Raw genomic sequence first — 56,227 nt, forward strand, 5'->3', positions numbered from 1 at the left:
CGCCGGGTGCCGCCCCTCCGCGTTGCGTGCCGATGGCACGGAAGCCAGACGCCGTCGCCGTCAGGGCGTTACCGTCAGACCATGAGCATCAGGGCCGTGGTCTGGGACATCGACGACACGATCTTCGACTACACCACGGCCGACCGGGCCGGAATGCGCGGGCATCTGGCGGCCGAGGGCCTGCTCGACGGGTACGCGTCCGTGGAGCAGGCCCTCGGGCACTGGCGGGAGGTCACCGATCAGCAGTGGGCCAGGTTCGCGGCGGGCGAGGCCTCCTTCGAGGGGCAGCGGCGGGACCGGGTGCGGGTCTTCCTGGGCGAGGAGCTGACCGACGCCGAGGCCGACGCCTGGTTCCTGCGGTACTTGGGCCACTACGAGGCCGCCTGGGGGCTCTTCCCGGACGTGCTGCCCGCCCTGGACACCCTCGCCGCCAGCCACCGACACGCCGTGCTGTCCAACTCCAGCCTCCATGTCCAGGACCGCAAGCTCCGCGTCCTCGGCGTACACGACCGCTTCGAGGCGGTGCTGTGCGCGGCCGAGCTGGGCGTCTCCAAACCGGAGGCCCGGGCCTTCCACGCCGCCTGCGAGGCCCTGGCGCTGCCCCCGCACCAGGTCGCGTACGTCGGCGATCACCCGGAGATCGACGGACAGGGCGCGGCCGACGCCGGGCTCTTCTCAGTCTGGATCGACCGCACGGGCGTGAGTGCGGTCACCGGCGACGCGCCCGACACGCGCGAGGGCGCCGCTCCGGATCAGCCCGCCGGCCTGCGCCGAATCACGTCTCTGGCCGAACTCCCCGCACTCCTCGCGGCCGATACCCGTTTTGGAGCGCCGTCCACCTTCGGGTAATGTTCTTCCTGCGCCACCGCGAGCGGGCCGACAGGCCGGGACCGGGAAGCGCAAGCTAAGACAAGATCCCCGTCGGGGGTTGCGTTTCAGTGGCCTATGGTGTAATTGGCAGCACGACTGATTCTGGTTCAGTTAGTCTAGGTTCGAGTCCTGGTAGGCCAGCTCGCAGAGCTCATCTGCAAAAGCCCCCGTTGTGTAGCGGCCTAGCACGCTGCCCTCTCAAGGCAGTAGCGCCGGTTCGAATCCGGTCGGGGGTACAGATCCTTCTCAGGGACGCAGTCCGGGTCGCACCCACTGGTTCTCACGGAGACAACATCCGGCTACCGCCGGGTGGGGATCGCTAGGGCCCCCGTTGTGTAGCGGCCTAGCACGCCGCCCTCTCAAGGCGGTAGCGCCGGTTCGAATCCGGTCGGGGGTACGAACTGGTCTAAACCGCATTGGTCTATGGTGTAATTGGCAGCACGACTGATTCTGGTTCAGTTAGTCTAGGTTCGAGTCCTGGTAGACCAGCTCGGATCTGCGGAAACGCAAGATCCTCGCCCCCGTTGTGTAGCGGCCTAGCACGCCGCCCTCTCAAGGCGGTAGCGCCGGTTCGAATCCGGTCGGGGGTACATGATGGAGAAGCCCTCCCCAGCAGGGGAGGGCTTCTTCGCGTTGAGCTGAACGGCAGGACAACCTCAACTCCAGCCGGTCGCTGCGGCGTTGAAGCGACCGGTCGGATCGACTCGGCGTCAGCCGGTGCGGCGCAGCGCCTCCGAGAGGCGCGAGGCCGCGTCGATGACCGCCTGGGCGTGCATCCGGCCCGGGTGGCGGCTGAGGCGCTCGATCGGCCCGGAGACCGAGACGGCGGCCACCACCCGGTTCGAGGGCCCGCGCACCGGCGCGGAGACGGACGCGACGCCCGGCTCACGCTCACCGATCGACTGGGCCCAGCCCCGGCGCCGTACGCCCGACAGGGCCGTCGCCGTGAAGCGGGCACCCTGCAGGCCACGGTGCAGGCGCTCCGGCTCCTCCCAGGCCATCAGGATCTGAGCCGAGGAGCCCGCCTTCATGGTGAGCGTCGAGCCGACCGGGACCGTGTCCCTGAGGCCCGACAGGCGCTCCGCCGCGGCGACGCAGATACGCATGTCGCCCTGGCGGCGGTAGAGCTGCGCGCTCTCGCCCGTGACGTCACGGAGGTGGGTGAGGACCGGGCCTGCGGTGGCGAGGAGGCGGTCCTCGCCCGCCGCCGCGGCCAGCTCGGCCAGGCGCGGGCCGAGAATGAAACGGCCCTGCATGTCCCGCGCCACCATGCGGTGGTGCTCAAGTGCCACGGCGAGGCGATGTGCCGTGGGTCGTGCCAGTCCGGTCGCCGCGACCAGGCCCGCGAGGGTGGCCGGACCGGACTCCAGGGCGCTCAGGACAAGGGCTGCCTTGTCCAGAACTCCTACGCCGCTACTGTTGTCCATGCAACGATACTCGCGTCTCACTCTGTGAAACGCAAGTTCAATTTTCCGTGGAACGCGCCACCCTGTACGTACAACGGCCCGTAGACCATCGGGCCCGGCGGCAGACGTCCGGTGCGGGGGTGACGGGCGCGGCCATCCCGAAGTCTCTAGTTGGGCCGGCGCCATACAGGCCGGCCGGAGGGAAAGCGATGGGTAGGACACTCGCGGAGAAGGTCTGGGACGACCATGTCGTCCGGCGCGCGGAGGGCGAGCCCGACCTTCTCTTCATCGATCTGCACCTGCTGCACGAGGTGACCAGCCCGCAGGCCTTCGACGGCCTCCGCCAGGCGGGGCGCCCCGTGCGCCGCCTCGACCTCACCATCGCGACCGAGGATCACAACACCCCGACCCTCGACATCGACAAGCCCATCGCCGACCCGGTCTCGCGCGCCCAGCTGGAGACGCTGCGCAAGAACTGCGCCGAGTTCGGCGTACGCCTGCACCCGCTCGGCGATGTCGAGCAGGGCGTCGTCCACGTCGTGGGACCGCAGCTGGGCCTCACCCAGCCCGGCATGACCGTGGTCTGCGGCGACTCGCACACCTCCACGCACGGCGCCTTCGGCGCGCTGGCGTTCGGCATCGGCACCTCCCAGGTCGAGCATGTGCTGGCCACCCAGACGCTGCCGCTGGCCCGCCCGAAGACCATGGCCATCACGGTCGACGGTGAACTGCCCGAGGACGTCACGGCCAAGGACCTGATCCTGGCGATCATCGCCAAGATCGGTACGGGCGGCGGCCAGGGCTACATCCTGGAGTACCGCGGCTCCGCCATCGAGAAGCTCTCGATGGAGGCCCGGATGACCATCTGCAACATGTCGATCGAGGCCGGTGCCCGCGCGGGCATGATCGCCCCCGACGAGACGACCTTCGAGTACATCAAGGGCCGCGCGCACGCCCCCGAGGGCGAGGACTGGGACGCCGCCGTCACGTACTGGAAGACCCTGAAGTCGGACGAGGACGCGGAATTCGACGCCGAGGTCGTCATCGACGCCGCCTCCCTCGCGCCGTTCGTCACCTGGGGCACCAACCCCGGTCAGGGCTCGCCGCTTTCGGCGTCCGTCCCCGACCCTGCTTCGTACGAGGACGCTTCGGAGCGCCACGCCGCCGAAAAGGCCCTGGAATACATGGGGTTGACCGCCGGACAGCCGTTGCGCGACATCAAGGTCGACACCGTCTTCGTAGGTTCCTGCACCAACGGCCGTATCGAAGACCTGCGCGCGGCCGCCGCGATCGTCGAGGGCCGCAAAGTCGCCGACGGCGTACGGATGCTGGTCGTTCCCGGCTCCGCGCGCGTCGGTCTGCAGGCCGTCTCCGAGGGACTGGACCTCGTCTTCAAGGAGGCCGGCGCCGAATGGCGGCACGCGGGCTGCTCGATGTGTCTCGGCATGAACCCCGACCAGCTGGCCCCCGGTGAGCGCTCCGCGTCCACCTCCAACCGCAACTTCGAAGGCAGGCAGGGCAAGGGCGGCCGTACGCACCTGGTCTCGCCGCAGGTCGCCGCGGCCACCGCCGTGCTCGGCCACCTGGCGTCCCCCGCCGACCTGAACGACCAGTCTGCCGTCCGTACGCCCGCTGGAGTCTGAGAACCATGGCCATGGAAGCATTCACCACGCACACCGGACGGGCCGTCCCGCTGCGCCGCAGCAACGTCGACACCGACCAGATCATCCCCGCCCACTGGCTCAAGAAGGTCACCAGGGACGGCTTCGAGGACGGACTGTTCGAGGCCTGGCGCAAGGACTCGTCGTTCATCCTCAATCAACCCGAGCGGCAGGGTGCCACGGTCCTCGTCGCGGGTCCCGACTTCGGTACGGGCTCCTCGCGCGAGCACGCCGTGTGGGCGCTGCAGAACTACGGCTTCAAAGCCGTCATCTCGTCGCGTTTCGCGGACATCTTCCGCGGCAACTCGCTCAAGAACGGTCTGCTCACAGTCGTTCTGGAGCAGAAGATCGTGGACGCGCTGTGGGAACTCACGGAGAACGACCCACAGGCTGAGGTCACTGTTGACCTTGAGGCACGTGAGGTTCGCGCGGAGGGCATCACCGCCTCCTTCGAACTCGACGAGAACGCCCGCTGGCGGCTGCTGAACGGGCTCGACGACATCTCGATCACGCTGCAGAACGAGCCGGACATCGCCGCGTACGAGTCCAAGCGGCCCGCCTACAAGCCGCGGACGCTCCGAGTTTGATGAGACGAACCGGCCCAAGCACGCAAGGCTGATTCCAGCCACCTCAACAGGCCCCAGTACCCCCAACCGTCCACGGTTGGGGGTACTGCCTTGTGTACCTGAGGACGAGGTCAGCGGCCTGTTCTGATTGGCTTCAACTCCCCTTGTTTCAAAGGGGCTTGTTGGGGTAACCGAGCCTTGGCACAGCCTTGTGCGGAGGTGTGCGGGAAGCGCCTGGGAGGCGGCAGTTGACCCTGCGCAGGCGACAACTCGCCCCAGATGGCACAATCTGTGCATGGAACACGACGGCCAACTCGAGCTCTATACGGCGGTCGCGTCCCAACTCAAGGAAGCGCACGCAAGGGTGCGCGCACTGCAAGTCCCGGAGGGCGTACGGATGGCGCTGACCCGGAAGCTGCTGGTCATTACGGCCGTGGCCAAGCACGATCTCGCCGGTGCGACAAGGCGTCTGGAGCGGTTCACCTCAGACCTCGATGAGGGTCGATTCCCCGAAGAAGGTCTCTGAGGAACTTCGCGACAGTCCTGGTTCGTTGCGGCACTAGGGTGATTAGCCCGTTTCGTGTTTGATTTGCGGTATATATCTGCCTAACGTGCGAAAAAGCTTGAACACTTTCGTTCTGGCAATGTCTCCGAAGGGGAAGACGTGAACAAGGCGCAGCTCGTAGAAGCGATTGCGGACAAGGTCGGCGGGCGTCAGCAGGCCGCCGACGCGGTCGACGCCGTACTGGACGCCGTGGTCCGTGCGGTTGTCGCAGGGGAACGGGTCTCAGTCACCGGTTTCGGTTCCTTCGAGAAGGTCGATCGTCCGGCCCGCTACGCACGTAACCCCCAGACCGGGGAGCGTGTTCGGGTCAAGAAGACCTCCGTGCCGCGGTTCCGCGCGGGCCAGGGTTTCAAGGACCTGGTGAGCGGTTCGAAGAAACTCCCGAAGCACGATGTGGCGGTCAAGAAGGCGCCCAAGGGCAGCCTGTCCGGAGGCGCTGCCGCCACGGTCAAGAAGGCGACGGCCAAGAGGGCCGCCGCCAAGAAGGCGGCGACGCCCGCCAAGAAGGCCGCGGCCAAGAAGACGGCCGCCAAGAAGGCGGCGCCCGCCAAGGCCGCGGCCAAGAAGACCACGGCCAAGAAGGCGGCGACCGGCAAGACCGCGGCCAAGACGACCACCGCCAAGAAGGGGGCCGCCAAGAAGGCGCCCGCGAAGAAGTCGACGGCGCGCAAGACCACCGCCAAGAAGACCACCGCCCGCCGGTAGACAGGGCGCTGGGACACTCACGCGCCGGGCCGGGCTCCTCACGGAAGAGAGCCCGGCCCGCGGCGTATTCAGAGATCTTGGGCGATCTTGGGTACGGCCCTGAGGGTCTTCAGGGCGTCTTCAAGGGGGCTTCAGAGGGTCTGCAGCGTCACCAGAGTGATCCGCCGCGCGTCCCCCTCGCCCTCCGTCTCGATCCGCACCCGCTGCCCCGGCCGCAACAGCCTGAGCCCGCCCGCCTCGAACGCCGGGCCGTCGAAGGGCACCGGGGTGCCGTCATCGAGCAGCACCTGACCACTACGGGTCTCGGGGTCGTACGTGTACGCGGTCGCCTGCATGAAGCCCAGCCTAGGCGACGTTCAACGCCGCGACCGCCGCCGCCGTGCGCGGTCCCACGCCCAGGGCCAGTGCCGCTCGTAGGTCGTCGCCGGTGTCCACGTCCTGGCGTACGGAATCCACTGCGTCCAGGGGGAGTTCCACGGCGCCCGAGGTTCGGTGGCGGGTGCGGGAATCCGGGCCGAACATAGGGAGCAATTCACGGTCCGCGAACGCGGTCAGCAGAGTCGTGCCGGTTCCGGCGGCGTCCGGGAGAAAAGCGCGGGGGAATTCGGTGGCCGCGTCGAGGACGCGGGCCAATTCCAGGGGGCGCAGTGCGGGGAGGTCGGCGTTCAGGGCCGCCAAAGGGCTTTCGGGGCTTTGGGAGCGTACGAGCGACGCCCCGTGTGTGAGGGCGGCGTTCAGACCGCCCGCGGGCTCGTCCGGGACGATCCGGGCGCCCAGCGCGGCCAGTTCGCGGCCGGCCAGCACGTCGTCCGTGACGACCGCCACATCGCGTACCGCGGCGCAGGCGAGGGCCGCCGCCACGGTGTCCTGCGCGAAGGCGAGGGCGAGCCCGGGGCGCAGTCCGTCGGCGGCGGTGTCCGAGAGCCTGCTCTTCGCCCGCGACAGGGCTTTCAGGGGTATGACCAAGGTCCACTGCACCAGCGTTCCGTCCCTCTCTTGTCGCGCCCATTGTGACCTGGACAGTGAGTGAGACACCGTGGCGGGGGCAGTGGGCGGGCGTACGGTGTTCTCGACAGACCGTCGGCCTGGAGCGACACTTGTGCGGCCCACCCAGGCCCTGGAGGAAGGTGTCCGCGTGCCCCGCCGCAGAATCGGCTTCTGGTACCGCTTCGCAGCGGTCCTGTGCAAACCACCGTTGGTGGTTCTGGTCAAGCGGGATTGGCGTGGAATGGAGAACATTCCGGCCGAGGGTGGATTTATCACCGCGGTGAACCACAATTCTCATCTGGATCCGTTCGGGTACGGGCATTATCAGTACAACACCGGACGCGTTCCACATTTTCTGGCGAAGGCCGCTCTTTTCAAAAAGGGATTCATCGGGGCCGCGATGCGCGGCACCGGACAGATTCCCGTGTACCGCGAGAGCACCGACGCGCTGAGCGCCTTCCGGGCCGCTATCGACGCCGTGGAACGCGGGGAGTGCGTCGCCTTCTATCCGGAGGGCACCATTACGCGCGATCCCGGCCAGTGGCCGATGACCGGCAAGACCGGTGCCGCACGCGTCGCGTTGCAGACCAAGTGCCCGGTGATCCCGGTCGCCCAGTGGGGAGCCAACCTGCTGCTGCCGCCGTACGCGAAGAAACTCAACATCCTTCCCCGCAAGACCCATCACGTGCTCGCGGGCCCCCCGGTGGATCTGTCGCGCTTCTACGACAAGGAGATGACCCCGGAGGTCCTGAAGGAGGCCACCGAGGTCATCATGGTGGCGATAACCGCGCAGCTGGAGGTGATCCGCGGCGAGAAGGCACCTCAGACGCCGTACGACCCGAAGCAGGTACGCATCGAGCAGCGGCGCAGGGCGCGGGCACACGAACAGCGGCCACACGAAAAGGCAGAACAGGAAGAGGGGCACGGCAAGTGACGACATCCGGCAAGCCCGTCAGGGCGGCCGTCTTCGGGACCGGATCGTGGGGCACGGCCTTCGGCATGGTGCTCGCCGACGCCGGATGCGAGGTGACCCTGTGGGGACGGCGGGCCGAACTCGCCGAAGCGGTCAACTCCACGCGTACGAACCCCGACTATCTGCCGGGCATCGAACTCCCCGAGAACCTGCGCGCCACCACGGACGCGGCCGAGGCGGCCCGCGACGCAGACTTCACCGTGCTCGCCATCCCCTCGCAGACGCTGCGCGGAAACCTCGCCGAATGGGCTCCGCTGCTCGCTCCCGGCACCGTCCTCGTCTCCCTCATGAAGGGCGTCGAACTCGGTTCCGCGATGCGGATGAGCGAGGTCATCGAGGACGTCGCCAAGGTCGGCGCGGACCGCATCGCGGTGGTCACCGGCCCCAACCTGGCCCGGGAGATCGCCGCCCGGATGCCGGCCGCCGCGGTGGTCGCGTGCAGCGACGAGGCAGTGGCCCAGCGACTCCAGTCCGCCTGTCACACGCCGTACTTCCGCCCGTACACCAATACCGATGTGGTCGGCTGCGAACTCGGCGGCGCCGTCAAGAACGTGATCGGTCTCGCCGTCGGCATCGTGGACGGCATGGGGCTCGGCGACAACGCCAAGGGGTCGCTCATCACTCGCGGGTTGGCGGAGACGACCCGCCTCGGTCTCGCCATGGGTGCCGACCCGCTGACGTTCTCCGGACTCGCGGGCCTGGGCGACCTCGTGGCCACCTGTTCCTCGCCGCTCTCGCGCAACCACACCTTCGGCACCAACCTCGGCAAGGGCATGACCCTTCAGGAGACCATCGCGGTCACCAAGCAGACCGCCGAAGGCGTCAAGTCCTGTGAGTCCGTGCTGGACCTGGCCCGTCGCCATGGCGTCGACATGCCCATCACGGAGACGGTCGTCGGCATCGTCCATGAGGGCAAGCCGCCGGTGGTCGCCCTCAAGGAGCTGATGGCGCGCAGCGCCAAGCCGGAGCGGCACTGACACTCGGGAGCCCGGCGGGCGCTGACTCACCGCACTACCAACGGGTACTCTCAACGCGATATGAGCACCGAGAACCTCCCCCAGAGCCCTGGGCAGACGCCTCGTAAACCGCGTGTGGCCGTCGTGTTCGGCGGCCGCAGCTCCGAACACGGGATCTCCGTCGTCACCGCCGGCGCCGTCCTGCGTGCCATCGACCGGACGAAGTACGACGTCCTGCCGATCGGCATCACCCGGGACGGCCGCTGGGCGCTCACGGCGGACGAGCCGGAGCGGATGGCCATCGTCGACCGGCGCCAGCCGAGCGTGGAGCAGCTCGCCGAGTCCGGCGAGGGCGGGGTGATCCTCCCCGTCGACCCGTCCAACCGCGAAGTCGTCTACAGCGAGCCCGGTTCGGTCCCCAAGGCGCTCGGTGAGGTGGACGTCGTCTTCCCGGTGCTGCACGGCCCGTACGGCGAGGACGGCACCCTCCAGGGCCTCCTGGAGCTGTCCGGTGTCCCGTACGTCGGCGCGGGTGTGCTCGCCTCGGCCGTCGGCCAGGACAAGGAGTACATGAAGCGGGTGTTCACCTCCTTCGGGCTGCCCGTCGGCCCGTACACGGTGATCCGTCCGCGCGAGTGGGAGCTCGACGAAGCGGCGGCCCGCAGGAAGCTCGTCGACTTCGCGGGCGAGCACGGCTGGCCGCTCTTCGTGAAGCCCGCGCGCGCGGGGTCGTCGATCGGCATCACCAAGGTCGACGATCTGGGTGGCCTCGACGAGGCGATCGCCGCGGCCCAGCAGCACGACCCGAAGATCATCGTGGAGGCGCTGCTGCGCGGTCGTGAGATCGAGTGCGGGGTCCTGGAGTTCGAGGACGGGCCCCGGGCTTCCGTGCCGGCCGAGATTCCGCCGGTGCAGTCGCACGCGTACTACGACTTCGAGGCGAAGTACATCGACTCGACGCCCGGCATCGTGCCCGCTCCGCTGACCCCCGAGCAGACAGCCGAGGTTCAGCGGCTCGCCGTCGAGGCCTTCGAGGCCGCGTCCTGCGAGGGCTTGGTGCGCGCGGACTTCTTCCTCACCGAGGACGGGGAGTTCGTGATCAACGAGATCAACACGATGCCCGGCTTCACGCCCATCTCGATGTACCCACAGATGTGGGAGGCGACCGGCGTGCCCTACCAGGAGCTGGTGGACCGCTTGATTCAGGCGGCGCTGCGCCGGCCTACAGGGCTGCGCTGAAACGCGCCCGCAGTTTTCCTAGTTGGCGATCCCCTCGGGGATCGCCTTCTTGATGGCCGCGGCCAGATCGATGAGAACGGTGGACGTGTCCTGCCCTTCACGTACGGTCACCTCGACGTACGCGACGCGCGATGCGCTGGTGAAGCGGTACGACCCGTCGTCCCCCTCCTCCATCAGCCAGTCGACGCCGTTCACACCGCCGGCGACCGCGTCGGGGTCACGGCCCGCAGCGACCTCCGGGTCGGTCATCTTCGGCGGCCGTTCGACACCACAGCGCAGTATGATCGCCGGACTTCCCCAGCCCGCGGTCAGCGTGGACCGGGGCTCGGGATCCTCCCGGTCGAGACCGTCCACCTTCGGCGGCAGCCGTTCGTCCAGGTTCTGGCACAGCTTGGTGACCTTCGCGTCCGGGCTGGGAACCACGGCCGAAGCGCTGTCGTCTGCTGAGGAACAGCCTGTGGCGGAGATCAGCAGGACGAGGGCGGGAAGACCGAACTGCCGAGAACGGAACAAGTTCACCGGCACAGGGTAGACGGGGGCTACAGGTGCACCACCGGGCAGGTCAGGGTACGGGTGATGCCGTCCACTTGCTGGACTTTCGCGACCACCATGCGGCCGAGATCGTCCACGGTGTCGGCTTGGGCCCGCACGATCACGTCGTACGGTCCGGTCACGTCCTCGGCCTGTATCACCCCCGAAATCTTGCTGATCGTGTCAGCGACGGTCGACGCCTTGCCGACCTCCGTCTGGATCAGGATGTACGCCTGTACCACGGAACCTCCAGGGCGGCCACGAGGATCATGTGGGGAAAAGGAACGCCACGGTATCGCGTCGCCGCTCACCGCGGGGAGACCTGCGGAGACCGGGCTTGCGCGCCGGGGCACACATACGGCACAAGTTGGCGGTCGGCTCGACCGTACCCAGGTCAGTGACGGCTCGCGACCGGGCAGCGGCAGTGACAGGCCGGGCAGCGGCAGTAACAGAAGGAGACGTACGACAATGAAGGGAACCGTGGGCGAGTTGGGGGAGTTCGGGCTCATCAGGGAGCTCACCTCACGGCTCACCACCACCCCGGCGGTACGCGTCGGGCCGGGCGACGACGCCGCCGTGGTGGCCGCCCCCGACCGCAGGGTCGTGGCGAGCACCGACATCCTCCTGGAGGGGCGGCACTTCCGCCGCGACTGGTCCACGGCGTACGACGTCGGGCGCAAGGCGGCGGCGCAGAACCTCGCGGACATCGCCGCCATGGGCGCCGTACCCACCGCGCTGCTGCTCGGCCTGGTCGTCCCGGCCGAACTCCCGGCCACCTGGCCCTCCGAGCTCATGGACGGCCTGCGCGACGAGTGCCAGGTCGCGGGTGCGGCCGTGGTCGGCGGCGATGTCGTACGCGGCGACACCATCACCGTCTCGATCACCGCGCTCGGCGATCTGCGCAACCACGAGCCGGTCACCCGCGGGGGCGCCCAGCCCGGCGATGTCGTCGCCGTCACGGGCTGGCTGGGCTGGTCCGCGGCCGGCCACGCGGTGCTCTCGCGCGGCTTCCGCTCGCCGCGCGCCTTCGTCGAGGCCCACCGGCGGCCCGAACCGCCGTACCACGCGGGCCCCGCGGCCGCCGGGCTCGGCGCGACCTCGATGACGGACGTCAGCGACGGGCTGATCGCCGACCTCGGGCACATCGCGGAAGCCAGCAAGGTACGCATCGACATCCGCTCCGGCGCCGTCGACATCCCCTCGCAGATGAACGACATCGGGCAGGCCGTCGGTGTCGACCCGCTCCAGTGGGTGCTCACCGGCGGCGAGGACCACGCGATCGTCGCCACCTTCCCCTTGGACGTGAAGCTGCCCGCCCGCTGGAAGGTGATCGGCGAGGTCCTCAACCCGTCGGCGCTGCCGCAGGTCACGGTGGACGGAGCGGCGTGGACCAGCAAGGGCGGCTGGGATCACTTCGGGGACATTGAGTCATGAGTGCCGTGGGTGGCGTGAGTGTCAGGGGTACGGGTGTCCGGGGTGCTCCGCCGCGTGTGCTGACGGTCGCGGGTTCCGACTCCGGTGGAGGGGCCGGAATCCAGGCCGACTTGAAGACGATGCTCGCGCTCGGCGTGCACGGCATGAGCGTGCTCACGGCGGTCACAGCCCAGAACTCCCTTGGTGTGCAAGGCGCTTGGGAGCTTCCGGTGGATGCGGTGCGGGCCCAGTACCGCAGCGTGGTCGACGACATCGGGGTGCAGGCGGTCAAGACCGGCATGCTCGCCTCGGCCGAACTCGTCGAGGCCGTCGCCGAGTTGATCGCGGGCACGGACGCACCCGCCGTCGTCGACCCGGTCGGGGTGTCGAAGCACGGGGACTCACTGCTGGCCGCGTCCGCCCTGGATTCCGTACGCACGAAGCTGCTGCCCGTCGCCACGGTGGCGACCCCGAACCTCGACGAGGTCGCCCAACTCACGGGCGTACGGGTCGAGTCGGAGGACGAGATGCGGCGGGCTGCGGCGGCCCTGCTCTCGTACGGGCCGCAGTGGGCGCTCATCAAGGGCGGCCATCTCGTCGGTGACGCCGTGGACTTCCTCACCGATGGCTCCGAGGAGCACTGGCTGAGCGTTCCCCGGCTCGACAACCGGCACACTCACGGCACCGGGTGCACCCTCGCGTCCGCGATCGCCTCGGGGCTGGCGAAAGGGCAGTCCGTGCCGGAGGCGGTGGCGGTGGCCAAGGAGTATGTGACCGGGGCGATCGCGGCGGGGTTCGCGCTGGGGGGCGGGATCGGGCCGGTGGATCATGGGTGGCGTTGGGAGACGGAGCGCGCGTAAGCGTTCGCGTAAACGCTTGCGCAAGCGTTTACGCGAACGCTTACGCTGCGGCGATGCAGGCGCTTGCGCAAGCGTTTACGCATCTGCCCGGGCGCAGCAAAAAGCCGGCCCACCCTCCGGTGGACCGGCCATGCAGCGAACCAGCAGTGGCCGCGCGCTAGCAGAGCGTCAGCGCGAGACCTTGCCGGCCTTGATGCACGAGGTGCAAGCGTTCACGCGCTTCGGCGTCCCGCCCACCACGGTACGGACGCGCTGGATGTTCGGGTTCCAGCGACGGGACGTACGGCGGTGCGAGTGCGAGATGTTGTTGCCGAAGCCCGGCCCCTTGCCGCAGACGTCGCAGTTGGCAGCCACGGGTCACTCCAAAGACTTCAGATGCTCTTACGGTTGATCCCGGCATGCCGGGATCAAGATCAAGGAATCCAGGATCTGAGTGGCGGTGCCAGGGAGAAGGCCCGATCGGATCGGGCAACCGGAGCAGCATACAACGACTGCGTCCGTACAACGAAACTACCATGGTCGGCCCGGGGACCTGCCCCAGCCCTCTTCCGGCAGAAACCTGACCTGGGTCTACGCTGCGTCCCACGTTCGCTGCTCAAGGAGGCGCAGGTGCCGCAGGTGCCAGAGAGGGAGGGTCGGCCCGAAGGACCTCCGTTGAGGGCAGCGGTGGGAGACGGGCGGGCTTTGGACGCTCTCGCGGTGCGCGCCTGGTGCGGACTCGCGCTCGAGGCACTCGGCCGTGCGCGCGAGGAGATCGACGCGATCAACGTCTATCCGGTCGCGGACGGGGACACCGGCACCAATCTGTATCTGACCGTGGAATCGGCGGCCGGGGCGGTCGAGGCGGTCTTCGCGGCACACGACGCGCTCTCCGGCGGTGCCTCCAGGGTCTCCGGTGCTTCCAGTGCTTCTGGTGCCCACGGCGAAGGGGCGGCCGAGCGGCCGACGCTTGCCGACGCGGTACGCGCGATGGCGCATGGCGCGCTCATCGGGGCCCGGGGGAACTCCGGGACGATCCTCGCGCAGCTGCTTCGGGGCATGGCCCAGGTACTCGCTGCCGACAGTGAGACCGCCCGCACCGACGGCCAGGGACTGCGGCTCGCCCTCAGGCAGGCGGCCGACTCGGCACGGCAGGCCGTCGCGCACCCCGTCGAGGGCACGGTCCTCACGGTCGCCTCGGCCGCCGCCGACGCGGCCTCCGGGGCCGAGGGCGACTGCGGGACGGTGGCGCGGGCGGCATACGAGGGAGCACGGGCCGCCCTCGCGGCGACTCCGGGGCAGTTGGCGGCCCTGAAGCGGGCCGGAGTGGTGGACGCCGGTGGACGGGGACTTGTGGCCGTACTGGCGGCGCTGGTCGAGACGTTCACCGGGGAGGCACCCGGCGCTGCGGCGGCGGTGCCCGTTCTGATGGGGCACGCGCGCGTGGAGGCCGCCGCCGTGGAGCCGCTCGGAGACGTGGGGGAGTGCGCGGACGGAACCCCGGCTCTGGAGGAGGGCGCGCCCGCGTTCGAGGTGATCTATCTCCTGGAGGCGGAGGACGCCGCCGTGGACCGGCTGCGGGACCGGCTCGACGGGCTGGGCGACTCGCTCGTCGTGGTCGGCGGTGACGGGCTGTGGAACGTCCATGTGCACGTCGACGACGCGGGCGCCGCCGTGGAAGCGGGTGTCGAGGCCGGGCGGCCGTACCGGATCCGGATCACGCACTTCGGGGCCGGTGACGCGCACACGGCGGGCGCCGCCGGGCGGCCGGTCCGTGAGCGGGCGCAGCGCGCGGTCGTGGCCGTGGTCCCCGGAGAGGGGCTGGCCGGGCTGTACACCGAAGCCGGGGCGACCACCGTCCTCGCGCGCCCGGAGGAGCCGCCCGTGAGCGGAGAGCTCGTCGAGGCGATACGGCGGGCCCACGCGCGCGAGGTGGTGCTGTTGCCCAACGACGCCGAGCTGCGGCACACGGCTGCCGCGGCGGCCGAGCAGGTCCGCGCGGACGGAGTCCGGGTCGCCCTGATCCCCACGCGTTCCGCGGTGCAGGGGATCGCGGCGCTCGCCGTGCACGAGCCGGAGCGGCGCTTCGACGAGGACGTCGTCTCGATGACCTCCGCGGCCGGGGCGACCCGCTACGCCGAACTCGCCGTCGCGGAACGCGAGTCCTGGACCATGGCCGGCATCTGCCAGGCCGGGGACATCCTGGGCCTTATCGAGGGCGACGTCGCGGTGATCGGCTCCGACATCACGGCCACCGCCGAAACCGTCCTCGACCGCATGCTCTCGGCGGGCGGCGAGATGGTCACCCTGGTCCTGGGCGACGAGGCTCCCGACACCGTCGCCGCCCACCTCGAAGCCCGGGTACGCGAGTCCTACCTGGCCGTCGACACGGTGGTGTACCGGGGCGGTCGACAGGGTGCGTTGCTGCTGATCGGCGTGGAGTAGCCCCCCCGAGCCCGACGGCGTGGGTTCGGGCAAGTCGTCCCCTTCTACGGCTCCTGGGTCTCCGCTCCCGTGACGCGCAGCAGGTGCTCCGCCTCCGCCCGTCGAGACGCCACCGTTTCGTCGGCAGTAGCGGCCTCGGCTGCATCGTCGGGGGAGGTGGCCTCCCTGTATGCCGCGAGAACCACGCGCGCGCGTGCCGCCGCCGCTTCGGGGCGCTCGAGGTCGGCCTCCAGCCAGCCGGCGGCGAGTTCGGCGCCCGTACGGCGGTGGAGGCCCGCTTCGCCCAAGGAGGCGAAGCCTGTGACGGCCCGCGTGATGTGGGCGAGGGACTCCTCGAACACGGCGTTGATCGACTCGTCGTCGGCGTCGCCGGCCACGGACCGTGCGATCAGATCGCCGAACTGCCGGTGTGTATCGGCCAGTTCGGCGACGAGCCGGTCACGCGCGTCATCGTCCTCCGGTACGGCGGCCTCGCACTCCCGGACCGCCGCCGCCATCAACTCCCGTGCCGCATCGAGCCCGGAGCCCTCCTCGCGTGCCGCGAGCCAGGACCGCGCCCGCAGGGAGCGGACCAGCCCGTGAACGTTGCCGAGGGAACGCCACAGGCCACCGGCGCGCTCGTAGGCCCGCTCCGCCTGGTCGGGCAGCCCGGCGTTCCCCAGGGCCTCCGCGGCGAGGTGCGCGAGCATGGCGTGGTCGCGCTGCTCGGGCCAGTGCCGGGCGATCTCGGCGGCCTGGAGCCAGTGCTCGGCGGCCTCGCGGTGCTCCCCGAGCTCGGTGAGACAGTCGCCGAGCCACCATCGGGTCTGCACGAGCGCACCGTCGCCGTGGGTCTCCGCGGCCAGTTCGGGCAGCGCCGACTCCAGTACCTCCGCGGCCTCCGCCCACCGCCCCTGGCCCACCAGGAAACCGCCGAGCTGATGCCGGGCCCAGGCGCCGAGCGTGGCCCCCTCGCCGCCCTCGTCGGCCCAGTACGCCGCCTCCAGGGCATGCTCCGCGGCGGGCCCGAACCGGCCGGTGGCGCCGAGGACTTCGGCCAGCTGGAGGTGCAGCTGGGCGTGGCCCATCGCCTCCAGGTACGGCCCGCCGTGCTCCAGCGCCGCCCGGGCCGCCCGCTCCGCCGCCTCGGCGTCGCCCAGGTGGCGTGCCATGCCGGTGAGCCGGGCCTCGTACTCCACCGCGAACCACGGCAGCCCGGCCGCCACGAACGCCTCCGAGGCCCGCGTGAGCAGCTCCGTGGCCCGCTCCACGTCCCCGGCGTGCGCCGCGAGCTCCCCGAGCATGGCGTGCGCCTCCGCGGCGCGTGAGGCGACCAGGAGGTCGTCCCCGGTGTGCGGCTCGGCGAGGGCCAGCAGCTCCCGCACGGCGGACTCCGCGGCGGCGAACGCCTCGCCTCCCTCGCCTCCGGAGAGGCCGTTCTCGCCCTCCTCCGCTGCATCGTGCACCCGCTGCAACAGGATCCGCGCCCGCCCCACCAGCACGGAGGCCGCCTGCTGGACCCCGGTCCCGCCTTCCGCGAGGAGGCCGAGCACCCGCTCGTACGGCTCCGAGGCCGCGGCCAGTGCCTCGTCGGTGCGGCCGGAGAGGGCCAGTACGTACGCTCCACGCGCGCGTGCCGCCATGGCCTCGCCCGGGTCGTCCGCCTCGGTGTACAACTCGGCGGCGCGGGCGAACAGTTCCACGCCCTCGGGACCGAGGCCCATCGCCTGGTGGTCGGTCATCTCCGCGCGGTCCCGGGGTGCCAGCTCCTCGCCACCGGCCGCCTCGGCGACCGCGGCCCACGCCGCGACGGACTCCGGGTGCAGCGCCGCTGAGAGCCGACGGGCCTCGGCGAGCAGCGCGGACAGGTCCGGCTCGGCGGATGCGGATGCGGATGCGGCAGGTGTGTCGACGGCAGTCCGAGCAGGCGAGGGCCTCGCGGGCACCGTCACGGTCCGTGCCCGTACGCCCAGGGGCAGCCGGTCCACCAGCGGCTGTCGGCTCATGCGCTCCCGGGCGAGGGTGCCGACGTACGCCGTGCCGTTGCGCTTGTCGAAGCGGGCGGCCAGCGAAAGGGCCTCCCCGCGCGCGTGGGCGGCGAGTTCACGTGCCGTCCACGTACGGTCGGCCGGGCCGGGCACCGGCTGGTCGCCCCTGCCGAGTTCGCTCACCCGGTCCATCAGGAGGGCCACCACGGACATGAAGTCGAGCTTGCTGCGAGGCTCCCCGGAGTCCGTGAAGTACGCCGGACGCTCCGCCAGCAGCTCCAGGCCGCGCGCTTCGTTGCCGGTGAGCGCGCAGAACTCCACATGGTCGGCGTACGCGCCCCGCATGCTCTCCATGGGCCGCACCAGCCGGAAGCCCCGCAGATGGTGGGCGCGCGCCTCGTCCAGGCGGCCCAGCCGCAGCAGCGGGAGCAGCGAGGACGCCAGCGCCGTGTGCGGCTCGTGGGCGCAGGTGTACTCGCCTTCCAGGACCGGCTGCCACAGTTCCAGCGCCCGGGCGTCCTCGCCCCGCTGCGCCTGCCACCAGCCCTGCTCGTGCAGCTCACAGGCGTGGCAGTCGGCCATGCTGTCCCGGTCGGCGGCCAGCCACGCCGCGTACGCCCGCTCGGCACGTGCCATGTCCCCGACATGCGCGGCCACGCTGAACTCGGCGCTGCGCACGGCCCGTTCGGAGTGTCCGGCGAGGCGATAGCGGTGCTCCATCTCGCCGAGCCACTTCTCGATGGAGGCGAGCGGAATGTGCGGCTGGCTCAGCATGCCGGCCGACATCCATTTGAAGACCCAGTGCAGCGAGTGGACCTCGTACTCGTCGAAGTCCTCGGGCCGTTCGTCCCACATGCGCAGCAGTCGCGCGAAGGGGACGAACATCTTGTCCTTCTCGGAGCTGTAGTTGTAGACCTTCAGCTGGTGCCCGAGCGCCTCGATCACGGCGAGCGGGATGTTCAGCTTCTCGGCCTGAGAAAGCAGCTGCTCCGCGCGCGCGTTGCGGGCGGGGCCCTCCGGCTGCTCGTAGTTCTCGGCCATCGCCTGGCGCAGCGCCTCGAAGTCCATGGTCGCGCTCATCGGCCGCCCTCCTCCGGGGAGTTGCTGTGAGTGGCCCACTCCAGGAGGCCGATGAACGCGCGGTTCAGGAGTGCCGAATCCGCGGGGCGCAGCGGTCGCTGTGCCATCAGCAGGGCCTGCCCGTAGAGGGACTCCGTGGCCGTTCCGATCAGCTCCGGGTCCTCGAGTGAACTGACCTTCCGGATGAGCGGGTTGAGGTGGTTGAGGACCAGCCGCGCGCGTGGGGCGCTGCCGCGCAGCGAGCCGAGGATGCCCGCCCACAGGTCGTCGGCCTGCTCCTCGGCGTCCGCACGCGCCTGTTCGTGACGCACCGACCGGTCGTCCAGGTGCAGCGCGGGCACGGAGAGGGGATGGAAGGCGCGCAGAACGACATCGCACCCCAGGGGGTCGAGTTTCGCCCGCGCGGCCCCCAGGAAGCCGGACAGCGCCAGCTCCTCGGCCGGGTCGACCGCGTCCAGGTGAGCGGTCACCGTGTCGGCGTCCAGCTCGGCGACCACCGTCCCCGGGCGCACCGAGGGCAGCGCCTCGACGAGCTCAGCGTCGTACGTGTAGCCGCCGTTGATCACCCCGACGCCCTGTGCGGAGGCGATCGGGGCGACCTGCCGGTACTCCTCCACGGTCCGCGTGAAGTGCACCACCGGGTGCCGCGACGCGAACTCCTCCAGGGACAGCCGTCCGTCGCTCGTCTCGAAGGGCAGCCACGGCAGCATCGTGCGCAGCATCTCCTTGTCGTGCCGCGCAAGGGACTTCACGCCCAGGTGGTGCACCGACAGGAAGGCCGCCAGCCGCTCCGGATCACCTGCGGCGAGCCCGGTCAGCCAGGACCTGATCCGCTCGCCCAGCGCCTCCCGTACGGCCGCCAGGGTCTCGTCCTCGTACAGCGACTCCCGGGACGCGGTGGGCCGCAGACTGTCCGTGTCGAGGACGCAGCGCACGAAGAACGCCCAGTCGGGCAGCAGTTGTTCGGCCCGCTCGGTGAGCAGCATGCCCTTCAGGTGCACACGATGACCGGCGCGCTGGGCCGGACTGACCGCGGACGGCAGCACGTACGCCACGCCGCGGATCCCGGCGAGCGGCACGTCCAGCTCGATGGAGTCCAGCGGCGTGAAGCCGAACAGGTCGTGACAGTGCCGCGCCAGGGCCACCCTTCGGGTGGCGGGAGAGGGGTACGAGCGGTTCCAGGGCGCCGGAAGGTCCGTGACCGCCTCGTCGCCCACCCGTACGTCGTACGGCAGCAGCGATCCGAAGTCCCGGGCCAGCGACAGCACACGCTCCCCGGACAGCCACTCGGCGGCGCCCGGGCGGGCCACCAGATGCACGGTCGTACCCGGTTCGGTACGGGCCTCATCAGACAGCGTACGGACCGTGTACGAGCCGTCGTCCGTCGCCGTCCACTCGACGGGCGGTGCGTCGGGCGTACGCGCGCTGCGGCTGACCACCCGGATGCGCTCGGCGACCACGAAACAGGCCAGCAGGCCGATCCCGAACTGCCCGAGGAAGTCGGAGCGCGCCGACTCAAGACCGTCGTCCCGCTTGGAACTGCGGCCGATCGTCGCGAGGAGGTTGTGCACGTCCGCCTCGGTGAGCCCGATCCCGGAGTCCTCCACGCGCAGCGCGCCGGCCTCCGCGAACAGCCGCACCCGGGCGGGCGCGTCCGGCTGCTCGGCGCGGCGGGCCGTGATCGCGTCCACGGCGTTCTGCAGCAACTCGCGCAGGTAGACCTTGGGGCTGGAGTAGAGATGGTGGGAGAGCAGGTCCACGAGTCCACGCAGGTCGACCTGGAACGTATGAGGTGACTGAGATGCCTGGGAAGTCTGAGAATCCGAAGTCTGAGAGTCCATCGTCGCTGCGCCGGTGGGGGGACGTGCGACGGCGCGGGGTCGGGCGGTCCCGCGAGGTGACCGCGAACAAGGCCGGAGCGCGTCATCCTAGGGCCGAACAGACCCGCCTGACCAGCGGAATTCCAGGACGTATACGGCGTTGTCAGTGGCGTGGTGTGCAATGGATCTCGTGCCCGCGCTAGATGAACCACTGAAGAAGGTGCTCGGCCCCGCCACCGCGAAGGTGATGGCCGAGTTCCTCGGCCTGCACACCGTCGGCGACCTGCTGCACCACTATCCGCGCAGGTACGAGGAGCGCGGCCAGCTCACCCACCTCGCCGACCTGCCCATGGACGAGCACGTCACGGTGGTCGCCCAGGTCGCCGACGCCCGCCTGGTCACCTTCTCCTCGCCCAAGGCCCCGCGCGGGAAGGGCCAGCGCCTCGAAGTGACCATCACGGACGGCAGCGGCAGACTCCAGCTGGTCTTCTTCGGCAAGGGCGCCCATAAGCCCCACAAGGATCTCCTGCCGGGCACGCGCGCGTTGTTCGCGGGCAAGGTCTCCGTCTTCAACCGCCGACTCCAACTTGCGCATCCTGCCTACGAGTTGCTGCGAGGGGACGGCGAGGAGGCCATCGACAAGTGGGCCGGATCTCTTATCCCGATCTACCCGGCCACCGCCAAGCTGGAGTCCTGGAAGATCGGCAAGTCCATCCAGACCGTGCTGCCGAGCGCCCAGGAGGCTGTTGACCCGCTGCCGGACTCGCTCAGGGACGGCCGTGGTCTCCTCCCCCTTCCCGAAGCGCTCCTGAAGATCCACCAGCCGCGCACCAAGGCCGACTACACAGAAGCCCGCGACCGCCTCAAGTGGGACGAGGCCTTCGTGCTCCAAGTAGCCCTGGCGCGCCGTCGCTACGTGGACGCCCAACTCCCGGCCGTCGCCCGCAAACCCACCCCAGACGGCCTCCTCACCGCCTTCGACGCCAAGCTCCCCTTCACCCTCACCGAGGGCCAGCGAAAGGTCTCCAAGGAGATCTTCGACGACCTCGCCACCGAGCACCCGATGCACCGGCTGCTCCAGGGAGAAGTCGGCAGCGGCAAGACGCTGGTGGCTTTGCGCGCCATGCTCGCCGTCGTCGACGCGGGCGGGCAGGCCGCCATGCTCGCGCCCACCGAAGTGCTCGCCCAGCAGCACCACCGGTCGATCACGGAGATGATGGGGGAGTTGGCCGAGGGGGGCATGCTGGGCGGGGCCGAGAAGGCCACCAAAGTGGTGCTGCTGACCGGCTCCATGGGCGCCGCCGCCCGTCGTCAGGCACTCCTTGACCTGGTCACCGGAGAGGCCGGGATCGTGATCGGCACGCATGCGCTGATCGAGGACAAGGTGCAGTTCCACGACCTCGGGCTGGTCGTCGTCGACGAGCAGCACCGCTTCGGAGTGGAGCAGCGCGACGCGCTCCGCGGCAAGGGCAAGCAGCCACCGCACCTGCTGGTCATGACCGCCACGCCCATCCCGCGTACGGTCGCGATGACCGTCTTCGGCGACCTGGAGACCTCCGTCCTCGACCAGCTCCCGGCCGGGCGTTCACCCATCGCCAGCCATGTCGTCCCGGCCGCCGACAAGCCGCACTTCCTGGCCAGGGCCTGGGAGCGGGTGCGCGAGGAGGTCGCGGGCGGCCATCAGGCGTACGTCGTCTGCCCCCGTATCGGCGACGAGGAGGACAGCTCGGCCAAGAAGAAGTCCCCCGAGGACGAGGCCGAGAAGCGCCCGCCCCTCGCTGTCCTCGACATCGCCGACCAGCTCGCCAAGGGGCCGCTCCAGGGGCTCAAGGTGGAGGTCCTGCACGGCCGTATGCAGCCCGACGACAAGGATGCGGTCATGCGCCGCTTCGCCGCCGGCGAGACCGACGTACTGGTCGCCACGACGGTCATCGAGGTCGGGGTCAACGTGCCCAACGCCACGGTGATGGTGATCATGGACGCCGACCGCTTCGGCGTCTCCCAACTGCACCAGCTGCGCGGCCGGGTGGGCCGCGGCTCGGCGCCCGGCCTGTGCCTGCTGGTCACCGAGATGCCTGAGGCGAGCGCCGCCCGCCAGCGGCTGAACGCCGTGGCCACCACCCTCGACGGCTTCGAGCTCTCCCGCATCGACCTCGAGCAGCGCCGCGAGGGCGACGTCCTCGGCCAGGCCCAGTCCGGCGCCCGTACGTCGCTGCGCATGCTCACTGTCATAGAGGACGAGGAGATCATCGCCGAGGCCCGCGAGGAGGCCGCCGCGGTCGTCGCCGCCGACCCGGACCTGGAGCACCTGCCCGCCCTGCGCACCGCGCTGGACGCCCTGCTCGACGAGGAGAGAGAGCAGTATCTGGAGAAGGGCTGACAGACTGGGAACGACCACTGCAGGAGCACCCGACAGACCACAACCGCACACCGCATCACCGACAAGGACCGAGGAACAGAGGACATGACCCGCGTGATCGCCGGCGCAGCCGGCGGACGCCGTCTGGCCGTCCCGCCGGGACACCGCACCCGGCCCACCTCCGACCGCGCGCGCGAGGGCCTGTTCTCCACCTGGCAGTCCCTGCTCGGCGGCCCCCTGGAGGGCGAGCGCGTCCTCGACCTGTACGCCGGCTCGGGCGCCGTAGGCCTGGAGGCACTGTCGCGCGGCGCCGGGCACACCCTCCTCGTCGAGGTCGACGCCCGCGCGGTGCGCACCCTCCGGGAGAACGTGAAATCGCTCGGGCTGCCCGGCGCCGAGGTGAGATCCGGCAAAGCGGCCCAGATCATCCGCGCGGGGGCGCCGACAGCCCCGTACGATCTGGTCTTTCTCGATCCGCCGTACGACGTCCCGGACGACGATCTTCGCGAGATACTGCTCACACTCCGCGCGGAAGGCTGGCTCACGGGCGAAGCTCTCGTCACCGTTGAACGCAGTACTAGAGGTGGCGAATTCCGATGGCCCGGCGGTTTCGAGGCCCTGCGCTCCCGTCGCTACGGCGAGGGCACGTTTTGGTACGGTCGCGCCGCCTCTACGTGCGAAGACGCACGATGACCGGACCGGAGAGCGAGGGACCTCAGTTGCGCCGCGCCGTCTGTCCCGGGTCATTCGACCCGATCACCAACGGACACCTCGACATCATCGCCCGAGCGTCCAAGCTCTACGACGTCGTGCACGTCGCGGTGATGATCAACCAGTCCAAGAAGGGCCTCTTCGAGATCGACGAGCGGATCGACCTGATCCGCCAGGTCACCGCGGAGTTCGGGAACGTCGAGGTGGAGTCCTTCCACGGCCTCCTCGTCGACTTCTGCAAGCAGCGCGACATTCCCGCGATCGTCAAGGGACTCCGCGCGGTCAGCGATTTCGACTACGAGCTCCAGATGGCCCAGATGAACAACGGCCTCTCCGGAGTCGAGACCCTCTTCGTCCCCACCAACCCCACCTACAGCTTCCTGTCCTCCTCGCTCGTCAAGGAGGTCGCGACCTGGGGCGGCGACGTCTCCCACCTGGTGCCGCCGGTCGTCCTGGAAGCGCTCAGGGAACGCCTCAAGAAGGACTGAGACGGCCCCCGCGGGCTGACAGTGCGTCACCCGGTGTCGGATGGTGCGGGAGTGGCCGTACAGTCGATCCGTCCGTCTTCATCACAGCTGTAGAGAGTGGCGAGCACACGGTGGACGTGCAGAAGAAGCTCGATGAGATCGTCGCGGCGGTCGGCAGCGCCCGTTCGATGCCCATGTCGGCCTCGTGCGTGGTCAACCGCGCCGAGCTGCTCTCCCTGCTCGAAGAGGTGCGCCAGGCCCTGCCCGGCTCCCTCGCCCAGGCCCAAGAACTCATCGGCGGGCGCGAGCAGTTGGTCGAGCAGGCCCGCGAGGAGGCCCAGCGGATCATCGAGTCCGCGCACGCCGAGCGCGGCTCGCTGATCTCCGGCACCGAGGTCGCCCGCCGCTCCCAGAACGAGGCCGACCGCATCCTCGCCGAGGCCCGCAAGGAGGCCGAGGAGATCCGCGCGGAGGCCGACGAGTACGTCGATTCCAAGCTCGCCAACTTCGAGGTCGTCCTCACCAAGACCCTCGGCTCCGTCGGCCGCGGCCGCGAGAAGCTCCTCGGTACCGGCCCCGGCCTCGACGAGCACGGATACGAGGACGAGGACGCGCCCGAGCGCAGCCACGACCCTCAGACCCTGCGCCGCAACGCCGATGAATACGTCGACGTCAAGCTCGGTGCCTTCGAGGCCGTCCTCGCCAAGACCCTGGACGCCGTCGGCCGCGGTCGCCAGAAGCTGCACGGCCGGATCGCCAGCGACGACCTGGGCGACCTGGGAGGCTTCGCGGACGACGGGACGCCCGTGCAGCACACCTCCGACGCCGAGTACCTGGACGGCCTCGCGGCCCCCGCGGACACCCCCGCCCGGCCCGCCGAACCGGCTCCGGCCGTTCCCGCCCAGCAGCCGTACGGCCAGCAGGACCAGCAGCAGTACGCGTATCAGCAGCAGACGGACGCGTACGGCTATCAGCAGCAGTACGCCCAGCAGGACCCGTACGCGTACCAGGCGCCGCAGGCCGATCCGTACGCCGCCTATCCGCAGCAGGGCTACGACCCGAACGCCCAGCAGGCCGGATACGATCCCGGCCAGGGGCAGCAGACCTATGGGCAGCAGCAGCCCGAGCCGCAGGCGCACGCCCTCGACGAGACCAGCCTCTTCGACACGAGCATGATCAGCGCCGAGCAGTTGCGCCAGTACGAGCAGGAGCGCGGCGGACGCTGACGGGGCGCCCACAGCGGCGTACGTCCGTGTCCTGGACCGCCGGCACACACCGGATTGGGCCGAGAGCGGAAGGTCCAGTATCCTGGCTCTTCGGTCGCGCGTTCGTCGGCGATCCACGCTGCCCGGGAACATCTGGGGCGGCGAACCTCTGAGTTTCAAGATCGAAAGCAGGAATGGCCCTGAACGCCCGCCTCGACCACCGCAACCCTCTCGTGTTCGACACACACGAGCTGGGGCGACGGCCTGGTGCGCTGCAGCGGCTGACCCGTGCGGTCGACGCTCCCAAGGACCTCGGTCTCCAGGGAGTGATCGGAGTGCCGGAAGGCGCCCCGGTGGAGCTCGAACTCCGGCTCGAGTCGGTCATGGAGGGTGTGCTGGTCACAGGCACCGCCCGGGCCGTCGCCGAGGGGGAGTGCGTAAGGTGTCTGGAGCCGCTTCAGCTGGAGCTCGAAGCGGACTTCCAGGAGATGTTCTCGTACCCTGACGCCGACGACCGGGGCCGCCCCAAGGGGGAACCGGCCGACGACGCCGAGGAAGACGAGGACAGGCTCTTCATCGAGGACGGCTTGTTCGACCTCGAGCCTGTGCTGCGTGATGCGGTGGTGCTCGCACTGCCGATGCAGCCGGTGTGCCAGGAAGACTGCGAAGGACTGTGCTCCGAGTGCGGAGTACGTCTCTCGGACGAACCGGGCCACCACCATGACGCCGTCGACATCCGTTGGGCGGCACTGCAGGGACTCGCCGGTTCACTCGAAGATGGCGAGAAGGACGAGACCAGCGGCGCCGAACCGGGCGCCGACGAGAAGCAGGAGAAGTAGCCGTGGCTGTTCCGAAGCGGAAGATGTCGCGCAGCAACACGCGCCACCGCCGGTCGCAGTGGAAGGCTGCGGTCCCCAACCTGGTTGCGTGCGAGCGCTGCCACGAGCCCAAGCTGCAGCACATCGCGTGCCCTGCTTGCGGCACTTACAACAAGCGCCAGGTCCTCGAGGTCTGAGCGGCTGGTGAGAGGCTTCATGTCTGACGCCAAGGCGGACGTAAACGCCAAGAAAAAGGCGGACAAAACGGCCTCGTCCCACACGCTTCTGGAAGGGCGGCTCGGCTACAAGCTGGAGTCCGCCCTTCTGGTGCGTGCGCTGACCCACCGTTCGTACGCGTACGAGAACGGCGGTCTGCCGACCAACGAGCGCCTGGAGTTCCTCGGGGACTCCGTACTCGGCCTCGTGGTCACGGACACGCTGTACCGCACCCACCCCGACCTGCCCGAAGGCCAGCTGGCCAAGTTGCGGGCCGCGGTGGTCAACTCGCGTGCACTGGCGGAGGTGAGCCGCGGGCTCGACCTGGGCTCCTTCATCCGGCTCGGCCGGGGCGAAGAGGGCACGGGCGGCCGGGACAAGGCGTCCATCCTTGCCGACACCCTGGAAGCGGTGATCGGCGCGGTCTATCTCGACCAGGGGCTCGACTCGGCGGCGGAGCTGGTGCACCGCCTGTTCGACCCGTTGATCGAGAAGTCCTCGAATCTCGGTGCCGGCCTGGACTGGAAGACCAGTCTCCAGGAGCTCACCGCGACCGAAGGGCTCGGCGTGCCCGAGTACCTGGTCTCGGAGACCGGCCCGGACCACGAGAAGACCTTTACTGCTGCCGCCCGCGTCGGAGGCGTCTCGTACGGCACCGGCACCGGCCGCAGCAAGAAGGAAGCGGAGCAGCAGGCCGCGGAGTCCGCGTGGCGGGAGATCCGCTCCGCCGCGGACGAGCGCGTGCGGGCGACGAAGGCCGCCGCGGACGCCGAGGGGGAGGCTGGCATCCCCTCGACCGCGAGCTCCGACACCGCTCCCGCCTGACCCACGGCCCCACAGCCGTCGCCGATCGCCCGTCCCCCTGAGGGGGCGGGCGATCGTGTTCAGCAGCCCCGGGCGGGCCCGGCCAGGAGGCAGCGGTACGCTGCCCCGGCTCGGGGCGCCCGAGCCGCCCGTCCACGCATCCGGAGGAGAACCGTGCCCGAGCTTCCTGAGGTCGAGGTCGTACGGCGCGGCCTCGAGCGCTGGGTCAGCGGACGGATCGTCGCCGACGTACAGGTGCTGCACCCGCGCGCGGTACGCCGGCACATCGCCGGAGGCGAGGACTTCGGCGCCCGGCTCAAGGGGCACCGCATCGGACTGCCCCAGCGCCGCGGTAAGTACCTCTGGCTGCCACTCGCCGACCAGCCCAGCGCCGTCCTCGCGCACCTGGGCATGAGCGGCCAGCTGCTCGTCCAGCCGGAGGGGGCGCCCGACGAGAAGCACCTGCGTATCCGCGTTCGCTTCGACGACACCCTCAACACCGAACTGCGCTTCGTCGACCAACGCACCTTCGGCGGGCTCTCCTTGCACACGACCACTCCCGAAGGACTGCCCGACGTCATCGCGCACATCGCCCGCGACCCACTGGACCCGCAGTTCGACGACGCCGCCTTCCACGAGGCGCTGCGGAGACGACGTACGACCATCAAGCGGGCCCTGCTCGACCAGTCACTGATCAGCGGCGTCGGCAACATCTACGCGGACGAGGCGCTGTGGCGCTCGCGACTGCACTACGAGCGCCCGACCACCGGTTTCACCCGCCCGCGCACCGCCGAACTCCTCGGCCACGTACGGGACGTGCTGTACGAGGCCCTCACCGCGGGCGGCACCAGCTTCGACAGCCTGTACGTCAACGTGAACGGCGAGTCCGGCTACTTCGACCGGTCCCTTGACGCTTACGGGCGGGAGGGCGAGCCGTGCCGACGCTGCGGCACCGCGATCCGGCGGCGGCCCTGGATGAACCGGTCCAGCTACTTCTGCCCGCGCTGTCAGCGAGTGCCGCGCGTCGCGTCGTAACGCTCGCGCGCCGCCAGGACCTCGCCCATGTGCCCCTCCGTGAAGTGGATGAGGGACAGCAGCCGCTCGGCGACCCCGCGGCCCAGCGGCGTGAGTTCGTAGTCCACGCGCGGCGGGTTCGTGGGCTGCGCCTCGCGGTGCACCAGACCGTCGCGCTCCAGCGCGTGCAGCGTCTGGGAGAGCATCTTCTCGCTCACGCCGTCGATGCGCCGACGCAGCTCGTTGAAGCGGAACGGGCCTTCGTGCAACGCCCCGAGCGTGAGCCCGCCCCAGCGCCCTGTGACGTGCTCCAGGGTGCCCCGCGAGGGACACGCCTTGGAGAACACGTCGAACGGAAGATCCTGTGTCTCCGTGAGGTCCATACCTTCAGCGTACTCCGGCGCAGCGCCTACCGGCAGGTGGCGCTAACCAAGAGAAACCGCTCAGTAGCCGAAGTCCTGCGTCCACCAGGGGCCGCCCGCAGCGAAGTGGGCGCCGACTCCCAGGGTCTTGAAGTCGCAGTTCAGGATGTTCGCGCGGTGGCCGGGGCTGTTCATCCAGGCCTCCATGACCGCCGCAGCGTCGGCCTGGCCGCGGGCGATGTTCTCGCCGCCGAGGTTCGCGATGCCGAGCACCTCCGCCCGGTCCCAGGGGGTGGCCCCGCTCGGGTCGGTGTGGTCGAAGAAGTCCCGCGCGGCCATGTCCACACTGAAGGCCTGGGCCAGTTTGGCGAGCGAATCGGACGCCGTCACCGGACTGCAGCCCACCTTCTCCCGCTCCTGGTTCACCAGCTTGAGCACCTCGGCCTCGGCCGCGGTCTGAGGGGACACCGCCTTGGGCGGGGTGGGCTTGGGCACCTTCGTGGCCGTGGGCTTCGGCTTCGGCTTCTCTGGAGTCTTCGTGGTCGGCTTCGCGGAGGGCTCCTTCGTGGGCTCCTCCGTCGGCTTCGTGGGCGTCGGCGAGGGCGAGGGGGAGCGCTCGGTGTCACGGCTCGTGCCCGAGTCGTCGCGGTCGTCCGTGGAGCCGCCCGCACCGCCCTGGGCGCCGAGGCCGGTCGGGAAGTCCGAGGTCTGCACGTTGCCCGCGTTGTTGCCGCCGGCCGTGTTGGTGTCACCGCCGCCGGGCAGCAGCCCGGAGGCGACCGCGACAGCGCCCATCGCGACGGCCGCCGAGACGCCGAGCAGACCGGTACGCACGGGCACCGCGGCCTTGGCCTTCTTGCGGCGGCGGTGCGAGCGCCCGGCGGGCGCGAAGCTGGTCGTGGCGTACGCGTCGACGTCGCCCGTCGAGTAGAGGTAGGCGGCGCTCCCCGGGGCACTGTCGCCCGCGGCGAACAGATAGGCGTCACTGTGCGCGTAGGTCTCACCGTGCGCATAGGCATCGTTCTGCGCGTAGTGGGCATGTGTCTCGTAGCGGCCCTGGCCGGCCGCCGAGATGGCCTCGGTCGCGTAATCACCCGCGCCGGCCGTTGAGTAACCGCCGGAGTATGTTCCGTACGTTTGCGTGACGCCGGTGGCGCGGCCTGTGGCGGCACGGCCGGCGGCGGAGCGTCGGTGGCGTCCCATCTCCTGGCCTTCCTCATCCTTGCAGTCAACGTTCCTCACTCGAACGAGTGAGGTGCATTGCGTCGGGACGGTACCGCATGACGCAGGGGGAGGAAGTGCTCACAGGCCAAATGACTGGTTAGCGTGCCCCCATGAACGACGATGTGCGACTCGTGGCATGGGTGCGCGGAAGTGTCCAGGGCGTGGGTTTCCGCTGGTTCACGCGGGCCAAGGCGCTGGAGCTCGGCAGCCTGAGTGGCTTTGCTCTCAATTTGCCGGACGGACGGGTTCAGGTGGTCGCCGAGGGACCACGATCCGGTTGTGAGGGCTTGCTCGACTGGCTGCGGGGGGACGACACACCCGGCCGGGTCGACGGAGTCACTGAGATTTGGGACACGCCCCGGGGCGGCTACGACGGCTTCGCCATCCGCTGAGATCCACCGCTCCTCGCCGGCCGCAACACCGCAGGCCGGGGCGCGAGAGGGGTCCGGGGCACCTGCCCGAGGCAGAAACTACCTGGTGGTTGCCAAGAACCGCTTGCCGTGGCAGGCTCGCGAGGTAAGGATGATCTCTACGCCCTCAGGGTCCCGAAGGAGAGGCAGCGCCGCCCGTTTTCAGGCCGCGCGCCCCGGGTTGCCCGTCAATACGGGGCGTGATCGTGTTGACCGTCAAACTTTTTGGTGAGACGCTGAAAGCCCCGCGCACCTTAGCTGTTTGGCATGTAAGAACGGCAGCAACAACTGAACAGTGCCAAGCACCACGGGTGCGATTCCCTCACGACCCACACCGCTTCGGTCGGTCACTCAGTGTGGAGGACCATCCATCATGGCAAAGGCGCTTCTCGGTTACGTCGGCGGCTCCGACCCGCGACTCATTGCCGAGATGCGACGGCTCCAGCAGCGCGTCCAGGACCTGGAATCCGAGCTTGTACGGATCCAGGCCGAAAACGACGAGCTCGCGGCTGCCGCTTCTCACGACTCGCTTCTCGAAAGCATCGACGTACCCCAGGCGGAGCCTGCGCTCACCTGACCACTCCGGCAACGACGCCGCCAGTGATCAGGCTGTCCGTGTCAGCCGCTAACCAGTGTTGCAAGGGACGCTTCGGCGTCCCTTTCTTTTGCCCCCGAGTCTGTCCCGCGCACTCTTTCACTCTCTTTAACGTCTGGTGTGCCCTGCACGTTCATGGGTGAAACCGTTCGTTCATGGAGTGAGACAGACCCGGAAGGTAGAGTCCAGCGGCGTGCACCTCAAGGCCCTGACCCTCCGAGGGTTCAAGTCGTTCGCCTCTGCGACCACGCTCCGGTTCGAGCCGGGGATCACGTGTGTCGTCGGTCCGAACGGCTCGGGCAAGTCCAATGTCGTGGACGCGCTCAGCTGGGTCATGGGCGAGCAGGGCGCCAAGTCGCTGCGCGGCGGCAAGATGGAGGACGTCATCTTCGCCGGCACCACCGGGCGCCCGCCGCTCGGCCGTGCCGAGGTGTCCCTCACCATCGACAACTCCGACGGCGCGCTGCCCATCGAGTACGCCGAGGTCACCATCACGCGGATCATGTTCCGCAACGGCGGCAGCGAGTACCAGATCAACGGCGACACCTGCCGTCTGCTGGACATCCAGGAACTCCTGTCCGACTCCGGCATCGGCCGCGAGATGCACGTCATCGTCGGCCAGGGCCAGCTCGACTCCGTGCTGCACGCAGATCCGATGGGCCGCCGGGCCTTCATCGAGGAGGCCGCGGGCGTCCTCAAGCACCGTAAGCGCAAGGAGAAGGCGCTGCGGAAGCTGGACGCGATGCAGGCGAACCTCGCGCGCGTGCAGGACCTGACGGACGAACTGCGGCGCCAGCTCAAGCCGCTCGGCCGGCAGGCGGCCGTCGCGCGCCGGGCCGCCGTCATCCAGGCCGACCTCCGGGACGCCCGGCTGCGGCTGCTCGCCGACGATCTCGTACGACTCCGCCAGGCGCTCCAGGCCGAGATCGCCGACGAGGCCGCGCTCAAGGAACGCAAGGACGCCGCCGAGGCCGAGCTGAAGAAGGCGCTCCAGCGGGAGGCGCAGCTCGAGGACGAGGTGCGGCGCCTCACACCGCGGCTCCAGCGGGCGCAGCAGACCTGGCACGAGCTGTCGCAGCTGGCCGAGCGGGTGCGCGGCACGATCTCGCTGGCCGAGGCCCGGGTCAAGAGCGCGACCTCCGTGCCGCCCGAGGAGCGGCGCGGGCGCGATCCCGAGGACATGGAGCGGGAGGCCGCACGGATCCGTGAGCAGGAGGCCGAGCTCGAAGCGGCACTCGAGGCGGCCGAGCGGGCACTGGAGGACACGGTCGCGCACCGGGCCGATCTTGAGCGCGAACTGGCGCTGGAGGAACGCCGGCTGAAGGACGTGGCCCGCGCCATCGCCGACCGCCGCGAAGGGCTCGCCCGGCTGAACGGCCAGGTCAACGCGGCCCGTTCGCGGGCCGCCTCCGCCCAGGCCGAGATCGACCGGCTCGCCTCCGCACGGGACGAGGCCCAGGAGCGGGCGGTCGCGGCACAGGAGGAGTACGAGGCGCTCAAGGCCGAGGTCGACGGCCTGGACGAGGGCGACGCGGAGCTGGCCGAGTGGCACGAAGCGGCCAAGTCGGCGCTGGCGGAGGCGGAGTCCGCCCTGGCGGCGGCCCGCGAGGCGGCCACCTCCGCGGAACGCAAGCGCGCGGCCACCCAGGCCCGCCACGAGGCCCTGGCCCTGGGCCTGCGCCGCAAGGACGGCACGGGCGCCCTGCTCGGAGCGAAGGATCGCCTCACCGGCCTGCTGGGCCCGGCCGCCGAACTCCTGTCGGTCACCCCGGGCTACGAGGTCGCCCTGGCCGCCGCCTTCGGAGCGGCAGCGGACGCCATCGCGGTGACTACCCCGAACGCAGCCGCCGACGCCATCCGCCTGCTTCGCAAGCAGGACGCGGGTCGAGCGGCCCTGCTGCTGGCGGGGGCACCGGAGGACGCGCGAGCCGCGGGTGACGAGGCCCCCGGAGACGTATCCCCGGAGGGCGGCGGACTTACCTACGCCGCCGATCTCGTCCGTGGGCCCGCTGAACTCATGCCCGCCGTACGGCGGTTGCTGCGGGGCATCGTCGTGGTGGGGACCCTCGAGGACGCCGAGGATCTTGTGAGTGCGCGGCCGGAACTGACCGCTGTGACCGCCGAAGGCGATCTGCTCGGGGCGCACTTCGCGCACGGAGGGTCGGCCGGGGCGCCGAGTCTGCTCGAGGTGCAGGCGTCCGTCGACGAAGCCGCGGCCGAGCTGGAAGAACTCGCCGTGCGGTGCGAGGAGTTGACCGAGGCGCAGCACTTCGCCGCCGAGCAGCGCAAGGAACGGGCCGCGCTCGTCGAGGAGTTGGGGGAGCGGCGGCGGGCCGGGGAACGGGAGCGGTCGGCGGTCGCCCAGCAGCTCGGGCGGCTGGCCGGGCAGGCCCGAGGGGCGGCAGGGGAGGCCGAGCGGAGCACCGCCGCGGCCGCGCGGGCACAGGAGGCCCTCGACAAGGCCCTGGAGGAAGTCGAAGAGCTGGCCGAACGGCTCGCCGTGGCCGAGGAGATGCCCGTCGAGGAGGAGCCCGACACCTCCGTACGGGACCGGCTCGCCGCGGACGGCGCCAACGCACGGCAGACCGAGATGGAGGCCCGGCTCCAGGCGCGTACGCACGAGGAACGGGTCAAGGGGCTGGCCGGGCGGGCCGATTCGCTGGACCGGGCCGCGCGCGCCGAACGTGAGGCACGCGCGCGTGCCGAACAGCGCAGGGCGCGGCTGAGGCACGAGGCCGCCGTCGCCGAGGCCGTCGCCTCAGGTGCGCGGCAGCTCCTCGCGCATGTCGAGGTCTCGGTGGGCCGGGCGGAGGAGGAGCGGGCCGCCGCCGAGAGTGCCAAGGCGCTACGGGAGCAGGATCTCGTCGTGGCCCGGAACGAAGGCCGCGACCTCAAGGCCGAACTCGACAAGCTCACAGACTCTGTGCACCGCGGCGAGGTGCTCGGTGCCGAGAAGCGGCTGCGGATCGAGCAGCTGGAGTCGAAGGCGCTGGAGGAACTCGGTGTGGAGCCGGCGGGTCTCGTCGCCGACTACGGCCCTGACCAGCTCGTACCGCCCTCACCGCCCGCCGAGGGCGAAGAGCTGCCCGAAGACCCCGAGCACCCGCGCAACCAGCCCCGGCCGTTCGTCCGCGCCGAGCAGGAGAAGCGGCTCAAGTCGGCCGAGCGGGCGTACCAGCAGCTCGGCAAGGTCAATCCGCTGGCCCTGGAGGAGTTCGCCGCGCTCGAGGAACGCCACCAGTTCCTCAGTGAGCAGCTGGAGGACCTCAAGAAGACCCGTGCCGATCTCCTGCAGGTGGTGAAGGAGGTCGACGAGCGTGTCGAGCAGGTCTTCAGCGAGGCGTTCTGGGACACGGCCCGGGAGTTCGAGGGCGTCTTCAGCAGGCTGTTCCCGGGTGGGGACGGGCGGCTGATCCTGACCGACCCCGACAACATGCTCACCACGGGTGTGGATGTGGAGGCCCGGCCTCCGGGCAAGAAGGTCAAGCGCCTCAGCCTGCTGTCCGGCGGCGAGCGCTCACTGACCGCCGTGGCGATGCTCGTGTCGATCTTCAAGGCGCGGCCCAGCCCGTTCTATGTGATGGACGAGGTCGAGGCAGCACTCGACGACACCAACCTGCAGCGGCTCATCCGCATCATGCAGGAGCTGCAGGAGGCCTCGCAGCTGATCGTGATCACCCACCAGAAACGCACGATGGAGGTCGCCGACGCGCTGTACGGCGTCTCCATGCAGGGCGACGGGGTGTCGAAGGTCATCAGCCAGAGGCTTCGGTAGCTCGGCTTCAGCGGCTCTCCGGATGGCTGGACAGTTGCGTGACGGTCACAACATGGATCTGCCATTCAAGTTTCGAACACAAAACCCTTACCCGCTTATAATCTTGCTCTCATCTTCCCCGGTTGACTTCGAAACTTGAAGGAATAACCTCGGAAACGTTGCTTTTACCTTCAGTTGAAGGGCTTGCCCACCCCCGGCAGCGAGGCCGGCGGCCCGAGGAGTACACGTGACCAGCGCAGCGCAGGTACCCAAGTCAGGAGCCCGAGAGGCTCATCCCGAACACCTCGGGCACGTCATCTTCATCGCGGCGGCGGCCGCGATGGGCGGCTTCCTCTTCGGCTACGACAGCGCCGTGATCAACGGCGCCGTCGAAGCCATCCGGGACCGCTACGACATCGGCTCCGCAGCCCTGGCGCAGGTCATCGCCGTCGCGCTGATCGGCTGCGCGATCGGCGCCGCCACGGCGGGCCGGATCGCCGACCGCATAGGCCGCATCCGCTGTATGCAGATCTCGGCCGTCCTCTTCACCATCAGCGCCGTCGGTTCCGCACTGCCCTTCGCGCTGTACGACCTCGCCTTCTGGCGCATCGTCGGCGGCTTCGCCATCGGCATGGCCTCCGTGATCGGCCCCGCCTACATCGCCGAGGTCGCCCCCGCCGCATACCGCGGACGCCTCGGCTCCTTCCAGCAGGCCGCGATCGTCATCGGCATCGCCGTCTCGCAGCTGGTCAACTGGGGCATCCTGAACGCCGCAGACGGCGACCAGCGCGGCACCCTGCTGGGCCTGGAGGCCTGGCAGGTCATGCTCGGCGTGATGGTCGTCCCCGCCGTCCTCTACGGCCTGCTCTCCTTCGCGATTCCCGAGTCGCCCCGCTACCTCATCTCCGCCGGCAAGGAGACCCGCGCCCGCGAGGTGCTCGCCGAGGTCGAGGGCAAGGACGTCAACCTGGACGCCCGCGTGCGGGAGATCGAGCACGCCATGAAGAGCGAGCACAAGTCGACCTTCAAGGACCTGCTCGGCGGCAGCTTCTTCTTCAGGCCGATCGTCTGGATCGGCATCGGACTCTCCGTCTTCCAGCAGTTCGTCGGCATCAACGTCGCGTTCTACTACTCCTCGACGCTGTGGCAGTCCGTCGGTGTCGACCCGACGGAGTCGTTCTTCTACTCGTTCACGACGTCGATCATCAACATCGTCGGCACCGTGATCGCCATGATCTTCGTCGACCGGATCGGCCGCAGGCCCCTCGCGCTCATCGGTTCCGTGGGCATGGTCGTCGGTCTCGCCCTCGAAGCCTGGGCCTTCTCCTTCGACCTCGTCGACGGCAAGCTGCCGGCCACCCAGGGCTGGGTCGCGCTGATCGCCGCCCACGTCTTCGTCCTCTTCTTCGCCCTCTCCTGGGGCGTGGTCGTCTGGGTCTTCCTCGGCGAGATGTTCCCGAACAAGATCCGCGCCGCCGCCCTCGGCGTAGCCGCCTCCGCGCAGTGGATCGCCAACTGGGCCATCACCGCGAGCTTCCCGTCCCTGGCCGACTGGAACCTCTCCCTGACGTACGTGATCTACACCGTCTTCGCCGCCCTCTCCATCCCCTTCGTGCTCAAGTTCGTCACGGAGACCAAGGGCAAGGCGCTGGAGGAGATGGGATAGGCCAGGCCGTGCGGTCCCGGCTCAGCCCTCCGCGGCCTTGAGCCGGGGCAGCACGTTCTCGCAGAACAGATGCATGCTGCGCCAGCCCTCGTCGACCGGCATCCCACCGGACAACGGATGCAGTACGAAGTTGTCGAGGCCCTGCGCCAGGCACTCGTCCGGCGTCACGATCCGGTACACACCCTCCGCGCGCAGCTCGTCGACCGTCGTCGCCCCCGACTTCACCGCGGAACGGACATCGCCGGACTGCCAGGAGGCATACGTCCGCGCCTCGTGCAGGAAGTGCTCGCCGTGCTCCGCCCACACCCGGTCCGGGTCCTCGGCCAGGTGCAGCAGCGGGGTCTCGGCCGGAGGCATCATGGTCCAGCCCTCCGTGCCGTACTCGACGAGACGCTCCTTGTAGTACGCCTCCAGCTCCGGCAGATGCGCGCTCGGGAAGAACGGCAGCCCCAGCCGGGCAGCACGCCGGGCCGCCGCCTGCGAGGAGCCGCCGACCAGCAGCAGCGGATGCGGCCGAGTGTACGGGCGCGGGGTGATCCGGACCGTACGGCCGCGGTACTCGAAGTCCTCGCCCGTCCACGCCTTGAGCAGCGTCTCCAGCAGCTCGTCCTGGAGCTTGCCTCGCCGCTTCCACTCGACGTCGAAGAGCGCGTACTCCTCGGGGCGGTAGCCGATCCCCGCGACCGTCACCAGCCGGCCGCCGCTGATCAGGTCGAGTACGGCGATCTCCTCGGCCAGCCGCAGCGGATCATGCAGCGGGCCGATGATCGCCGAGACCGTGACCGCGATCCGCCGGGTCGCGCCGAAGACGGCTCCGGCGAAGGTGAAGGGGGAGGGCAGCCAGTTGTTGGCGGCGCCGTGATGCTCCTCGGTCTGCACGGTGGTCATCCCGCGGTCGTCGGCGTACGCGGCCATCTCCAGGGCGGCCTGGTAGCGGGCGCTGAGGGATTCGCTCGTCGCGTCGGGCTCCACCAGGTTGAAACGTACGACCGTCACGGGCATGGCGGGTCCTCCTTCGGGCGGGTTCCGGAGAAGGGGGACGGTAGCTGACGGGGAGTCAGACAGCCAGGGGAGCGACAGGCCCCTTTACGAGGGTTGTGGCAACCCACGTCATGAGCTGCCACAACCCCCTGTGCGCCTCGCGCACGATACGGAACCGCCATATTGGGTTCGTTGTGACTCCGCCCCGAGGGGCTTCTCGCCCAACCGAGGCAGGGCGACGGGCCAGCCCGGCCCGCAGGGACAAGAAGTCCCTGCGAGGAGAACGAACGATCGCCGGATGGGTCACGAGCGCCATACTGGTTGAGTTATGGAAATCGTCATCCTTCTTGTAGTCATCGCCGTGGTCGTGATCGGTGCGCTCGGCGGGCTCGTCGTCGGCAGCCGCCGACGGAAGCAGCCGCCCCCACCGCCCCCCGCCACGCCCGACATCACCGCCCCTCCGGCCGAGCCGCACGTCGGCGACGAGGCCGAGACGCCGCGCGAGGAACCGCGCCGGACGATCGAGGAGGTGGATCTTCCGGACACCTCGGGGGCCGTTGCCGTCGAGGAACGCCCGGCCGCACCCGAGATCGAGATCCCGGAGCCGACCGCCGGGCGCCTGGTGCGTCTGCGCGCCCGGCTCTCCCGCTCGCAGAACGCGCTCGGCAAGGGGCTGCTCACGCTCCTCTCGCGCGAGCACCTGGACGAGGACACCTGGGAGGAGATCGAGGAGACGCTGCTCACCGCCGATGTCGGCGTGCAGCCCACCCAGGAGCTGGTCGAGCGGCTGCGCGAGCATGTGAAGGTGCTCGGCACCCGCACGCCCGAGGAGCTGCGCGGCCTGCTGCGCGCGGAGCTGCTCGCGCTGGTCGGCCCCGACATGGACCGCACCGTGAAGACGGAGCCCGAGGCCAGCAAGCCCGGCATCGTGATGGTCGTCGGCGTCAATGGCACCGGCAAGACCACCACCACCGGCAAACTCGCCCGCGTCCTGGTGGCGGACGGCCGCACCGTCGTACTGGGCGCCGCCGACACCTTCCGTGCCGCCGCGGCCGATCAGCTCCAGACCTGGGGCGAGCGGGTCGGCGCCTACACCGTGCGCGGGCCCGAGGCCGGCGACCCCGCCTCCGTGGCCTTCGACGCGGTCAAGGAGGGCAAGGAGATGGGCTCGGACGTCGTGCTCATCGACACCGCGGGGCGCCTGCACACCAAGACCGGCCTCATGGATGAGCTGGGCAAGGTCAAGCGCGTGGTCGAGAAGCACGCGCCGCTCGACGAGATCCTGCTGGTCCTGGACGCCACCACCGGTCAGAACGGCCTCGTCCAGGCCCGTGTCTTCGCCGAGGTCGTCGACATCACCGGCATCGTCCTGACCAAGCTCGACGGCACGGCCAAGGGCGGCATCGTCATCGCCGTCCAGCGCGAACTGGGCGTACCGGTCAAGCTCGTCGGCCTGGGTGAGGGCGCGGACGACTTGGCGCCGTTCGAGCCGGAGGCGTTCGTTGACGCTCTTATCGGAGACTGAGGCCGGCTACCAGAGTTGGTACGTGATCGGAGAAGCGCCCGCCCCCAAGGTGCAGTTGGGAGTGGGCGCTTCGCTCTGTGCGGCTATGCGCGTGACCGGTGCGCCACGTAAGCCAGTGTCCCCAGCAGCAGTCGGGCCGCGGGTGGCTTTGTCGCGGAGTCGAGGGCGGGGGAGCGGAGCCAGTGGACCGGGCCGAGGCCGGCGCGGTCGGAGGGTGGGGCCGTGATGTATGTGCCGGGGCCGAGGCCGTGCAGGTCGAGGGTGGCGTCGTCCCAGTCCCAGCCCATGCGGTAGAGGAGCTCGGGCAGTTCGGCCGCTGTGCCGGGGGCGACGAAGAAGTGGGCGCGGCCGTCCGGGGTCGCCGTCACGGGGCCGAGCGGGAGGCCCATCCGTTCGAGGCGGATCAGTGCGCGTCGTCCGGCGGGTTCGGCGACCTCGATCACGTCGAAGGCGCGTCCCACCGGCAGCATCACGGCGGCGCCGGGGAAGTCGGCCCAGGCCTCGGTCGCCTGGTCGAGCGTGGCGCCGGCCGGGATGACGGGGGCGAGGTCCAGTGGGTGTGCGCCGGGTGCCGGGCAGTCGGCCCGGCCGCAGGAGCAGGATCCCGCGGCCGCTCGGGCGCCGGGCACCACGTCCCAGCCCCACAGGCCGGTGAACTCGGCCACGGTGGTGCACTCCGAGGAGCGACCGCGGCGACGTGAGCCGGGCCTGATCTCGCGCATCCCACGGCTGCCGCCGATCGTGAAGCCCATGCCCCCTCCAACAGGTTCAGCGCACCGATGGTTACGTGAAGGAATCGGAACGTAACCCTGTGTTCCCGGCGCCGACTTGGGTCAAGCAGCGTCCGGAAGCGCTCCGGGTGGTGCGCTTGGCTCCGTGCGCCCCGGTGTGCACCGTTCCGCCACTCCTGGCCGTCCTGTGTCAAGTGAATCGCGGTCCGGCAGCCGGGAGTTCATTCGAAGGGGTGGCGAATGGTGGCGTTTCCGTATCCGCCATGGCCCAAGTGGTGATCGTAGGATTACTGTGAGTGCACGACTCCTGGGGACGCTCGCACTCGTGAGTATGCCGGAGGCAAGTCGACTCTTCGTTCGACAGGTGAGAACCGCCGGACGGGCGACCGTATTTACCGGCAATCTGGTAGGGCTTGGCGCACACAGCGCAACAAGTGGTTTCAGGAATGGGGGCGTGCCAGTGGGCGGCAACGGCGGAAGCGCGGCGAACGCTACGAACGCTGACAAGCGCCCCAATGAGCTGCTCGGCTCCTGGTTCGTGCGCAGCGGCTGGTCCAAGGGCGAGCTGGCGCGCCAAGTGAACCGCAGGGCCCGCCAGTTGGGGGCCAATCACATCTCCACGGACACCTCTCGCGTACGCCGCTGGCTGGACGGGGAGAACCCGCGCGAGCCGATCCCGCGCATCCTGTCCGAGCTGTTCTCCGAGCGCTTCGGCTGTGTCGTCGCCGTCGAGGACCTCGGCCTGCGCTCCGCCCACCAGTCACCGTCCGTGTCCGGCGTCGACCTGCCGTGGACGGCCCCGCAGACCGTCGCCCTGATCAGCGAGTTCTCCCGCAGCGACCTGATGCTGGCCCGCCGCGGCTTCCTCGGTGCCTCGCTGGCCCTCTCCGCCGGTTCGTCACTGATCGAGCCCATGCAGCGCTGGCTGGTGCCCGGCCCCGCCAATCCCCGCCAAGAACCCGAGCCCCAAGCCGTCGCGCGTCGCGTCGGCCGGCTGTCCCAGCCCGAGCTCGATCTGCTGGAGACCACCACGGTCATGTTCCGGCAGTGGGACGCGCAGTGCGGCGGCGGTCTGCGTCGCAAGGCGGTCGTCGGCCAGCTGCACGAGGTGACGGACCTCCTCCAGGAACCCCAGCCCGAGGCCACCGCCAAGCGCCTGTTCAAGGTCGCCGCCGAGCTGGCCGAGCTGGCGGGTTGGATGAGCTACGACGTCGGGCTGCAGCCCACCGCGCAGAAGTACTTCGTCCTCGCCCTGCACGCCGCCAAGGAAGCCGCCGACAAGCCGCTCGGCTCGTTCATCCTGTCCAGCATGAGCCGCCAGATGATCCACCTGGGGCGGCCCGATGACGCCCTGGAACTGATCCACCTCGCACAGTACGGAGGCCGCGACTGCGCGAGCCCTCGTACGCAGTCCATGCTGTATGCGATGGAGGCCCGGGCGTACGCCAATATGGGCCAGCCCGGCAAGTGCAAGCGTGCCGTCCGGATGGCCGAGGACACCTTCGCCGACGCCCAGGAGTTCGACGAGCCCGAGCCCGACTGGATCCGGTTTTTCTCGGAGGCGGAGCTGCACGCCGAGAACTCCCACTCGTACCGCGACCTCGCCTATGTCGCGGGTCGCAGCCCCACCTATGCCTCGCTCGCCGAGCCCGTGATGCGGAAGGCCGTCGACCTCTTCGAGAAGGACACCGAGCACCAGCGTTCGTACGCACTCAACCTCATCGGGATGGCCACGGTGCACCTGCTGCAGCGGGAGCCCGAGCAGGGTGCGGTGTTCGCCAGGAGGGCGCTGGGAGTCGCCAAGAAGGTCCGCTCCGAGCGGGTCAACACCCGTATCCGAAAGACCGTCGACACGGCCGTACGCGACTTCGGGGAGCTCACCGAAGTGGTGGATCTGACCGAGCAGTTGGCCCTGGACCTGCCCGAGACCGCCGACGCGGTCTGACCCCTCAAGCCCCGGCCGCGGCCCGCCTTCCCTTACCGCCCGACTCGGCTCCCCACGCCAGGTCATCGGATGGCAGGCCGCGGTCGGCTGCTCACCTTCGCCCGAAGGTTGCGCCACGATAACGATCGCGCGAGCGGACATCCGGCAGTTCATCAATGCGTAACACACGACGCGTCTTCGTCACGGCGGCGAAACATCGAGGCGCTTCGACGGAAACGGCGCTGCGCCAATCTCGTGCCGCATAACCGGCCCACCCCTCTGCCCGCTCAGGCTTCCCCCGCACGGGGCCGTACCAACGACGAGGAGACGCCGATGGCACCAGCCATCACCCTGGCCGCAGACGCACCCACGCTGTCTGCCGCCAACACCGGGTTCATGCTCATCTGTTCTGCCCTGGTGATGCTCATGACACCGGGCCTGGCCTTCTTCTACGGAGGCATGGTCCGCGTCAAGAGCACCCTCAACATGCTGATGATGAGCTTCATCAGCCTGGGGATCGTCACCATTCTGTGGGTGCTGTACGGCTTCTCCATGGCGTTCGGTACCGACTCCGGCAGCATCATCGGCTGGTCCTCGGACTACGTCGGGCTCAGCGGCATCGGCCTCACGCAGCTCTGGGACGGCTACACGATCCCGATCTACGTCTTCGCCGTCTTCCAGCTGATGTTCGCCATCATCACGCCCGCCCTGATCAGCGGCGCCCTCGCGGACCGTGTGAAGTTCTCGGCGTGGGCCCTGTTCGTCGCCCTGTGGGCCACGGTCGTCTACTTCCCGGTCGCGCACTGGGTCTGGGGTGCCGGCGGCTGGGCCTTCGAGCTCGGTGTGATCGACTTCGCCGGTGGTACGGCGGTGCACATCAACGCGGGTGCCGCAGCGCTCGGCGTGATCCTGGTCATCGGCAAGCGCGTCGGCTTCAAGAAGGACCCGATGCGCCCGCACAGCCTGCCGCTGGTCATGCTCGGCGCCGGTCTGCTGTGGTTCGGCTGGTTCGGTTTCAACGCCGGCTCCTGGCTCGGCAACGATGACGGCGTCGGCGCGCTGATGTTCATCAACACGCAGGTCGCCACCGCCGCCGCCGTACTCGCCTGGCTCGCCTACGAGAAGATCCGCCACGGCGCGTTCACCACCCTCGGTGCCGCCTCCGGCGCGGTCGCCGGTCTGGTCGCGATCACCCCGTCCGGTGGCGCGGTCTCCCCGCTCGGCGCGATCGCCGTCGGCGCCATCGCCGGTGTGCTGTGTGCCATGGCCGTCGGCCTGAAGTACAAGTTCGGCTACGACGACTCGCTCGACGTCGTCGGCGTCCACCTCGTCGGCGGTGTCGCCGGCTCCCTGCTCATCGGCTTCTTCGCCACCGGCGGCGGCCAGTCCGACGTCGCGGGCCTCTTCTACGGCGGCGGCCTGGACCAGTTCTGGAAGCAGTGCGCCGGTGTCTTCGCGGTCCTCGGTTACTCTCTCGTCGCCTCCGCGGTCCTCGCCTTCCTGATCGACAAGACGCTCGGGATGCGGGTCAGCGAGGACGAGGAGGTCGCGGGTATCGACCAGGCGGAGCACGCCGAAACCGCATACGACTTCAGCGGCGCCGGCGGCGGCTCCGCCCGGAGCGCGAATCCGGCCCCGGTTCCGTCGGAGTCCAAGAAGGTGGACGCATGAAGCTCATCACCGCAGTCGTCAAGCCTCACCGGCTCGACGAGATCAAGGAAGCCCTCCAGGCCTTCGGCGTGCACGGACTGACGGTCACCGAGGCCAGCGGTTACGGTCGTCAGCGGGGACACACCGAGGTCTACCGCGGCGCCGAGTACACCGTCGACCTGGTCCCCAAGATCCGTATCGAGGTGCTGGCCGAGGACGACGACGCCGAACAGCTGGTCGACGTCATCGTCAAGGCGGCCCGTACCGGCAAGATCGGAGACGGCAAGGTCTGGTCCATCCCGGTCGAGACGGCCGTCCGGGTCCGGACCGGCGAGCGCGGACCCGACGCGCTGTAAAGAGAAGAACAGGAGTCGCTGGGTGACGAGTACGGAAGTACGTACGGAAGCAGAGGACTCGGGACCCAGCGGCTATGCGGCGGCCCGGCTGCGCCTCCTCCAGGAGGGGGCGCGGTCCGGGCCGCCGCGCCGTGCGGCCCTCGCGGAACTGACCGACGACTGGCTCACCGGTCTGTTCGACGCCGGAGCCGAAGGGCTGCGCGGCGTCTCCCTCATCGCCGTCGGCGGCTACGGCCGCGGCGAACTCTCCCCACGTAGCGACCTCGACCTGCTGCTCCTGCACGACGGCAGCGCCGACCCGGACGCGGTCGCCGCCCTCGCCGACCGCATCTGGTACCCCGTGTGGGACCTCGGCCTCGCCCTCGACCACTCCGTCCGTACGCCGGCCGAGGCGCGCAAGACCGCGGGCGACGACCTGAAGGTCCAGCTCGGCCTGCTCGACGCCCGCCATCTCGCGGGCGACCTCGGCCTGACCGCCGGACTGCGTACGACCGTCCTCGCCGACTGGCGCAACCAGGCGCCCAAACGCCTGCCCGAACTCCAGGAGCTGTGCGCCGAACGGGCCGAGCGCCAGGGCGAGTTGCAGTACCTCCTCGAACCGGACCTCAAGGAAGCGCGCGGCGGACTCCGCGACGCCACCGCCCTGCGCGCCGTCGCCGCCTCCTGGCTCGCGGACGCCCCGCGCGAAGGCCTCGCCGACGCGCGCAAGCGGATACTCGACGTCCGCGACGCCCTGCACCTCGCGACCGGCCGCGCCACCGACCGGCTCTCGCTCCAGGAGCAGGACCAGGTCGCTGCGGAACTCGGCCTGTTGGATGCCGACACCCTGCTGCGCCAGGTGTACGAGGCCGCCCGCGTCATCTCGTACGCCAGTGACGTCACCTGGCGTGAAGTGGGGCGCGTGCTCAAGTCGCGCGCCGTACGCCCGCGTCTGCGCGCCATGCTCGGCGGTGGCAAGCCGGTCCCCGAGCGTTCCCCGCTGGCGGAAGGCGTCGTCGAGCAGGACGGCGAGGTCGTCCTCGCCCGCGCCGCCCGCCCCGAACGCGACCCGGTGCTGCCGCTGCGTGCCGCCGCCGCTGCCGCCCAGTCCGGACTGCCGCTCTCGCTGCACGCCGTCCGCCGGATGGCCGCCGTGGCCCGCCCGCTCCCCACGCCCTGGCCCGCCGAGGCCCGCGAACAGCTGGTCACCCTGCTCGGCTCCGGCCCTTCGACCATCGAGGTCTGGGAGGCCCTGGAGGCGGAGGGCCTGATCACCCGGCTGCTGCCCGACTGGGAGCGCGTCCGCTGCCGCCCGCAACGCAACGCCGTCCACATCTGGACCGTCGACCGGCACCTCATCGAGACCGCGGTGCAGGCCTCCGAGCTGACCCGCCGCGTCGGCCGCCCCGACCTCCTCCTGGTCTCCGCGCTGCTGCACGACATCGGCAAGGGCTGGCCCGGCGACCACTCCGTCGCAGGCGAGATCATCGCGCGCGACGTGGCCGCCCGGATCGGCTTCGACCGCGCGGACGTCGCGACGCTCGCCACCCTCGTACGCCATCACCTGCTGCTCGTCGAGACGGCGACCCGGCGCGACCTGGAGGACCCTGCGACGGTGCGCTCCGTCGCCGAGGCGGTCGGCTCGCAGGGCACGCTGGAGCTGCTGCACGCGCTCACCGAGGCGGACGCGCTGGCCACCGGGCCCGCCGCCTGGTCCTCGTGGCGCGCTTCCCTGGTGGCCGACCTGGTCAAGCGGGTCTCGGCCGTACTCGCCGGGGACGTCCCCGAGGAGCCGGAGACCGCCGCGCCCACCGCCGAGCAGGAGCGGCTCGCGATCGAGGCGTTCCGCACCGGCAGCCCCGTACTCTCCCTGCGCGCCCAGACCGAGCCGCCGTCCGAGGACCCCTCGGGCGAGCCGGAACCCCTCGGCGTGGAACTGCTCATCGCGGTGCCGGACCAGTCCGGGGTGCTGCCCGCCGTGGCCGGCGTACTAGCGATGCACCGGCTCACCGTGCGTACGGCGGAGCTGCGGGAGCTGGATCTGCCGGACTCCGTCCAGGGCTCCGAGGGCTCCGTGCTGCTCCTCGACTGGCGTGTCGCCGCCGAGTACGGCTCGTTGCCGCAGGCCGCCCGGCTCCGCGCGGACCTCGTGCGCGCCCTCGACGGCTCCCTCGACATCGCCGGGCGGCTCGCCGAGAGGGACGCCGCGTATCCCCGGCGACGGGGGATCATCGCGCCGCCGCCGCGGGTGACGGTCGCTTCGGTCGGGTCGCGGCGGGCCACGGTGATCGAGGTGCGGGCCCATGACGCGCCCGGGTTGCTGCACCGCATCGGGCGGGCCCTGGAGGAGTCGAACGTCCGCGTGCGGAGCGCGCACGTCTCCACACTGGGCGCGAACGCGGTGGATGCCTTCTACGTGACGGGTCCCGAAGGGGCGCCGCTGCCGGGGGAGGAGGCGGCTTCGGTGGCCCGGGCGCTGGAGGAGACGCTTCGGGAGTGAGGGCGTGACCTGGGGGCCGGGTTGTGCCTTTACCTGATGTGTTCCCCGCCGACGCGGGGTATGGCCCTCGCCCGGCCCGGTGGTCGGGCGAGGGCCACTTATTTGCCCCGGCCGGATACTCTGGAGTGCGATTCACCTGCCCCCGACCTGAGGACCGACGAGCGCCGTGTTCGATACTCTCTCCGACCGCTTGGCGAATACCTTCAAAACCCTGCGGGGCAAAGGCCGCCTCACTGAGGCGGACATCGACGCCACGGCGCGCGAGATCCGTATCGCCCTGCTCGAAGCGGACGTAGCCCTTCCGGTTGTCCGGGCCTTCATCAAGCGTGTGAAGGAAAGGGCACTGGGCAGCGAGGTCTCCAAGGCGCTCAATCCATCGCAACAGGTCATCAAGATCGTCAACGAGGAGCTCGTCGGCATCCTCGGCGGCGAGACCCGCCGGCTGCGCTTCGCCAAGCAGCCGCCGACCGTGATCATGCTCGCGGGTCTGCAGGGCGCCGGTAAGACCACGCTCGCCGGAAAGCTCGGCAAGTGGCTCCAGAGCCAGGGCCACACCCCCGTGCTCGTCGCCTGCGACCTCCAGCGTCCGAACGCCGTGAACCAGCTGAGCGTCGTCGCCGAGCGCGCGGGCGTCGGCGTCTACGCGCCCCAGCCGGGCAACGGCGTCGGCGACCCGGTCCAGGTCGCCAAGGACTCCATCGAGTACGCGAAGCAGAAGCTGCACGACGTCGTCATCGTCGACACCGCGGGCCGGCTCGGCATCGACCAGGAGCTGATGCAGCAGGCGGCCGACATCCGTGACGCGGTCTCGCCCGACGAGATCCTCTTCGTCGTCGACGCGATGGTCGGTCAGGACGCGGTCAACACCGCCGAGGCCTTCCGCGACGGCGTCGGCTTCGACGGTGTGGTGCTCTCGAAGCTCGATGGTGACGCCCGCGGTGGTGCGGCGCTGTCCATCGCGCATGTCACCGGCCGCCAGGTCATGTTCGCCTCGAACGGCGAGAAGCTGGACGACTTCGACGCGTTCCACCCGGATCGCATGGCGTCCCGCATCCTCGGCATGGGCGACATGCTCACGCTGATCGAGAAGGCCGAGCAGACCTTCTCGCAGCAAGAGGCCGAGCAGATGGCCTCCAAGCTGGCCTCCAGCAAGGGCAAGGACTTCACGCTCGACGACTTCCTGGCCCAGATGGAGCAGGTCAGGAAGATGGGCTCCATCTCCAAGCTGCTCGGCATGCTCCCGGGCATGGGCCAGATCAAGGACCAGATCAACAACCTCGACGAGCGCGACGTCGACCGTACGGCCGCGATCATCAAGTCGATGACTCCGGGCGAGCGCCAGGACCCGACGATCATCAACGGCTCGCGGCGCGCGCGTATCGCCAAGGGTTCCGGTGTCGAGGTCAGCGCGGTGAAGGGCCTGGTCGAGCGGTTCTTCGAGGCGCGCAAGATGATGTCCCGCATGGCCCAGGGCGGCGGCATGCCGGGTATGCCCGGGATGCCGGGCTCGGGAGGCGGCCCCGGTCGGCAGAAGAAGGCGCCCAAGAAGGCCAAGGGCAAGCAGCGCTCCGGCAACCCCATGAAGCGCAAGCAGCAGGAGCAGGAGGCCGCGGCCCGCCGCGAGGCCGCGAGCCAGGCCGGGGGTGCCCTCGGCCTGCCGGGCGGGCAGCAGCCGCAGGACTTCGAACTGCCCGACGAGTTCAAGAAGTTCATGGGCTGAGGGGTTTTTCCGTACGTCGCTGAGGGCGCCCCTCTTCGGGAGGGCGCCCCCAGCGACGTAATGGGGCCCCGACTCCTTAAGGCGTACGCGCGATCAGGTACCGGAACACATTCGGCATCCACACCGTGCCGTCGCGTCGCTGATGCGGATGGAGCGCTTCCGTCAGCTCCTTGTCGACCTGGGCCTGGTCGGTCGCGGCGACGGCCGCGTCGAAGAGCCCCGTGGACAGCAGGCCGCGTACCGCGTTGTCCATGTCGGCGTACCCGAAGGGGCAGGCCACCCGCCCGGAGCCGTCGGGCCTCAGGCCGGCGCGCTGGGCGACCTCCTCCAGGTCGTCGCGGCGGGCGGGGCGCCAGCTCCCCGTACTGCGCAGGGGGTCCGCCAGCTTGGTGGCGACCCGCAGCACGGACGAGGTGGCGCAACGTTCCGGCGGACCCCAGCCGACCAGCACCACCGGAGTCCCGCGGGCAGCGAGCGGTGTCGCGGCCGACAGGAGCTCGCCGAGCCCTTCGGAGTCCCCGGCCATGCAGCCGATCGGTTCGAAGGCGGTCACCAGGTTGTACGCGGGCGTCTTCACGTCGGCCGCGTCTTCAGGGGTCCCATCGACCAGTCGCACCTCGGCACGCGCGCGCGTGCCCCACGTTTCGGGCAGCAGACGTTCCCTCGCGAGGGCCAGCCGTTCGGGTGTGCACGAGTCGACACCGGTGACCGTGGCGCCCCGTGACGCCGCCATCAGGAGGGCGAGGCCGGAGCCGCAGCCGAGGCCGAGCAGGCGGGTCGAGGGGCCTACTTCGAGTCGTTCGTAGACGGCTTCGTAGAGGGGGACGAGCATCCGTTCCTGGATCTCGACCCAGTCACGCGCGCGTGAGCACGGGTCCACACGGGACGTGGGTCCAGCGTGAGGCAGGTGCTGCCGCACGAGCGTAGGTGTCATAAAGCGCCCCAATCCACCGAGAGTTGCTGCTGTGCCCCGATTCCTTTGCCCCCGTGCAGTGCGCTGGCACTCCCCCCGTATGCCAGGAAACTCCGCGCTCGTCGTGGCGTCCAGGGGTTGCGGGCCTCTGCTTGTGTGCCACCTGTACGCGCCTCAATGCGCCCTGGCCGGTTGGCGCTCGGAGGAATAATTCGGTCACGATCGGGACAGTGGTCGCCGTACCCTTCGCACCATGGCAAAGGCACCTGTTCTCACTCCCCGGGCGGACGATTTTCCGCGCTGGTACCAGGATCTGATCACCAAGGCCGAGCTGGCCGACAACGGACCGGTGCGCGGCACCATGGTGATCCGACCGTACGGGTACGGGCTGTGGGAACGGATGCAGCAGGACATGGATGCCCGCATCAAGGAGACGGGCACCCAAAACGCGTACTTCCCGCTCCTGATCCCGCAGTCCTACCTCGCCAGGGAGGCCGACCACGTCGAGGGTTTCGCGCCCGAGCTGGCTGTGGTCACACATGGCGGCGGCAAGGAACTCGAGGAGCCCGCCGTCGTCCGCCCCACCTCAGAGATGATCATCAACGCCTCCTTCTCGAAGTGGGTGCAGAGCTACCGCGACCTGCCGCTGCTGATCAACCAGTGGGGGAACGTGGTGCGCTGGGAGCTGCGTCCGCGCCTCTTCCTGCGGACCACCGAGTTCCTGTGGCAGGAGGGGCACACCGCGCACGCCACGTACGAGGAGGCGCGTGATTTCGCGGCCCGTATCCAGCGCCACGTCTACGCGGACTTCATGGAGAACACCCTCGCGATGGACGTCGTCCTCGGCCGCAAGACCACCAAGGAGCGCTTCGCGGGCGCCATCAACACCCTCACGCTCGAAGGCATGATGGGCGACGGCAAGGCCCTCCAGCTGGGCACCAGCCATGAGCTCGGCCAGAACTTCGCGAAGGCGTTCAACACCCGCTTCCTGTCGAAAGAAGGCACGCAGGAACTGGTCTGGCAGACCTCCTGGGGATCGACCACCCGCATGATCGGCGCCCTGGTGATGATGCACGGCGACGACAACGGACTCCGGATCCCGCCCCGTCTCGCCGCCGTCCAGGCCGTCGTCCTCGCCGTGAAGGGCGACGACGCGGTTCTGGCCAAGGTCCGCGAGATCGGCGACCGGCTGAAGGCGGCAGGCGTACGCGTCCACGTGGACGACCGCACGGACACGCCGTTCGGCCGACGCGCCGTCGACTGGGAGCTCAAGGGCGTACCCGTACGCATCGAGGTCGGCCCCCGTGACCTGGAGAGCGGCACCGCGATGCTGACCCGGCGCATCCCTGGCAGCAAGGAGCCGGTGGCGATCGACTCGCTCGCCGGCCTGCTGCCCGCTGTCCTGGAGGAGGACCAGACGCTTCTTCTGCGGCAGTCGCGCGAGCGCCGTGAGTCCCGTACGGCCGAGGTGTCGACGATCGACGAGGCCGTCGAGGCGGCAGCCGCCGGCGGCTGGGCGCGCATCCCCTGGGCCGACCTTGGCGCGGAAGGCGAGGCCAAGCTGGCCGAGCACGCCGTGACCGTACGGTGTCTGGTCGCCGAGGACGGGTCGGTTCCCGAGTCCGAGGGCGCACCCGGTAACGTCGCCGTCGTCGCGCGCGCTTACTGAGGCCCGACGAGAGCGGCTGAAAACGCCTCTTGCGCAACTGATGACTCCAGGTGCCCCGACGCGCGGACATCGTCTACGCGTCGGGGCGTACGTATGACTACGTACCAGCTTGGTATGAGCTGTGAGGCTTCTCCGCAGATCAGCGCACCCGCCCTCGTCCGGACGCATCAGCGGCAACTGACGGGTACGTGCAAATTATTTGGGATGCCCCGGAATAGGAACACACGGGCACTCAGGCTCGTTGTCACGACGTGAGCACGACACCACCTGTTCTCGCCGCAGAGCTGGCAGGGGCGTGGGCCGACATTCAGCGGCACCACCCCGAACTGCCGGATCTTGCCGCGCCCGAGTCCCTGATCGGGGAGTCGTCGTCCGCCTGCGGACACGAGCTCTCCTTCGAGCGACTGCTTCATGAGGCAGTCCACGGCATCGCCGCCGCCCGAGGAGTCCGAGACACCTCCCGCGCCGGCCGGTACCACAACCGCAGATTCCTCGCTATTGCCGAGGAGCTGGGCCTCGACCACCGCGAGGAGCCGCATCCCAGCAGTGGCTTCTCGCTGGTCACGCTCAGCCCCGAGGCGAAGCGGCGCTACCGCCCGACGATCGAGCGGCTGACGCGCGCCCTCAAGGCGCACACCGCCGCGACCACCACCGACACGGCCCGCAGCTTCCGGGGCCCTGCCGCCCGGCACGGCTCCTCCGGAGGAGGTGTCCGGGTCAAGGCGGTCTGCGACTGCGGGCGTAACGTCCGCGTCGTCCCGTCGGTCCTTGCCCAGGCGCCCATCGTCTGCGGCGGCTGCGGGAAGCCGTTCCGCATCCCCGAGGTGGTCGGCGCCGCAGCGGGCTGAGCGGCGCCCCGGACGGGGATGGTGACCCCCGTGGCCGTCCTGGTGACGGCCACGGTCCCGGTTCGGCATGCCCGTCCACGTATGGCAGAATGGCTGGCTGTACTCGACAGCCGCACAGGACCCCTCTCTCCTCCGGCTGACGCGTCCATCGGGCACTCGGGTACCGCAACCCCACGCGGCAATCTCGCCGTGCCCAACCACGTCAAGACCAGGAGACACCACTTCCGTGGCAGTCAAGATCAAGCTGAAGCGTCTGGGCAAGATCCGTTCGCCTCACTACCGCATCGTCGTCGCCGACTCCCGTACCCGCCGTGACGGCCGGGCCATCGAGGAGATCGGCCTGTACCACCCGGTACAGAACCCGTCGCGTATCGAGGTGGACTCGGAGCGCGCGCAGTACTGGCTGTCCGTCGGCGCCCAGCCGACCGAGCCGGTGCTCGCCATCCTGAAGAAGACCGGCGACTGGCAGAAGTACAAGGGCGAGCCCGCCCCGCCGCCGCTGCTGCAGCCGGCGGAGAAGGCCGCCCGTCCGTCGTTCGAGGCCCTTGGCGGCGACGACGAGGGCAAGGGTGAGGCCATCACCCCGAAGAAGAAGGCTGAGAAGAAGGACGAGGCCAAGGCCGAGTCTTCTTCCTCTGAGTCGACCGAGGCCTGAGCATGCTCGAGGAGGCTCTCGAGCACCTCGTGAAGGGCATCGTCGACAACCCCGACGATGTGCAGGTCGCCTCGCGCGACCTGCGTCGCGGGCGTGTCCTCGAGGTCCGGGTGCACCCCGACGACCTTGGCAAGGTGATCGGTCGCAACGGCCGCACCGCGCGCGCCCTGCGCACCGTCGTGGGCGCCATCGGCGGCCGCGGAGTCCGCGTCGACCTCGTCGACGTGGACCAGGTTCGCTGACGTATACGCAACACCGGCTCGGGCCGGGGAGGGCCACTGGGCCGTCCCCGGCCCGTAGTCGTACGACAGGAGATCAAGCACTGTGCAGCTGGTAGTCGCTCGCGTAGGCCGTGCCCACGGCATCAAGGGCGAGGTCACCGTCGAGGTACGCACCGACGAGCCGGAGCTGCGGCTCGCGCCCGGCGCCGTGCTGGCCACGGACCCCGCCTCGGCCGGCCCGCTGACCATCGAGACGGGCCGTGTCCACAGCGGCCGTCTGCTGCTGCGCTTCGAGGGCGTACGCGACCGGACCGCCGCGGAGGCGCTGCGCAACACCCTGCTGATCGCCGAGGTCGACCCGGACGAGAGGCCCGAGGCCCCGGACGAGTACTACGACCACCAGCTGATGGACCTGGACGTCGTCACCAAGGATGGCGCCGAGGTCGGACGGATCACGGAGATCTCGCATCTGCCCTCGCAGGACCTCTTCGTGGTGGAGGGGGCCGACGGCAGCGAGGCGCTGATCCCGTTCGTCGCGGAGATCGTCCTGGAGATCGACCTGGAGCGGCAGCGGGCGGTCATCGACCCACCGCCGGGGCTGATCGACGACCAGGCGGCCCGCGACGAAGTCGCTGATGGACCCAGCGTCTCCTCCAGGGATGCTGAAAACGCGTCCTCCGGAGAAGAGGCGTAATGCGGCTCGACGTCGTCACGATCTTCCCCGAGTACCTGGAGCCCCTGAACGTCTCCCTGGTCGGCAAGGCACGCGCGCGTGGACAGCTGAATGTGCACGTGCATGATCTACGGCAGTGGACGTACGACCGGCACAGCACCGTCGACGACACCCCCTATGGCGGCGGCCCCGGCATGGTCATGAAGACCGAGCCCTGGGGCGAAGCCCTGGACTCCGTGCTCGCGGACGGCTACGAGACCGGCTCTCACGCGCCCGCTCTGGTCGTCCCCACGCCCAGCGGTCGGCCCTTCACCCAGGAACTCGCTGTCGAGCTCTCGGGGCGGCCCTGGCTGCTGTTCGCGCCCGCTCGCTACGAGGGCATCGACCGCCGCGTCATCGACGAGTACGCGACCCGGATGCCTGTCTACGAGGTGTCCATCGGCGATTACGTCCTGGCCGGCGGCGAGGCGGCCGTACTGGTGATCACGGAGGCCGTGGCGCGGCTGCTGCCCGGCGTCCTGGGCAATGCAGAGTCACACAGGGACGACTCCTTCGCACCCGGCGCCATGGCGAGCCTCCTGGAGGGGCCCATTTACACGAAGCCGCCCCAGTGGCGCGGCCGAGGCATCCCGGACGTCCTGCTCAGCGGCCACCACGGGAAGATCGCCCGCTGGCGCCGCGACGAGGCCCTGCGGCGTACGGCGGCCAACCGGCCGGACCTCATCGAGCGCTGCGACCCTTCGGTCTTCGACAAGAAGGACCGCGAAATGCTCTCCATCCTGGGTTGGGCCCCGGACCCGGAGGGGAAGCCCTACGGCCGATTTTGGCGCAGGCCAGAGGGCGTGGAAGAATAGACCGCTGCTGTACGTCGTCCAGCGTGCGCCCCTGCCACAGGGGGACACGACGCCCGCCCCGACACGGCAGCCCACCTCCTGGAAACCTAGTTCCCGTTGATGACCTGTGGCATCAGCGAAGAAAGCAGACGATCATGTCTCACCTGCTCGACTCCGTCGACGCCGCGTCGCTGCGCAGCGACGTCCCGGCCTTCCGCCCGGGCGACACGGTCAACGTCCACGTCCGCGTCATCGAGGGCAACCGCTCCCGTGTGCAGCAGTTCAAGGGCGTAGTCATCCGTCGCCAGGGCGCTGGTGTCCGTGAGACCTTCACGGTCCGCAAGGTCTCGTTCTCCGTCGGCGTCGAGCGCACCTTCCCGGTGCACACCCCGATCGTCGAGAAGATCGAGCTCGTCACCCGCGGTGACGTCCGTCGCGCCAAGCTGTACTACCTGCGCGACCTGCGCGGCAAGGCCGCGAAGATCAAGGAGAAGCGCGAGAGCTGAGCTCGCGCCGGGTTCATATGCGGGCCGGATAGCATCTGGCCCGATGGACGCCGAAGCACAGTCGACGGAGCGCGACCGCTCCTCCCGCCCTTCCGAAGCCGAGGAGATCTCGGCCACAGAGGGAACGGAGGGACGGTCGCGTTTCTCGTTGGTGTCCTGGGCCGCCGACTGGCTTCCCGGTGGTCGTATCAGCCTCACTGTGCTCTTCTGCTTGGTTTTTCTGCTGCTTTTGAGTCGGTTTGTGATGCAGCCGTTCCAAATTCCCAGTGGTTCGATGGAGCCAGGATTGAGGATCGGGGACCGCGTTCTCGTAAATAAGTTGGCGTACCGTTTTGGTGCCGAGCCGAACCGCGGCGATGTCGTCGTGTTCGACGGCACCGGCCATTTCGGCAGCGCCGACTACATCAAACGAGTCGTCGGTGTGGGGGGAGACCGTGTGGTCTGCTGCGACAGGCAGGGGAGGATCGAGGTGAACGGCCGGCCGGTCGACGAATCGACGTTTCTGTACCCGGGGAACAAGCCGTCCGAGGTGCCCTTCGACGTCGTTGTGCCCGACGGCACCCTGTTCGTCCTCGGCGACCACCGTGGCGACTCCAGTGACTCCCGCGACCATCTGGGCTCACCGGGCGGCGGCATGGTTCCTGTAGGTGACGTGATCGGCAGAGCCGACTGGATCGCCTGGCCCACGGACCACTGGACCCGCCTGGACCCCGCCGACGTCTACGCGCGCGTGCCCGCCCCGGAGGCGAACGAGCTGAACACAACGGTCGGTGCGCATGGGTAACCGAGGACGACCGCGCGGAAGCCACCGCGTCGACACCCGACTGCCCACCGGATACCGGCCGACCAGCGGCCGCGTAGGCCCCGGGCGGGCCGAGCGGCGCAAGCTCGCCCGCAAGGTCAAGCGGCGAAGGCAGCGCTCGGCGATCAAGGAGATACCGCTCCTCATAGGCGTCGCCCTGCTCATAGCCCTCGTCCTGAAGACGTTCCTCGTCCAGGCCTTCGTGATCCCGTCGGGCTCCATGGAGCAGACGATCCGGATCGGTGACCGCGTCCTGGTCGACAAGCTCACCCCGTGGTTCGGCTCCAAGCCCACACGCGGCGACGTCGTCGTCTTCAAGGACCCCGGGGGATGGCTCGAGGACGAGCAGCCGATCGCGAAGAACGAAGACCCCATCGTCGTCAAGCAGGTCAAGCAGGTGCTGACCTTCATCGGCCTGCTGCCCTCCGAGAACGAACGGGACCTGATCAAGCGGGTCGTCGCGGTCGGCGGTGACACCGTCAAGTGCTGCGACGCCCAGGGCCGCGTCACCGTCAATGGCATGCCTCTCAATGAGGCTTACATCCATCCCGGCAACAAACCCTCCTCGATCCCGTTCGAGGTGAAGGTGCCCGCGGGCCGTCTGTGGGTCATGGGCGACCACCGGGACAACTCCGCCGACTCCCGTTTCCACCGCACCGAGGCTTACAACGGCACCGTTTCCGAAGAGGAGGTTGTCGGCCGCGCCATGGTCATCGCCTGGCCCATCGGCCACTGGCGAGGCCTGGAAGAACAGGACACCTATGTGTCCGTGCCCGACGCGCCCGGCGGGTCGACCACCGCCCTCGGCGCGTCGCATAGGGTGGCCAATGCGGATCGATACGGATTGATCCCGCTCCCGAGCCCTGCGGAACTCCCGCTCGTTATGGGAGTGGTGGGCCTGCGCCGCACAGGGCGCGGGTGGTGGCACGGAGTGAGGAGTGGATGTGGGGGATTTGGCGGTCGGAGCACGGTCCGGGCACGAGGGTCCGGAGGAGAAACCGGAGCGACCGGAACAGACGGCTCCCCCGGCCACTGAGGACGTCGTGCCCTCCGCGGGCGACTCCGGATCCGGAGACGGCGGTGACAGGCACGAGCAGGGCGGCGAGGACGCCCCGAAGCCGAAGAAGCAGCGGTCCTTCTGGAAGGAACTCCCGCTTCTCATCGGTATCGCGCTGGTCCTCGCACTGCTGATCAAGACCTTCCTGGTGCAGGCGTTCTCGATCCCCTCGGACTCGATGCAGAACACCCTTCAGCAGGGTGACCGCGTCCTGGTCGACAAGCTCACCCCGTGGTTCGGCTCCGAGCCCGAGCGCGGCGAGGTCGTCGTCTTCCACGACCCCGACGGCTGGCTGGCGGGTGAACCGGCCCCCAACCCGAACGCGATCCAGACGGCCCTCAGCTGGATCGGCCTGATGCCGTCCGCCGACGAGAAGGACCTCATCAAGCGGGTCGTCGCGGTCGCCGGAGACACCGTCGAGTGCAAGGGCACAGGGCCGCTGAAGGTCAACGGCAAGGAGCTGGACGAGCCGTACGTGTACCCCGGGAACACGCCGTGCAGCGTCGACGACTCGGGCGGCCAGTTCAAGAAGACGGTACCCCCGGGCAAAATCTGGGTCATGGGTGACCACAGGCAGAACTCTCTGGACTCCCGCTACCACCAGCAGGACGAGAACGACGGCTTCGTCCCCGTGGACAACGTCGTGGGCCGCGCCATCGTGGTCGCCTGGCCGCCCACCCGCTGGTCCACGCTGCCGGTGCCGGAGACCTTCGACCAGGGACTCAGCGCCGCGGCTCCGGGCGCGCTGGGCCTCGCGGGCGCGGTGCCCCTGGTGTTGTGGCGCAGGCGCCGGATTACCGTCGGAAACGCCAGGGTTTCTGGGCGGGGTACCGCCAGGTAGGGTGCCATCCCAGATCGCCGATCTTCCGAGGGCCGCAGCGAGGGCCCCGGGGTCGATTCTCCGAGTCGGGGGAGCACTGGGATGAGCCAGACACGTCGTACGGACGAGGGCCACGGACGGCTCGGCAGCACGCTGTCGGGGCTGGCCGTGGCCCTCGGCTGTGTGCTCTTCCTCGGAGGATTCGCATGGGGCGCGGTCGTCTACCAGCCGTACAC

Annotated in this window: 53 protein-coding genes and 5 tRNA genes (1 of these 58 cut by a window edge); 45 read left to right on the plus strand and 13 right to left on the minus strand. The window is 69.7% G+C overall.

Annotated elements, in window-relative coordinates; genetic code table 11:
* Positions 1 to 81 precede the first annotated feature (81 nt).
* The 6 genes from ACYVO6_RS26990 to ACYVO6_RS27015 all read left to right on the plus strand — a co-directional run bounded on the left by ACYVO6_RS26990 (position 82) and on the right by ACYVO6_RS27015 (position 1,460).
* Complete coding sequence (locus ACYVO6_RS26990) at positions 82 to 849, plus strand: HAD family hydrolase (protein WP_461065506.1); 768 nt, start codon at positions 82 to 84, stop codon at positions 847 to 849.
* A 90-nt stretch (positions 850 to 939) separates the two neighbouring features.
* A tRNA-Gln gene (locus tag ACYVO6_RS26995) sits at positions 940 to 1,011 on the plus strand.
* A gap of 22 nt (positions 1,012 to 1,033) precedes the next feature.
* Positions 1,034 to 1,106: transfer RNA gene (locus ACYVO6_RS27000), tRNA-Glu, on the plus strand.
* An 88-nt stretch (positions 1,107 to 1,194) separates the two neighbouring features.
* Positions 1,195 to 1,267, plus strand: a tRNA-Glu gene (locus ACYVO6_RS27005).
* A 20-nt stretch (positions 1,268 to 1,287) separates the two neighbouring features.
* Positions 1,288 to 1,359: transfer RNA gene (locus ACYVO6_RS27010), tRNA-Gln, on the plus strand.
* 28 nt (positions 1,360 to 1,387) lie between these two features.
* Positions 1,388 to 1,460: transfer RNA gene (locus tag ACYVO6_RS27015), tRNA-Glu, on the plus strand.
* A gap of 120 nt (positions 1,461 to 1,580) precedes the next feature.
* Here the strand turns inward: ACYVO6_RS27015 and ndgR are convergent.
* Positions 1,581 to 2,297, minus strand: coding sequence for an IclR family transcriptional regulator NdgR (ndgR, locus tag ACYVO6_RS27020; RefSeq protein ID WP_399898087.1), 717 nt, complete (start codon positions 2,295 to 2,297; stop codon positions 1,581 to 1,583).
* A 188-nt stretch (positions 2,298 to 2,485) separates the two neighbouring features.
* Here ndgR and leuC point away from each other — a divergent pair, with 188 nt between their 5' ends.
* The 4 genes from leuC (at position 2,486) to ACYVO6_RS27040 (ending at position 5,773) form a co-directional block, all read left to right on the plus strand.
* Positions 2,486 to 3,919: a 3-isopropylmalate dehydratase large subunit gene (leuC, locus tag ACYVO6_RS27025; RefSeq protein ID WP_461065509.1), complete on the plus strand. Its 1,434-nt coding sequence runs from the start codon at positions 2,486 to 2,488 to the stop codon at positions 3,917 to 3,919.
* A gap of 11 nt (positions 3,920 to 3,930) precedes the next feature.
* Positions 3,931 to 4,524, plus strand: a complete 594-nt coding sequence (gene leuD, locus ACYVO6_RS27030) for a 3-isopropylmalate dehydratase small subunit (RefSeq protein WP_461065682.1) — start codon at positions 3,931 to 3,933, stop codon at positions 4,522 to 4,524.
* A gap of 274 nt (positions 4,525 to 4,798) precedes the next feature.
* The gene (locus ACYVO6_RS27035; protein WP_461065511.1) at positions 4,799 to 5,029 is read left to right on the plus strand and encodes an SCO5555 family protein; all 231 of its coding nucleotides are present in this window, start codon (positions 4,799 to 4,801) and stop codon (positions 5,027 to 5,029) included.
* A 138-nt stretch (positions 5,030 to 5,167) separates the two neighbouring features.
* Positions 5,168 to 5,773, plus strand: a complete 606-nt coding sequence (locus ACYVO6_RS27040) for an HU family DNA-binding protein (protein WP_461065513.1) — start codon at positions 5,168 to 5,170, stop codon at positions 5,771 to 5,773.
* A gap of 131 nt (positions 5,774 to 5,904) precedes the next feature.
* Here ACYVO6_RS27040 and ACYVO6_RS27045 read toward each other — a convergent pair whose 3' ends face one another.
* Positions 5,905 to 6,108 (minus strand): hypothetical protein, encoded by a 204-nt coding sequence (locus ACYVO6_RS27045; protein ID WP_235990986.1) that lies wholly within the window; start codon positions 6,106 to 6,108, stop codon positions 5,905 to 5,907.
* A gap of 10 nt (positions 6,109 to 6,118) precedes the next feature.
* A complete protein-coding gene (gene cofC, locus ACYVO6_RS27050) occupies positions 6,119 to 6,751 on the minus strand; it encodes a 2-phospho-L-lactate guanylyltransferase (RefSeq protein ID WP_461065515.1) in 633 nt (210 codons plus the stop codon).
* A gap of 157 nt (positions 6,752 to 6,908) precedes the next feature.
* Between cofC and ACYVO6_RS27055 the strand changes: the two genes are divergently transcribed.
* From ACYVO6_RS27055 to ACYVO6_RS27065, 3 genes are read left to right on the plus strand one after another with little or no spacing between them, the layout of a single operon-like run.
* Positions 6,909 to 7,694, plus strand: a complete 786-nt coding sequence (locus tag ACYVO6_RS27055; protein ID WP_461065517.1) for a lysophospholipid acyltransferase family protein — start codon at positions 6,909 to 6,911, stop codon at positions 7,692 to 7,694.
* Entirely contained in the window at positions 7,691 to 8,710 is a 1,020-nt protein-coding gene (locus ACYVO6_RS27060) for an NAD(P)H-dependent glycerol-3-phosphate dehydrogenase (RefSeq protein WP_461065519.1), read from the plus strand. Before ACYVO6_RS27055 ends, ACYVO6_RS27060 begins: the two co-directional genes overlap by 4 nt.
* Before the next feature lie 60 nt (positions 8,711 to 8,770).
* Complete coding sequence (locus ACYVO6_RS27065; RefSeq protein WP_461065521.1) at positions 8,771 to 9,928, plus strand: D-alanine--D-alanine ligase family protein; 1,158 nt, start codon at positions 8,771 to 8,773, stop codon at positions 9,926 to 9,928.
* Positions 9,929 to 9,946: 18 nt separating this feature from the next.
* Here ACYVO6_RS27065 and ACYVO6_RS27070 read toward each other — a convergent pair whose 3' ends face one another.
* Together ACYVO6_RS27070 and ACYVO6_RS27075 are read right to left on the minus strand one after the other, a co-directional pair.
* On the minus strand, positions 9,947 to 10,447 hold the full coding sequence (locus tag ACYVO6_RS27070; RefSeq protein WP_461065523.1) for a DUF3515 domain-containing protein: 501 nt from the start codon (positions 10,445 to 10,447) through the stop codon (positions 9,947 to 9,949).
* Between the two features lie 20 nt (positions 10,448 to 10,467).
* Positions 10,468 to 10,701, minus strand: a complete 234-nt coding sequence (locus ACYVO6_RS27075) for an Lrp/AsnC ligand binding domain-containing protein (protein ID WP_033321085.1) — start codon at positions 10,699 to 10,701, stop codon at positions 10,468 to 10,470.
* Between the two features lie 226 nt (positions 10,702 to 10,927).
* Between ACYVO6_RS27075 and ACYVO6_RS27080 the strand changes: the two genes are divergently transcribed.
* Both ACYVO6_RS27080 and thiD read left to right on the plus strand, forming a co-directional pair.
* Positions 10,928 to 11,893, plus strand: coding sequence for a thiamine-phosphate kinase (locus tag ACYVO6_RS27080; RefSeq protein ID WP_461065525.1), 966 nt, complete (start codon positions 10,928 to 10,930; stop codon positions 11,891 to 11,893).
* A 14-nt stretch (positions 11,894 to 11,907) separates the two neighbouring features.
* Positions 11,908 to 12,732: a bifunctional hydroxymethylpyrimidine kinase/phosphomethylpyrimidine kinase gene (gene thiD / locus ACYVO6_RS27085; protein ID WP_461065527.1), complete on the plus strand. Its 825-nt coding sequence runs from the start codon at positions 11,908 to 11,910 to the stop codon at positions 12,730 to 12,732.
* 168 nt (positions 12,733 to 12,900) lie between these two features.
* Here thiD and rpmB read toward each other — a convergent pair whose 3' ends face one another.
* A complete protein-coding gene (gene rpmB, locus ACYVO6_RS27090; protein ID WP_003993230.1) occupies positions 12,901 to 13,086 on the minus strand; it encodes a 50S ribosomal protein L28 in 186 nt (61 codons plus the stop codon).
* Positions 13,087 to 13,386: 300 nt separating this feature from the next.
* Here rpmB and ACYVO6_RS27095 point away from each other — a divergent pair, with 300 nt between their 5' ends.
* A complete protein-coding gene (locus ACYVO6_RS27095) occupies positions 13,387 to 15,156 on the plus strand; it encodes a DAK2 domain-containing protein (RefSeq protein ID WP_461065529.1) in 1,770 nt (589 codons plus the stop codon).
* Between the two features lie 44 nt (positions 15,157 to 15,200).
* Here ACYVO6_RS27095 and ACYVO6_RS27100 read toward each other — a convergent pair whose 3' ends face one another.
* Together ACYVO6_RS27100 and ACYVO6_RS27105 are read right to left on the minus strand one after the other, a co-directional pair.
* Positions 15,201 to 18,203 carry a tetratricopeptide repeat protein gene (locus ACYVO6_RS27100; protein ID WP_461065531.1) on the minus strand — a complete coding sequence of 1,001 codons (3,003 nt, stop codon included), beginning with the start codon at positions 18,201 to 18,203 and terminating at the stop codon, positions 15,201 to 15,203.
* Positions 18,200 to 20,044, minus strand: coding sequence for an HSP90 family protein (locus ACYVO6_RS27105; protein ID WP_461065533.1), 1,845 nt, complete (start codon positions 20,042 to 20,044; stop codon positions 18,200 to 18,202). Before ACYVO6_RS27105 ends, ACYVO6_RS27100 begins: the two co-directional genes overlap by 4 nt.
* A 160-nt stretch (positions 20,045 to 20,204) precedes the next feature.
* On the opposite strand from ACYVO6_RS27105, the gene recG reads away from it, so the two are divergent.
* From recG to mutM, 8 genes are all read left to right on the plus strand, one after another.
* Entirely contained in the window at positions 20,205 to 22,403 is a 2,199-nt protein-coding gene (gene recG / locus ACYVO6_RS27110) for an ATP-dependent DNA helicase RecG (RefSeq protein ID WP_461065535.1), read from the plus strand.
* 84 nt (positions 22,404 to 22,487) lie between these two features.
* Entirely contained in the window at positions 22,488 to 23,075 is a 588-nt protein-coding gene (gene rsmD / locus ACYVO6_RS27115) for a 16S rRNA (guanine(966)-N(2))-methyltransferase RsmD (protein WP_461065537.1), read from the plus strand.
* 26 nt (positions 23,076 to 23,101) lie between these two features.
* A complete protein-coding gene (gene coaD, locus ACYVO6_RS27120) occupies positions 23,102 to 23,581 on the plus strand; it encodes a pantetheine-phosphate adenylyltransferase (RefSeq protein WP_461065684.1) in 480 nt (159 codons plus the stop codon).
* 110 nt (positions 23,582 to 23,691) lie between these two features.
* Positions 23,692 to 24,786, plus strand: coding sequence for an ATP synthase F0 subunit B (locus ACYVO6_RS27125; protein WP_461065539.1), 1,095 nt, complete (start codon positions 23,692 to 23,694; stop codon positions 24,784 to 24,786).
* A gap of 173 nt (positions 24,787 to 24,959) precedes the next feature.
* Entirely contained in the window at positions 24,960 to 25,604 is a 645-nt protein-coding gene (locus ACYVO6_RS27130) for a YceD family protein (RefSeq protein ID WP_461065541.1), read from the plus strand.
* Between the two features lie 2 nt (positions 25,605 to 25,606).
* The gene (gene rpmF / locus ACYVO6_RS27135; protein WP_033321093.1) at positions 25,607 to 25,780 is read left to right on the plus strand and encodes a 50S ribosomal protein L32; all 174 of its coding nucleotides are present in this window, start codon (positions 25,607 to 25,609) and stop codon (positions 25,778 to 25,780) included.
* Between the two features lie 19 nt (positions 25,781 to 25,799).
* Complete coding sequence (gene rnc / locus ACYVO6_RS27140; RefSeq protein ID WP_461065543.1) at positions 25,800 to 26,624, plus strand: ribonuclease III; 825 nt, start codon at positions 25,800 to 25,802, stop codon at positions 26,622 to 26,624.
* Positions 26,625 to 26,777: 153 nt separating this feature from the next.
* Positions 26,778 to 27,638: a bifunctional DNA-formamidopyrimidine glycosylase/DNA-(apurinic or apyrimidinic site) lyase gene (gene mutM, locus ACYVO6_RS27145; protein ID WP_461065545.1), complete on the plus strand. Its 861-nt coding sequence runs from the start codon at positions 26,778 to 26,780 to the stop codon at positions 27,636 to 27,638.
* Here mutM and ACYVO6_RS27150 read toward each other — a convergent pair.
* On the minus strand, positions 27,611 to 28,000 hold the full coding sequence (locus ACYVO6_RS27150) for a winged helix-turn-helix transcriptional regulator (RefSeq protein WP_461065547.1): 390 nt from the start codon (positions 27,998 to 28,000) through the stop codon (positions 27,611 to 27,613). The genes mutM and ACYVO6_RS27150 overlap by 28 nt on opposite strands.
* Positions 28,001 to 28,060: 60 nt before the next feature.
* Positions 28,061 to 29,182 carry a CAP domain-containing protein gene (locus ACYVO6_RS27155; RefSeq protein WP_461065549.1) on the minus strand — a complete coding sequence of 374 codons (1,122 nt, stop codon included), beginning with the start codon at positions 29,180 to 29,182 and terminating at the stop codon, positions 28,061 to 28,063.
* Between the two features lie 131 nt (positions 29,183 to 29,313).
* Between ACYVO6_RS27155 and ACYVO6_RS27160 the strand changes: the two genes are divergently transcribed.
* The 4 genes from ACYVO6_RS27160 to ACYVO6_RS27175 all read left to right on the plus strand — a co-directional run bounded on the left by ACYVO6_RS27160 (position 29,314) and on the right by ACYVO6_RS27175 (position 35,628).
* Positions 29,314 to 29,595, plus strand: coding sequence for an acylphosphatase (locus ACYVO6_RS27160; protein ID WP_461065551.1), 282 nt, complete (start codon positions 29,314 to 29,316; stop codon positions 29,593 to 29,595).
* 391 nt (positions 29,596 to 29,986) lie between these two features.
* Entirely contained in the window at positions 29,987 to 30,190 is a 204-nt protein-coding gene (locus tag ACYVO6_RS27165; protein WP_363110148.1) for a hypothetical protein, read from the plus strand.
* 211 nt (positions 30,191 to 30,401) lie between these two features.
* Positions 30,402 to 33,983, plus strand: a complete 3,582-nt coding sequence (gene smc / locus ACYVO6_RS27170; protein WP_461065554.1) for a chromosome segregation protein SMC — start codon at positions 30,402 to 30,404, stop codon at positions 33,981 to 33,983.
* A gap of 226 nt (positions 33,984 to 34,209) precedes the next feature.
* Positions 34,210 to 35,628 carry a sugar porter family MFS transporter gene (locus tag ACYVO6_RS27175; RefSeq protein ID WP_461065556.1) on the plus strand — a complete coding sequence of 473 codons (1,419 nt, stop codon included), beginning with the start codon at positions 34,210 to 34,212 and terminating at the stop codon, positions 35,626 to 35,628.
* 21 nt (positions 35,629 to 35,649) lie between these two features.
* On the opposite strand, the gene ACYVO6_RS27180 is transcribed toward ACYVO6_RS27175, so the two are convergent.
* Positions 35,650 to 36,630 carry an LLM class flavin-dependent oxidoreductase gene (locus ACYVO6_RS27180; RefSeq protein ID WP_461065558.1) on the minus strand — a complete coding sequence of 327 codons (981 nt, stop codon included), beginning with the start codon at positions 36,628 to 36,630 and terminating at the stop codon, positions 35,650 to 35,652.
* Between the two features lie 307 nt (positions 36,631 to 36,937).
* Here ACYVO6_RS27180 and ftsY point away from each other — a divergent pair, with 307 nt between their 5' ends.
* A complete protein-coding gene (gene ftsY, locus ACYVO6_RS27185; RefSeq protein ID WP_461065560.1) occupies positions 36,938 to 38,134 on the plus strand; it encodes a signal recognition particle-docking protein FtsY in 1,197 nt (398 codons plus the stop codon).
* Between the two features lie 83 nt (positions 38,135 to 38,217).
* Here the strand turns inward: ftsY and ACYVO6_RS27190 are convergent, their stop codons facing one another.
* Positions 38,218 to 38,886 (minus strand): bifunctional DNA primase/polymerase, encoded by a 669-nt coding sequence (locus ACYVO6_RS27190; protein WP_461065562.1) that lies wholly within the window; start codon positions 38,884 to 38,886, stop codon positions 38,218 to 38,220.
* Positions 38,887 to 39,325: 439 nt separating this feature from the next.
* Here ACYVO6_RS27190 and nsdA point away from each other — a divergent pair, with 439 nt between their 5' ends.
* The 5 genes from nsdA (at position 39,326) to ffh (ending at position 46,994) form a co-directional block, all read left to right on the plus strand.
* Positions 39,326 to 40,810, plus strand: coding sequence for a transcriptional repressor NsdA (gene nsdA, locus ACYVO6_RS27195; RefSeq protein ID WP_461065686.1), 1,485 nt, complete (start codon positions 39,326 to 39,328; stop codon positions 40,808 to 40,810).
* A 312-nt stretch (positions 40,811 to 41,122) separates the two neighbouring features.
* Positions 41,123 to 42,460, plus strand: a complete 1,338-nt coding sequence (locus ACYVO6_RS27200) for an ammonium transporter (protein ID WP_461065564.1) — start codon at positions 41,123 to 41,125, stop codon at positions 42,458 to 42,460.
* Positions 42,457 to 42,795 (plus strand): P-II family nitrogen regulator, encoded by a 339-nt coding sequence (locus ACYVO6_RS27205; protein WP_165263595.1) that lies wholly within the window; start codon positions 42,457 to 42,459, stop codon positions 42,793 to 42,795. The genes ACYVO6_RS27200 and ACYVO6_RS27205 overlap by 4 nt, the downstream gene beginning before the upstream one ends.
* A gap of 22 nt (positions 42,796 to 42,817) precedes the next feature.
* The gene (locus ACYVO6_RS27210) at positions 42,818 to 45,274 is read left to right on the plus strand and encodes a [protein-PII] uridylyltransferase (protein ID WP_461065566.1); all 2,457 of its coding nucleotides are present in this window, start codon (positions 42,818 to 42,820) and stop codon (positions 45,272 to 45,274) included.
* Positions 45,275 to 45,440: 166 nt separating this feature from the next.
* Entirely contained in the window at positions 45,441 to 46,994 is a 1,554-nt protein-coding gene (gene ffh / locus ACYVO6_RS27215; RefSeq protein ID WP_461065568.1) for a signal recognition particle protein, read from the plus strand.
* 76 nt (positions 46,995 to 47,070) lie between these two features.
* Here ffh and ACYVO6_RS27220 read toward each other — a convergent pair whose 3' ends face one another.
* Positions 47,071 to 47,928 (minus strand): type 1 periplasmic-binding domain-containing protein, encoded by an 858-nt coding sequence (locus tag ACYVO6_RS27220; RefSeq protein WP_461065570.1) that lies wholly within the window; start codon positions 47,926 to 47,928, stop codon positions 47,071 to 47,073.
* Between the two features lie 232 nt (positions 47,929 to 48,160).
* Between ACYVO6_RS27220 and proS the strand changes: the two genes are divergently transcribed.
* The 11 genes from proS to lepB (ACYVO6_RS27275) form a co-directional block, all read left to right on the plus strand.
* Positions 48,161 to 49,576, plus strand: a complete 1,416-nt coding sequence (proS, locus tag ACYVO6_RS27225) for a proline--tRNA ligase (RefSeq protein ID WP_461065572.1) — start codon at positions 48,161 to 48,163, stop codon at positions 49,574 to 49,576.
* Positions 49,577 to 49,827: 251 nt separating this feature from the next.
* Positions 49,828 to 50,424: a hypothetical protein gene (locus tag ACYVO6_RS27230; protein ID WP_461065574.1), complete on the plus strand. Its 597-nt coding sequence runs from the start codon at positions 49,828 to 49,830 to the stop codon at positions 50,422 to 50,424.
* A 226-nt stretch (positions 50,425 to 50,650) separates the two neighbouring features.
* A complete protein-coding gene (gene rpsP, locus ACYVO6_RS27235; RefSeq protein ID WP_328768364.1) occupies positions 50,651 to 51,079 on the plus strand; it encodes a 30S ribosomal protein S16 in 429 nt (142 codons plus the stop codon).
* Positions 51,080 to 51,081: 2 nt separating this feature from the next.
* Positions 51,082 to 51,321: an RNA-binding protein gene (locus ACYVO6_RS27240; protein WP_033321114.1), complete on the plus strand. Its 240-nt coding sequence runs from the start codon at positions 51,082 to 51,084 to the stop codon at positions 51,319 to 51,321.
* An 82-nt stretch (positions 51,322 to 51,403) separates the two neighbouring features.
* Entirely contained in the window at positions 51,404 to 51,994 is a 591-nt protein-coding gene (gene rimM, locus ACYVO6_RS27245) for a ribosome maturation factor RimM (protein ID WP_461065576.1), read from the plus strand.
* Entirely contained in the window at positions 51,994 to 52,827 is an 834-nt protein-coding gene (gene trmD / locus ACYVO6_RS27250; protein WP_461065578.1) for a tRNA (guanosine(37)-N1)-methyltransferase TrmD, read from the plus strand. The genes rimM and trmD overlap by 1 nt, the downstream gene beginning before the upstream one ends.
* Positions 52,828 to 52,961: 134 nt before the next feature.
* On the plus strand, positions 52,962 to 53,312 hold the full coding sequence (rplS, locus tag ACYVO6_RS27255; protein ID WP_019760519.1) for a 50S ribosomal protein L19: 351 nt from the start codon (positions 52,962 to 52,964) through the stop codon (positions 53,310 to 53,312).
* A gap of 43 nt (positions 53,313 to 53,355) precedes the next feature.
* A complete protein-coding gene (gene lepB / locus ACYVO6_RS27260) occupies positions 53,356 to 54,096 on the plus strand; it encodes a signal peptidase I (RefSeq protein ID WP_461065581.1) in 741 nt (246 codons plus the stop codon).
* Positions 54,089 to 55,150 carry a signal peptidase I gene (lepB, locus tag ACYVO6_RS27265; RefSeq protein WP_461065583.1) on the plus strand — a complete coding sequence of 354 codons (1,062 nt, stop codon included), beginning with the start codon at positions 54,089 to 54,091 and terminating at the stop codon, positions 55,148 to 55,150. Before lepB (ACYVO6_RS27260) ends, lepB (ACYVO6_RS27265) begins: the two co-directional genes overlap by 8 nt.
* Positions 55,059 to 56,012 carry a signal peptidase I gene (lepB, locus tag ACYVO6_RS27270; RefSeq protein WP_461065585.1) on the plus strand — a complete coding sequence of 318 codons (954 nt, stop codon included), beginning with the start codon at positions 55,059 to 55,061 and terminating at the stop codon, positions 56,010 to 56,012. The genes lepB (ACYVO6_RS27265) and lepB (ACYVO6_RS27270) overlap by 92 nt, the downstream gene beginning before the upstream one ends.
* An 81-nt stretch (positions 56,013 to 56,093) precedes the next feature.
* On the plus strand, positions 56,094 to 56,227 hold the start of the coding sequence (lepB, locus tag ACYVO6_RS27275) for a signal peptidase I (protein WP_461065587.1). 613 nt of this gene lie beyond the right edge of the window; 134 of the gene's 747 nt are visible here — the first part of the coding sequence; the start codon lies at positions 56,094 to 56,096; the stop codon falls past the right edge of the window.

It is taken from the genome of Streptomyces pseudoechinosporeus (assembly GCF_054783935.1).

Excerpts from the sequence above, each read along its gene's own strand:
- ACYVO6_RS27200 (WP_461065564.1), top strand. The coding sequence starts at position 41,123 with ATGGCACCAGCCATCACCCTGGCCGCAGACGCACCCACGCTGTCTGCC.
- ACYVO6_RS27160 (WP_461065551.1), top strand. The coding sequence starts at position 29,314 with ATGAACGACGATGTGCGACTCGTGGCATGGGTGCGCGGAAGTGTCCAG.
- ACYVO6_RS27165 (WP_363110148.1), top strand. The coding sequence starts at position 29,987 with ATGGCAAAGGCGCTTCTCGGTTACGTCGGCGGCTCCGACCCGCGACTC.
- ndgR (WP_399898087.1), bottom strand. The coding sequence starts at position 2,297 with ATGGACAACAGTAGCGGCGTAGGAGTTCTGGACAAGGCAGCCCTTGTC.
- lepB (WP_461065583.1), top strand. The coding sequence starts at position 54,089 with ATGGGTAACCGAGGACGACCGCGCGGAAGCCACCGCGTCGACACCCGA.
- ftsY (WP_461065560.1), top strand. The coding sequence starts at position 36,938 with ATGGAAATCGTCATCCTTCTTGTAGTCATCGCCGTGGTCGTGATCGGT.
- leuC (WP_461065509.1), top strand. The coding sequence starts at position 2,486 with ATGGGTAGGACACTCGCGGAGAAGGTCTGGGACGACCATGTCGTCCGG.
- proS (WP_461065572.1), top strand. The coding sequence starts at position 48,161 with ATGGCAAAGGCACCTGTTCTCACTCCCCGGGCGGACGATTTTCCGCGC.
- ACYVO6_RS27220 (WP_461065570.1), bottom strand. The coding sequence starts at position 47,928 with ATGACACCTACGCTCGTGCGGCAGCACCTGCCTCACGCTGGACCCACG.
- rnc (WP_461065543.1), top strand. The coding sequence starts at position 25,800 with ATGTCTGACGCCAAGGCGGACGTAAACGCCAAGAAAAAGGCGGACAAA.
- ACYVO6_RS27105 (WP_461065533.1), bottom strand. The coding sequence starts at position 20,044 with ATGGACTCTCAGACTTCGGATTCTCAGACTTCCCAGGCATCTCAGTCA.
- ACYVO6_RS27240 (WP_033321114.1), top strand. The coding sequence starts at position 51,082 with ATGCTCGAGGAGGCTCTCGAGCACCTCGTGAAGGGCATCGTCGACAAC.
- ACYVO6_RS27080 (WP_461065525.1), top strand. The coding sequence starts at position 10,928 with ATGAAGGGAACCGTGGGCGAGTTGGGGGAGTTCGGGCTCATCAGGGAG.
- ACYVO6_RS27205 (WP_165263595.1), top strand. The coding sequence starts at position 42,457 with ATGAAGCTCATCACCGCAGTCGTCAAGCCTCACCGGCTCGACGAGATC.
- trmD (WP_461065578.1), top strand. The coding sequence starts at position 51,994 with ATGCGGCTCGACGTCGTCACGATCTTCCCCGAGTACCTGGAGCCCCTG.
- rsmD (WP_461065537.1), top strand. The coding sequence starts at position 22,488 with ATGACCCGCGTGATCGCCGGCGCAGCCGGCGGACGCCGTCTGGCCGTC.
- ACYVO6_RS26990 (WP_461065506.1), top strand. The coding sequence starts at position 82 with ATGAGCATCAGGGCCGTGGTCTGGGACATCGACGACACGATCTTCGAC.
- ACYVO6_RS27100 (WP_461065531.1), bottom strand. The coding sequence starts at position 18,203 with ATGAGCGCGACCATGGACTTCGAGGCGCTGCGCCAGGCGATGGCCGAG.
- rplS (WP_019760519.1), top strand. The coding sequence starts at position 52,962 with ATGTCTCACCTGCTCGACTCCGTCGACGCCGCGTCGCTGCGCAGCGAC.
- ACYVO6_RS27180 (WP_461065558.1), bottom strand. The coding sequence starts at position 36,630 with ATGCCCGTGACGGTCGTACGTTTCAACCTGGTGGAGCCCGACGCGACG.
- recG (WP_461065535.1), top strand. The coding sequence starts at position 20,205 with ATGGATCTCGTGCCCGCGCTAGATGAACCACTGAAGAAGGTGCTCGGC.
- lepB (WP_461065581.1), top strand. The coding sequence starts at position 53,356 with ATGGACGCCGAAGCACAGTCGACGGAGCGCGACCGCTCCTCCCGCCCT.
- ACYVO6_RS27190 (WP_461065562.1), bottom strand. The coding sequence starts at position 38,886 with ATGGGCTTCACGATCGGCGGCAGCCGTGGGATGCGCGAGATCAGGCCC.
- ACYVO6_RS27035 (WP_461065511.1), top strand. The coding sequence starts at position 4,799 with ATGGAACACGACGGCCAACTCGAGCTCTATACGGCGGTCGCGTCCCAA.
- ACYVO6_RS27065 (WP_461065521.1), top strand. The coding sequence starts at position 8,771 with ATGAGCACCGAGAACCTCCCCCAGAGCCCTGGGCAGACGCCTCGTAAA.
- ACYVO6_RS27045 (WP_235990986.1), bottom strand. The coding sequence starts at position 6,108 with ATGCAGGCGACCGCGTACACGTACGACCCCGAGACCCGTAGTGGTCAG.
- ACYVO6_RS27150 (WP_461065547.1), bottom strand. The coding sequence starts at position 28,000 with ATGGACCTCACGGAGACACAGGATCTTCCGTTCGACGTGTTCTCCAAG.
- ACYVO6_RS27130 (WP_461065541.1), top strand. The coding sequence starts at position 24,960 with ATGGCCCTGAACGCCCGCCTCGACCACCGCAACCCTCTCGTGTTCGAC.
- ACYVO6_RS27155 (WP_461065549.1), bottom strand. The coding sequence starts at position 29,182 with ATGGGACGCCACCGACGCTCCGCCGCCGGCCGTGCCGCCACAGGCCGC.
- leuD (WP_461065682.1), top strand. The coding sequence starts at position 3,931 with ATGGAAGCATTCACCACGCACACCGGACGGGCCGTCCCGCTGCGCCGC.